Source organism: Burkholderia stagnalis, assembly GCF_902830275.1.
In the GTDB taxonomy this organism is placed as follows: Bacteria; Pseudomonadota; Gammaproteobacteria; order Burkholderiales; family Burkholderiaceae; genus Burkholderia; species Burkholderia stagnalis.
Map to the genome: position 1 here is coordinate 222,148 of NZ_CADESW010000006.1, position 56,091 is coordinate 278,238.

Annotated in this window: 52 protein-coding genes and 2 tRNA genes (2 of these 54 cut by a window edge); 27 read left to right on the plus strand and 27 right to left on the minus strand. The window is 67.6% G+C overall.

Going from position 1 to position 56,091, the window contains the following annotated elements; genetic code table 11:
• From dksA to HWY45_RS13700, 4 genes are all read left to right on the plus strand, one after another.
• Positions 1 to 294: the 3' portion of an RNA polymerase-binding protein DksA gene (gene dksA, locus HWY45_RS13685; RefSeq protein WP_017334597.1), read on the plus strand. The gene continues 123 nt to the left of window position 1, outside the view; the window shows 294 of its 417 coding nt (coding positions 124–417); its start codon lies beyond the left edge, outside the window; the stop codon is at positions 292 to 294.
• A 220-nt stretch (positions 295 to 514) separates the two neighbouring features.
• Positions 515 to 1,051 (plus strand): ATP-dependent protease subunit HslV, encoded by a 537-nt coding sequence (gene hslV / locus HWY45_RS13690; RefSeq protein ID WP_011353540.1) that lies wholly within the window; start codon positions 515 to 517, stop codon positions 1,049 to 1,051.
• 10 nt (positions 1,052 to 1,061) lie between these two features.
• Positions 1,062 to 2,405: an ATP-dependent protease ATPase subunit HslU gene (gene hslU, locus HWY45_RS13695; protein ID WP_059881917.1), complete on the plus strand. Its 1,344-nt coding sequence runs from the start codon at positions 1,062 to 1,064 to the stop codon at positions 2,403 to 2,405.
• Positions 2,406 to 2,646: 241 nt separating this feature from the next.
• Positions 2,647 to 2,931: a hypothetical protein gene (locus tag HWY45_RS13700; protein ID WP_230942253.1), complete on the plus strand. Its 285-nt coding sequence runs from the start codon at positions 2,647 to 2,649 to the stop codon at positions 2,929 to 2,931.
• A 15-nt stretch (positions 2,932 to 2,946) separates the two neighbouring features.
• On the opposite strand, the gene HWY45_RS13705 is transcribed toward HWY45_RS13700, so the two are convergent.
• The 3 genes from HWY45_RS13705 to HWY45_RS13715 are packed head-to-tail and all read right to left on the minus strand — an operon-like array spanning position 2,947 to position 5,136.
• A complete protein-coding gene (locus tag HWY45_RS13705; protein ID WP_017334600.1) occupies positions 2,947 to 3,489 on the minus strand; it encodes a response regulator transcription factor in 543 nt (180 codons plus the stop codon).
• Positions 3,490 to 3,502: 13 nt separating this feature from the next.
• Positions 3,503 to 4,852 (minus strand): ATP-binding protein, encoded by a 1,350-nt coding sequence (locus HWY45_RS13710; RefSeq protein ID WP_059881919.1) that lies wholly within the window; start codon positions 4,850 to 4,852, stop codon positions 3,503 to 3,505.
• 59 nt (positions 4,853 to 4,911) lie between these two features.
• Entirely contained in the window at positions 4,912 to 5,136 is a 225-nt protein-coding gene (locus tag HWY45_RS13715) for a cysteine-rich CWC family protein (RefSeq protein ID WP_059881922.1), read from the minus strand.
• A 234-nt stretch (positions 5,137 to 5,370) separates the two neighbouring features.
• Between HWY45_RS13715 and argB the strand changes: the two genes are divergently transcribed.
• The 8 genes from argB (at position 5,371) to HWY45_RS13755 (ending at position 15,519) form a co-directional block, all read left to right on the plus strand.
• Positions 5,371 to 6,270, plus strand: a complete 900-nt coding sequence (argB, locus tag HWY45_RS13720) for an acetylglutamate kinase (protein ID WP_010090348.1) — start codon at positions 5,371 to 5,373, stop codon at positions 6,268 to 6,270.
• A complete protein-coding gene (locus HWY45_RS13725; RefSeq protein ID WP_059881924.1) occupies positions 6,267 to 7,058 on the plus strand; it encodes a pyrimidine 5'-nucleotidase in 792 nt (263 codons plus the stop codon). The genes argB and HWY45_RS13725 overlap by 4 nt, the downstream gene beginning before the upstream one ends.
• Entirely contained in the window at positions 7,025 to 7,708 is a 684-nt protein-coding gene (gene slmA, locus HWY45_RS13730) for a nucleoid occlusion factor SlmA (protein WP_059563680.1), read from the plus strand. The genes HWY45_RS13725 and slmA overlap by 34 nt, the downstream gene beginning before the upstream one ends.
• Before the next feature lie 200 nt (positions 7,709 to 7,908).
• Positions 7,909 to 10,881 (plus strand): autotransporter family protein, encoded by a 2,973-nt coding sequence (locus HWY45_RS13735; protein WP_059881926.1) that lies wholly within the window; start codon positions 7,909 to 7,911, stop codon positions 10,879 to 10,881.
• Positions 10,882 to 11,143: 262 nt separating this feature from the next.
• Positions 11,144 to 12,289, plus strand: coding sequence for a homoserine O-succinyltransferase MetX (metX, locus tag HWY45_RS13740; RefSeq protein ID WP_059881928.1), 1,146 nt, complete (start codon positions 11,144 to 11,146; stop codon positions 12,287 to 12,289).
• Entirely contained in the window at positions 12,286 to 12,894 is a 609-nt protein-coding gene (metW, locus tag HWY45_RS13745; protein ID WP_059563676.1) for a methionine biosynthesis protein MetW, read from the plus strand. Before metX ends, metW begins: the two co-directional genes overlap by 4 nt.
• A gap of 170 nt (positions 12,895 to 13,064) precedes the next feature.
• The gene (locus HWY45_RS13750) at positions 13,065 to 14,486 is read left to right on the plus strand and encodes an AmpG family muropeptide MFS transporter (protein ID WP_059881931.1); all 1,422 of its coding nucleotides are present in this window, start codon (positions 13,065 to 13,067) and stop codon (positions 14,484 to 14,486) included.
• Positions 14,476 to 15,519: a M48 family metallopeptidase gene (locus HWY45_RS13755; protein ID WP_059882063.1), complete on the plus strand. Its 1,044-nt coding sequence runs from the start codon at positions 14,476 to 14,478 to the stop codon at positions 15,517 to 15,519. Before HWY45_RS13750 ends, HWY45_RS13755 begins: the two co-directional genes overlap by 11 nt.
• Before the next feature lie 13 nt (positions 15,520 to 15,532).
• Here the strand turns inward: HWY45_RS13755 and HWY45_RS13760 are convergent, their stop codons facing one another.
• Positions 15,533 to 16,507 (minus strand): AraC family transcriptional regulator, encoded by a 975-nt coding sequence (locus tag HWY45_RS13760; RefSeq protein WP_059882065.1) that lies wholly within the window; start codon positions 16,505 to 16,507, stop codon positions 15,533 to 15,535.
• A 215-nt stretch (positions 16,508 to 16,722) separates the two neighbouring features.
• Here HWY45_RS13760 and HWY45_RS13765 point away from each other — a divergent pair, with 215 nt between their 5' ends.
• Positions 16,723 to 17,775, plus strand: a complete 1,053-nt coding sequence (locus HWY45_RS13765; protein ID WP_059881933.1) for an NAD(P)-dependent alcohol dehydrogenase — start codon at positions 16,723 to 16,725, stop codon at positions 17,773 to 17,775.
• 87 nt (positions 17,776 to 17,862) lie between these two features.
• Here HWY45_RS13765 and HWY45_RS13770 read toward each other — a convergent pair whose 3' ends face one another.
• From HWY45_RS13770 to gatC, 5 genes are all read right to left on the minus strand, one after another.
• Complete coding sequence (locus HWY45_RS13770; RefSeq protein WP_059563673.1) at positions 17,863 to 18,633, minus strand: exodeoxyribonuclease III; 771 nt, start codon at positions 18,631 to 18,633, stop codon at positions 17,863 to 17,865.
• Positions 18,634 to 18,682: 49 nt separating this feature from the next.
• A complete protein-coding gene (locus HWY45_RS13775; RefSeq protein ID WP_059881935.1) occupies positions 18,683 to 19,522 on the minus strand; it encodes a polyphosphate kinase 2 family protein in 840 nt (279 codons plus the stop codon).
• A 112-nt stretch (positions 19,523 to 19,634) separates the two neighbouring features.
• A complete protein-coding gene (gatB, locus tag HWY45_RS13780) occupies positions 19,635 to 21,107 on the minus strand; it encodes an Asp-tRNA(Asn)/Glu-tRNA(Gln) amidotransferase subunit GatB (RefSeq protein ID WP_059563672.1) in 1,473 nt (490 codons plus the stop codon).
• A 3-nt stretch (positions 21,108 to 21,110) separates the two neighbouring features.
• Complete coding sequence (gene gatA / locus HWY45_RS13785) at positions 21,111 to 22,601, minus strand: Asp-tRNA(Asn)/Glu-tRNA(Gln) amidotransferase subunit GatA (protein ID WP_059881937.1); 1,491 nt, start codon at positions 22,599 to 22,601, stop codon at positions 21,111 to 21,113.
• A gap of 69 nt (positions 22,602 to 22,670) precedes the next feature.
• The gene (gene gatC, locus HWY45_RS13790; protein ID WP_017334616.1) at positions 22,671 to 22,970 is read right to left on the minus strand and encodes an Asp-tRNA(Asn)/Glu-tRNA(Gln) amidotransferase subunit GatC; all 300 of its coding nucleotides are present in this window, start codon (positions 22,968 to 22,970) and stop codon (positions 22,671 to 22,673) included.
• A gap of 364 nt (positions 22,971 to 23,334) precedes the next feature.
• Here gatC and HWY45_RS13795 point away from each other — a divergent pair, with 364 nt between their 5' ends.
• From HWY45_RS13795 to rodA, 5 genes are all read left to right on the plus strand, one after another.
• Positions 23,335 to 24,378, plus strand: a complete 1,044-nt coding sequence (locus tag HWY45_RS13795) for a rod shape-determining protein (RefSeq protein WP_004189550.1) — start codon at positions 23,335 to 23,337, stop codon at positions 24,376 to 24,378.
• A gap of 124 nt (positions 24,379 to 24,502) precedes the next feature.
• The gene (mreC, locus tag HWY45_RS13800; RefSeq protein WP_059881938.1) at positions 24,503 to 25,564 is read left to right on the plus strand and encodes a rod shape-determining protein MreC; all 1,062 of its coding nucleotides are present in this window, start codon (positions 24,503 to 24,505) and stop codon (positions 25,562 to 25,564) included.
• A complete protein-coding gene (gene mreD, locus HWY45_RS13805; protein ID WP_017334618.1) occupies positions 25,561 to 26,073 on the plus strand; it encodes a rod shape-determining protein MreD in 513 nt (170 codons plus the stop codon). The genes mreC and mreD overlap by 4 nt, the downstream gene beginning before the upstream one ends.
• 81 nt (positions 26,074 to 26,154) lie before the next feature.
• Positions 26,155 to 28,437 carry a penicillin-binding protein 2 gene (gene mrdA, locus HWY45_RS13810; RefSeq protein WP_059881941.1) on the plus strand — a complete coding sequence of 761 codons (2,283 nt, stop codon included), beginning with the start codon at positions 26,155 to 26,157 and terminating at the stop codon, positions 28,435 to 28,437.
• Positions 28,438 to 28,448: 11 nt separating this feature from the next.
• A complete protein-coding gene (rodA, locus tag HWY45_RS13815; RefSeq protein WP_059563668.1) occupies positions 28,449 to 29,597 on the plus strand; it encodes a rod shape-determining protein RodA in 1,149 nt (382 codons plus the stop codon).
• A gap of 73 nt (positions 29,598 to 29,670) precedes the next feature.
• Here rodA and HWY45_RS13820 read toward each other — a convergent pair whose 3' ends face one another.
• The 14 genes from HWY45_RS13820 to def form a co-directional block, all read right to left on the minus strand.
• A complete protein-coding gene (locus tag HWY45_RS13820; RefSeq protein WP_059881943.1) occupies positions 29,671 to 30,444 on the minus strand; it encodes a tetratricopeptide repeat protein in 774 nt (257 codons plus the stop codon).
• Positions 30,441 to 31,226 (minus strand): HpcH/HpaI aldolase family protein, encoded by a 786-nt coding sequence (locus tag HWY45_RS13825; protein ID WP_059810454.1) that lies wholly within the window; start codon positions 31,224 to 31,226, stop codon positions 30,441 to 30,443. Before HWY45_RS13825 ends, HWY45_RS13820 begins: the two co-directional genes overlap by 4 nt.
• Before the next feature lie 256 nt (positions 31,227 to 31,482).
• Positions 31,483 to 31,935 carry a 6-carboxytetrahydropterin synthase QueD gene (queD, locus tag HWY45_RS13830; RefSeq protein WP_010090320.1) on the minus strand — a complete coding sequence of 151 codons (453 nt, stop codon included), beginning with the start codon at positions 31,933 to 31,935 and terminating at the stop codon, positions 31,483 to 31,485.
• Between the two features lie 19 nt (positions 31,936 to 31,954).
• Positions 31,955 to 32,587 carry a 7-carboxy-7-deazaguanine synthase gene (gene queE, locus HWY45_RS13835; protein ID WP_059881945.1) on the minus strand — a complete coding sequence of 211 codons (633 nt, stop codon included), beginning with the start codon at positions 32,585 to 32,587 and terminating at the stop codon, positions 31,955 to 31,957.
• A 70-nt stretch (positions 32,588 to 32,657) separates the two neighbouring features.
• Positions 32,658 to 33,392: a 7-cyano-7-deazaguanine synthase QueC gene (gene queC / locus HWY45_RS13840; protein WP_059563664.1), complete on the minus strand. Its 735-nt coding sequence runs from the start codon at positions 33,390 to 33,392 to the stop codon at positions 32,658 to 32,660.
• Between the two features lie 341 nt (positions 33,393 to 33,733).
• Positions 33,734 to 33,809, minus strand: a tRNA-Phe gene (locus HWY45_RS13845).
• Positions 33,810 to 33,869: 60 nt separating this feature from the next.
• Positions 33,870 to 34,571 (minus strand): response regulator transcription factor EsaR, encoded by a 702-nt coding sequence (esaR, locus tag HWY45_RS13850; protein ID WP_059881947.1) that lies wholly within the window; start codon positions 34,569 to 34,571, stop codon positions 33,870 to 33,872.
• Between the two features lie 13 nt (positions 34,572 to 34,584).
• Positions 34,585 to 37,008, minus strand: coding sequence for a sensor histidine kinase EsaS (esaS, locus tag HWY45_RS13855; protein ID WP_059881948.1), 2,424 nt, complete (start codon positions 37,006 to 37,008; stop codon positions 34,585 to 34,587).
• Complete coding sequence (locus tag HWY45_RS13860; protein WP_059563754.1) at positions 36,998 to 37,588, minus strand: DUF4390 domain-containing protein; 591 nt, start codon at positions 37,586 to 37,588, stop codon at positions 36,998 to 37,000. Before HWY45_RS13860 ends, esaS begins: the two co-directional genes overlap by 11 nt.
• On the minus strand, positions 37,585 to 38,982 hold the full coding sequence (rsmB, locus tag HWY45_RS13865; RefSeq protein ID WP_059810459.1) for a 16S rRNA (cytosine(967)-C(5))-methyltransferase RsmB: 1,398 nt from the start codon (positions 38,980 to 38,982) through the stop codon (positions 37,585 to 37,587). Before rsmB ends, HWY45_RS13860 begins: the two co-directional genes overlap by 4 nt.
• Before the next feature lie 193 nt (positions 38,983 to 39,175).
• Positions 39,176 to 40,033, minus strand: coding sequence for a zinc metalloprotease HtpX (gene htpX / locus HWY45_RS13870; protein WP_017334630.1), 858 nt, complete (start codon positions 40,031 to 40,033; stop codon positions 39,176 to 39,178).
• A 106-nt stretch (positions 40,034 to 40,139) separates the two neighbouring features.
• A complete protein-coding gene (locus HWY45_RS13875) occupies positions 40,140 to 40,781 on the minus strand; it encodes a LysE family translocator (protein ID WP_059563660.1) in 642 nt (213 codons plus the stop codon).
• 111 nt (positions 40,782 to 40,892) lie between these two features.
• Entirely contained in the window at positions 40,893 to 41,876 is a 984-nt protein-coding gene (gene fmt / locus HWY45_RS13880) for a methionyl-tRNA formyltransferase (protein WP_059881950.1), read from the minus strand.
• A 34-nt stretch (positions 41,877 to 41,910) separates the two neighbouring features.
• Complete coding sequence (gene def / locus HWY45_RS13885; RefSeq protein WP_059563753.1) at positions 41,911 to 42,414, minus strand: peptide deformylase; 504 nt, start codon at positions 42,412 to 42,414, stop codon at positions 41,911 to 41,913.
• Positions 42,415 to 42,603: 189 nt separating this feature from the next.
• On the opposite strand from def, the gene dprA reads away from it, so the two are divergent.
• The 3 genes from dprA (at position 42,604) to HWY45_RS13900 (ending at position 47,038) form a co-directional block, all read left to right on the plus strand.
• Positions 42,604 to 43,830 (plus strand): DNA-processing protein DprA, encoded by a 1,227-nt coding sequence (gene dprA / locus HWY45_RS13890; RefSeq protein WP_059881952.1) that lies wholly within the window; start codon positions 42,604 to 42,606, stop codon positions 43,828 to 43,830.
• 37 nt (positions 43,831 to 43,867) lie between these two features.
• Positions 43,868 to 44,248 (plus strand): thioredoxin family protein, encoded by a 381-nt coding sequence (locus tag HWY45_RS13895; protein WP_059563657.1) that lies wholly within the window; start codon positions 43,868 to 43,870, stop codon positions 44,246 to 44,248.
• A gap of 192 nt (positions 44,249 to 44,440) precedes the next feature.
• On the plus strand, positions 44,441 to 47,038 hold the full coding sequence (locus tag HWY45_RS13900; RefSeq protein WP_059881955.1) for a DNA topoisomerase III: 2,598 nt from the start codon (positions 44,441 to 44,443) through the stop codon (positions 47,036 to 47,038).
• 137 nt (positions 47,039 to 47,175) lie between these two features.
• Here HWY45_RS13900 and HWY45_RS13905 read toward each other — a convergent pair whose 3' ends face one another.
• The gene (locus tag HWY45_RS13905) at positions 47,176 to 48,225 is read right to left on the minus strand and encodes a LysR family transcriptional regulator (protein WP_059563655.1); all 1,050 of its coding nucleotides are present in this window, start codon (positions 48,223 to 48,225) and stop codon (positions 47,176 to 47,178) included.
• Positions 48,226 to 48,648: 423 nt separating this feature from the next.
• On the opposite strand from HWY45_RS13905, the gene HWY45_RS13910 reads away from it, so the two are divergent.
• Entirely contained in the window at positions 48,649 to 49,662 is a 1,014-nt protein-coding gene (locus HWY45_RS13910) for a D-2-hydroxyacid dehydrogenase family protein (RefSeq protein WP_059563654.1), read from the plus strand.
• 33 nt (positions 49,663 to 49,695) lie between these two features.
• On the opposite strand, the gene HWY45_RS13915 is transcribed toward HWY45_RS13910, so the two are convergent.
• Both HWY45_RS13915 and HWY45_RS13920 read right to left on the minus strand, forming a co-directional pair.
• Entirely contained in the window at positions 49,696 to 50,562 is an 867-nt protein-coding gene (locus HWY45_RS13915; RefSeq protein ID WP_059881956.1) for a patatin-like phospholipase family protein, read from the minus strand.
• A 10-nt stretch (positions 50,563 to 50,572) separates the two neighbouring features.
• The gene (locus HWY45_RS13920; protein WP_059563652.1) at positions 50,573 to 50,977 is read right to left on the minus strand and encodes a PaaI family thioesterase; all 405 of its coding nucleotides are present in this window, start codon (positions 50,975 to 50,977) and stop codon (positions 50,573 to 50,575) included.
• A gap of 192 nt (positions 50,978 to 51,169) precedes the next feature.
• On the opposite strand from HWY45_RS13920, the gene HWY45_RS13925 reads away from it, so the two are divergent.
• The 5 genes from HWY45_RS13925 to HWY45_RS13945 all read left to right on the plus strand — a co-directional run bounded on the left by HWY45_RS13925 (position 51,170) and on the right by HWY45_RS13945 (position 54,486).
• Positions 51,170 to 51,245 (plus strand) — tRNA-Lys (locus tag HWY45_RS13925).
• A gap of 340 nt (positions 51,246 to 51,585) precedes the next feature.
• Entirely contained in the window at positions 51,586 to 52,104 is a 519-nt protein-coding gene (locus HWY45_RS13930; protein WP_059881960.1) for a PAAR domain-containing protein, read from the plus strand.
• Positions 52,101 to 52,862, plus strand: coding sequence for a VRR-NUC domain-containing protein (locus tag HWY45_RS13935; RefSeq protein ID WP_059881962.1), 762 nt, complete (start codon positions 52,101 to 52,103; stop codon positions 52,860 to 52,862). Before HWY45_RS13930 ends, HWY45_RS13935 begins: the two co-directional genes overlap by 4 nt.
• Positions 52,863 to 52,874: 12 nt before the next feature.
• The gene (locus tag HWY45_RS13940) at positions 52,875 to 54,092 is read left to right on the plus strand and encodes a DUF3396 domain-containing protein (RefSeq protein WP_059881964.1); all 1,218 of its coding nucleotides are present in this window, start codon (positions 52,875 to 52,877) and stop codon (positions 54,090 to 54,092) included.
• A gap of 40 nt (positions 54,093 to 54,132) precedes the next feature.
• Positions 54,133 to 54,486: a hypothetical protein gene (locus tag HWY45_RS13945; protein WP_175038327.1), complete on the plus strand. Its 354-nt coding sequence runs from the start codon at positions 54,133 to 54,135 to the stop codon at positions 54,484 to 54,486.
• A gap of 61 nt (positions 54,487 to 54,547) precedes the next feature.
• Here HWY45_RS13945 and HWY45_RS13950 read toward each other — a convergent pair whose 3' ends face one another.
• On the minus strand, positions 54,548 to 56,091 hold the 3' portion of the coding sequence (locus HWY45_RS13950; RefSeq protein WP_059881966.1) for a UvrD-helicase domain-containing protein. Its footprint extends 526 nt past the window's final position; the window shows 1,544 of its 2,070 coding nt (coding positions 527–2,070); the start codon falls outside the window, past its right edge; it ends in the stop codon at positions 54,548 to 54,550.

Genomic DNA, 56,091 nt, shown 5'->3' on the forward strand with positions numbered 1-56,091 from the left:
AATGCGGGCCAGACGACCGAGAACCTGCGTGAGACGGTGATCGTGCCGGATCCTGCCGATCGCGCGACGATCGAGGAAGAGCACGCGCTCGAGTTGCGCACGCGCGACCGCGAACGCAAGCTCCTCAAGAAGGTTCAGCAATCGCTCGCCCGCATCGAATCCGGCGATTACGGCTGGTGCGAGGAAACCGGCGAGCCGATCGGCGTGCCGCGCCTGCTCGCGCGCCCGACCGCCACGCTGTCGCTCGAGGCGCAGGAGCGCCGCGAGCTGCGCCAGAAGCTGTTCGGCGACTGAGCAGCCGCCGTTCCGCCCAAACACGCTGCTTCACGAAAGCGCGCGGCCTGCCGCGCGCTTTTTGTTTTTCCGGCCGGCCCCCTCCCGGCTCCCCCCTTGATATCCCGGCGCGCGCCCTAAAATGAAACGAATGCGCGTCGGGCCGCTCCCCGGCGCACCGCGATTCACGCGGCGGCGCGGCGCGCCGCCGCCTCTTCCCCGTTTTTCTCAAGGAACGCAGATGGAGCAATTTCACGGCACGACCATCGTTTCGGTCCGGCGCGGCGACAAGGTCGCGCTCGGCGGCGACGGCCAGGTGACGCTCGGCAACATCGTCATGAAGGGTGGCGCGCGGAAAGTGCGGCGGATCTACAACAACCAGGTGCTGGTCGGCTTCGCGGGCGGCACCGCCGATGCGTTCTCGCTGCTCGACCGCTTCGAGGCGAAGCTCGAGAAGCACCAGGGCAACCTGACCCGCGCGGCCGTCGAGCTCGCGAAGGACTGGCGCACCGACCGGATGCTGCGCCGCCTCGAGGCGATGCTGATCACGGCCGACGCGACGACCACGCTCGTGATCACCGGCAACGGCGACGTGCTCGACCCGGAAGAAGGCATCTGCGCGATCGGCTCGGGCGGCGCGTACGCGCAGGCCGCGGCTCGCGCGCTTGCCGAGAACACCGAACTGTCGCCGCGCGAGATCGTGGAGAAATCGCTCGAGATCGCCGGCGACATGTGCATCTACACGAACCACAATCGCATCATCGAAACGATCGAGTAAGGACCGACCCATGAGCACCATGACCCCTGCCGAGATCGTCTCGGAACTCGACAAGCACATCATCGGCCAGAACAAGGCGAAGAAGGCAGTGGCCGTCGCGCTGCGCAACCGCTGGCGCCGCCAGCAGGTCGCCGATCCGCTGCGCACGGAAATCACGCCGAAGAACATCCTGATGATCGGGCCGACGGGCGTCGGCAAGACCGAAATCGCGCGGCGCCTGGCCAAGCTCGCCGATGCGCCGTTCATCAAGATCGAAGCGACCAAGTTCACCGAGGTCGGCTACGTCGGCCGCGACGTCGACAGCATCGTGCGCGACCTGATCGAGATTTCGGTCAAGCAGACGCGCGAAGCGGAGATGCGCAAGGTGCGCAGCAAGGCGACCGACCAGGCCGAGGACCGCATCCTCGACATCCTGCTGCCGCAGCCGCGCGCGGTCGGCTTCGGCGCGAGCGCCGAGCACGCGAACGACGACAACAACACGACCCGCCAGACGTTCCGCAAGCGCCTGCGCGAAGGCCAGCTCGACGACAAGGAAGTCGAGCTCGACCTCGAGCAGCAGACGATCGGCATGGACATCATGGCGCCGCCCGGGATGGAAGAGATGACCGAGCAGATCCGCTCGATGTTCTCGAACCTCGGCGGCGGCAAGAAGCAGCGCCGCAAGGTGAAGATCAAGGAGGCGCTGAAGCTGCTGACCGACGAGGAAGCGGCGAAGATGCTCAACGAAGAGGAAGTGAAGACGAAGGCCGTGCAGAACGTCGAGCAGAACGGCATCGTGTTCCTCGACGAGATCGACAAGATCACGTCGCGCAACAACGAAGGCAGCGGCGGCGAAGTGTCGCGCCAGGGCGTGCAGCGCGACCTGCTGCCGCTCGTCGAGGGCACGACGATCAACACGAAGTACGGGATGGTGAAGACCGATCACATCCTGTTCATCGCGAGCGGCGCGTTCCACCTCGCGAAGCCGAGCGACCTGATTCCGGAGCTGCAGGGGCGCTTTCCGATCCGCGTCGAGCTGGAATCGCTGTCGGTGAAGGATTTCGAGGCGATCCTGGTCGCGACCGACGCCAGCCTCGTCAAGCAGTACCAGGCGCTGCTCGCGACCGAGGACGTGGCGCTCGACTTCGCCGAAGACGGCATCCGCCGCCTCGCGGAAATCGCGTACTCGGTCAACGAGAAGACCGAGAACATCGGCGCGCGCCGCCTGTACACGGTGATCGAGAAGCTGCTCGAGGAAGTGTCGTTCGCGGCCGGCAACCACGCCGGCGAGCGCGTGACGATCGATGCGAAGTATGTCGAGCGTGCGCTCGGCGAGGTGTCGCAGGACGAGGATCTGTCGCGCTACGTGCTGTAACGCGGCGCGCGGCATCGAACGAAAAACGGGCGGCCCCGGCGGGGCCGCCCGTTTTTTCATGGGCGCGTGCAATTTGGAACGCGTCCGATGGCCGGCACCCGGGAGGGCTCCTAGAATCGGGATTCCCCTGGCCACGAACCGGCGCCATCGCCGCCGCCCCTCCATGATCATCTACCCGTCCATCGCCGGCCGATTCGTGCCGGCCTTGCGCACCCTGACGCCGGCCGAGATCCGATAGATCATGCGGCGAATCAGGCAGGATTCGCTGCACCGTTACCACGTCGCGTTTGCGCTCGCGTGGCTCGGCGCGCTCGCGGGTATCGCGCTCACGGCCGTGCCGGTGCATGTCGGCATCTCCTTCGTCGCGCGCTGCGCGTCGGTGAAGCCGTGGCCAATGGCCGTCGCCGCCGTGACCGGCGGGCTCGCGCCGCTGCTCGCAAACGTCTTCTACTCGGCGCTGATCGCGCACCTGCTCAAACGCGACATCGTCGCCCGCATCGCGCGGGACCAGCGGCCGCCCGGATGAAGCGCCCGGCCCCGCTTACTGACGCACCGGCTTCTTCGCGAGCTTGCGCTGCAGCGTGCGGCGGTGCATGTTCAGCGCGCGCGCGGTCGCCGAGATGTTGTTGTTGTTTTCCGCGAGCACGCGCTGGATGTGCTCCCACTCGAGCCGGTCGACCGACAGCACGACCGGGTTCTCGAGCGCCTCGTCGGCCTGCAGCTCGCTCGCGTTGGTCTGCAGCGCGGCCAGGATCGATTCGATGTTCGCCGGCTTCGCGAGATAGTTGTCGGCGCCCTCCTTCACCGCCTGCACGGCCGTCGCGATGCTCGCGTAACCGGTCAGCACCAGGATCCGCGCATCGGGCTGCAGGTCGCAGAGCGGCGCGATCAGGCTCAGGCCCGAATCCTCGCCGAGATGCAGGTCGACGGTGATGAACTGGAACTTGCCCGCCGCGGCGAGCTTGAGCGCCGCCTCCTTGTCATGCGCCTGCTGGACCGCGTAGCCGCGGCGCTCGAGGCCGCGCGCGAGCGTGCCCGCGAACACCTCGTTATCGTCGATCACCAGGAAGTTGTTGTCGCTCATGTGGTTTCTCCGTCTACATGTTGGGTGAGGCGGCGGCGGCCGCATGGCGCGCCACCGGCAGGCGCAGCACGGCCCGCGTGCCGCGCCCGGAAGCCGTGCCCGCGGAACGGCCGGCGGCCGCGCCGTTGAGCCGGCCGGACGCCGTGCCTGCGGGCCGCGGCGTCGCGTCGGACAGCTCGATTTCCCCGCCGAGCCGCGCCGCCGCGCTGAACGCGAGGTACAGGCCGACCCCGTGCCCGCCCTGCGTGCTGTCGACCGGCATCGCGCCGAGCGACTCGCGCAACGCGGCCGGAATGCCCGGGCCGTCGTCGCATACCTCGAATTCGATTTCGTCCGCCGCGCCGTCATGCGCGACCTTCGCCGCGAGCGTCACGCGCTGCGGGCTCGCGCGCGCCGCGTTGTCGAGCAGGATCGTCAGGATCTGGCCCGCCGCGACGGTGTCGTCGAGCGCGACGCCGGCCGGCCGCGCGCCGAGCAGCTCGAACTGCACGTGCGGATGCCGCAGGCGCCAGTGCTCGACGAACGTATCGAGCCAGTCGTCCACCGGCTGGCGGCTCGCCGGCGCGCTCGCGCGGCTGCGCAGGCGCGCGAGCGCCGACGTGCACAGCGACATCTGTTCCTCGAGCACCTTCAGGTCGGCCTCGTAGCGCGCCAGCCCCGCGTCGGTGCGCGCGGCGTCGCGCAATTCCTCGGCGAGCATCGCGATCGTCGACAGCGGCGTGCCCATCTCGTGCGCGACCGTCGCCGCCTGCACGCCGAGCGCGACCGCCCGCTCGTCGCGCAGCAGGCTCTGCTGCGCTTCGCCGAGCGCCGCGTCGCGCTGGCGCAGCGCGTTCGACATGCGCGCGACGAACCACGCGATCAGCCCGACGCTGACCATGAAGTTCACCCACATCCCGGTGCGGTAGTAGTCGAACAGGTTCGCCGGATTGTCCATGTTGAGCGGCACCGAATCGAAGCCGAGCGCCGCGTAGCACGCGACCGCGAACGCCGCGAGCCAGATCATCAGGTGCCACGGCAGCACCGCCGCCGCGATCGCGAGCGACGGCAGGTACAGCGACACGAACGGGTTGGTCGTGCCGCCGGACAGGAACAGCAGCGCCGACAGCGCGCCGAGATCCACCCACAGCTGGCCGAGCAGCTCGAAATTGGTCTCGGGCCGCGCGCGCAGCACGCGCACCCAGGTCAGCCCGTTGAAGACGATCTCGAGCGCGATGACCATCAGCATCGCCGGCAACGGCAGATGCACGCCGAAATAGGTCTGGACGACGCCGATCGTCGCGAGCTGGCCGATGATCGCGAGATTGCGCAGCCAGAACAGGTGGCTGAGGTTGACGCGGCCGGTGGTGGTGATTCGTTGCATCCGCCCAGTTTACCCGTTTAGCGCGCGGCCACCCTAGCCGGGGCCAGAACGCTCGCGCGCTACGCCGGCTTTCCGGCCACCTGCCGCGCGATCTCGTCGGCGAGGCATTCCGGGCACATGCAGCGCCCGCCGCACGCCGGCTGCGCGCCGTCGGGCAAGCCGGGCATCGCCGCGCACCAGCATTCGAACGGCTGCGTGCGCGCGCCGCAGTCGAAACTGCGGCTGCAGCGCGGGCAGCGGGCGCGCCGCGGTTCGGCGCGGCGGTCGGCAGCGAATTCGGTCATGACGGGGGCGGGAAAGCGGGCACGGCGGCACCCAACGGCACAAGCATAGCGCGGCGGCCGGCGTTCGCACATCGGCCGTTCGGACAACGCCGGCCAGCGGCCGCCGCAAGGCCGCGGCGCCCGGCGCCCGGCGTCGCCCCCGGCCGTCCCGGCCGGGCCAAAATCGCGATGCTGCGCTGCGCCACTCCTGTACAATTCGGCCTGTTTCAACCGTTCCCAGCCAGAGCCGCCGCCATGTCCGAGCCCATCGACCTCTCGCAGATCGCCCCCACGCTGAAAGCCGAAATCCTCGCGGAGGCGCTGCCGTACATCCGCCGCTATCACGGCAAGACCGTGGTGATCAAATACGGCGGCAACGCGATGACGGAAGAGCGGCTCAAGCAGGGCTTCGCGCGCGACGTGATCCTGCTGAAACTGGTCGGCATCAACCCGGTGATCGTCCACGGCGGCGGCCCGCAGATCGACCAGGCGCTGAAGAAGATCGGCAAGCAGGGCACCTTCATCCAGGGCATGCGCGTCACCGACGAGGAGACGATGGAAGTCGTCGAGTGGGTGCTGGGCGGCGAAGTGCAGCAGGACATCGTGATGCTGATCAACCACTTCGGCGGCCACGCGGTCGGCCTGACGGGCAAGGACGGCGGCCTGATCCACGCGCGCAAGCTGCTGATGCCGGACCGCGACAATCCGGGCCAGTACATCGACATCGGCCAGGTCGGCGAGGTCGAGGCGATCAACCCGGCAGTGGTGAAGGCGCTGCAGGACGACGCGTTCATCCCGGTGATCTCGCCGATCGGCTTCGGCGAGGATGGCCTGTCGTACAACATCAACGCCGACCTGGTCGCCGGCAAGCTCGCGACGGTGCTGAACGCCGAGAAGCTGCTGATGATGACCAACATCCCCGGCGTGATGGACAAGGACGGCAACCTGCTGACCGACCTGTCGGCGCGCGAGATCGACGCGCTGTTCGAGGACGGCACGATCTCCGGCGGCATGCTGCCGAAGATCTCGTCGGCGCTCGATGCCGCGAAGAGCGGCGTGAAGTCGGTGCACATCGTCGACGGCCGCATCGAGCACTCGGTGCTGCTGGAAATCCTGACCGAGCAGCCGTTCGGCACGATGATCCGCTCGCATTGAGCGCGCGCCGCCAAACCACCGGCCCCGACCTGCCGGCGTCGCTGCGACGCCGGCGCATCTCCCGCAGCCGGCCGCGCGCCGGCGCCCCCGTCTGGCTGTTCGATCTCGACAACACGCTTCACCACGCATCGCACGCGATCTTTCCGGAGATCAACCGCGCGATGACGCAGTACATCATCGACGCGCTCCACGTCGGGCGCGCTGAAGCCGACCGGCTGCGTACCGGCTACACGCAGCGCTACGGCGCGGCGCTGCTCGGCCTCGCGCGCCATCACCCGATCGATCCGAACGACTTCCTGCGGGTCGTCCACACGTTTTCCGATTTGCCCGCGATGCTGCGCGCCGAGCGCGGTCTCGCGCGGATCATCGCCGCGCTGCCCGGCCGCAAGTTCGTGCTGACCAACGCGCCCGAAAACTACGCGCGCGCGGTGCTGCGCGAGCTGCGCATCGAGCGGCTGTTCGAGCGCGTGATCGCGATCGAGCACATGCGCGACCGCCGCATGTGGCGCGCGAAGCCCGACCACACGATGCTGCGCCGGACGCTGCGCGCCGCGCACGCGCGCCCGGCCGACGCGATCCTCGTCGAGGACACGCGCAGCCACCTGAAGCGCTACAAGCGGCTCGGCATCGGCACGGTGTGGATTACCGGGCATCTGCCGGGCCATCTGCCGAACACCGGGCGCCCGCACTATGTCGACCAGCGGATTCGTTCGTTAAAATCGCTTCGACTGGGCACTCGATCGGGGCGACAAAAATGCAGCCGACTCACCCGCAGGACCAAGCGGTAACGGACGACCAGACATCCCCCACCCGCACCCGCACGCGCCCGAAACCGGGCGAGCGCCGCGTGCACATCCTGCAGACGCTCGCCGCGATGCTCGAGGCGCCGAAGCGCGAGAAGATCACGACGGCCGCGCTCGCGGCCCGGCTCGACGTGTCGGAGGCCGCGCTCTACCGCCATTTCGCGAGCAAGGCCCAGATGTTCGAAGGCCTGATCGAATTCATCGAGAGCACGCTCTTCGGCCTGATCAACCAGATCGCCGCAAAAGAGCCCGACGGCGTGCTGCAGGCGCGCGCGGTCGGGCTGATGCTGCTCAATTTCGCGGCGAAGAACCCCGGGATGACGCGGGTGCTGACCGGCGAGGCGCTCGTCGGCGAGCACGAACGGCTGGTCGAGCGGGTCGACCGGATGATCGAGCGGATCGAGGCCGCCGTGAAGCAGAGCCTGCGGATCGCCGTGATGGAATCGAATGCGCGCCGCGACGGCAGCCCGCACGCGGCCGGCGCCGTTCCGCTGTCGGCCGACTACGACCCCGCCGCGCGCGCCAGCCTGCTCGTCAGCTACGTGATCGGACGCTGGCACCGCTTCGCGAGGAGCGGCTTCTCGAAAGCGCCCGGCGAACAGGCCGACGCGCAGCTGCGGCTGATCCTGCAGTAATGCGCCGCTGACGCCCGGCCTGCCCCGGCGTCCATGAACCGGCCGTCCGGCCGGATCCGCATGCCCCCGCCCCGAGCCAGGCCGGGTCGGCCGATCGGCCATGCTTCGCGATAGCCCGCAAAAATCGAACTGGTCCAATTTCGCCCGACCACCCGCTTGACGTAATTTTTCGCCTGTACAAGTCAAGTCGAGGTGAACAGGTGAATGCCAAGTTTCGGTTGTATCAAGCGCGCGCCGGCAGGCGGCTCGCGCAATCCGCGCTACTCGCGGGTGCGGTGGTGCCGTGGCCGTCGTCAGTGGCCGAGGCTTCCGATGGCAGCGCACAACGCGCGGACGGCGTCGCGCACGAAGTCGCGCCCGGCGACTATTCGACGACCGCCCCTCTCAGGCCGGTGTTTTCCGCCGTCAACGGCGGCGTGCTGACCACCACCGGCAAGACGCGCCTGTTCTCGTCCGGCAACGGCGCGAGCGGCGCCGCCGTCGAAGGCGCAAGCTCGCGCATCGAAATGCGCGACACCGAAATCCGCACCCGCGGCATCCTCGGCGCCGGCATCGACATCCGCCTGGGCGGCAGCGTGCTCGCCGAGAACGGCTCGATCGATACCGACGGCGACTACGCGCACGGCGTCTACGTCGATGTCGGCGGAAGCCGTGCCGACATCGCCGGCAGCGCGATCGTGACGCGCGGGAGCGAAGCCCATGGCATTGCGGTGAATAACGCGCCCGGCGCCATCGCGAACGTCGCCGATACGCTGGTCCGCACCGGCGGGCAATTTGCCTATGGTGTGTTCGTCAGCTACGACGACGTCCACGCGACACTGGCGCGCACCGACATCCGGACAACCGGCGACTTTGCATCGACGCTGTTCATGCCGGGCGCCTCCGTGGCCACATTCAGCGACTCGCGCCTGGAAACCGACGGCTACGCCGCGACCGGCGTGGACACGCGCAAAGGCCAGGTCGAACTCGCCCGCACGCGCGTCTTCACGCACGGCGAAAGCGCGCATGGGCTTTACACGTCGAAGGAGCAGCAATCCGACCCGACGCCGCTCGTCCGGGCGACCGATACGCACGTCGTCACGAGCGGCGCGCGCTCGATCGGCGCGGTCGCGCGGCTCGGCGGCCGCGTCGAGATGACGGGCGGCGGCATCGCGACGAGCGGCGAGCGAGCCTACGGCATGCTGTCGAGCGGCGCAGGCTCGATCGCCTCGATCGCGGATGGCGTCGTCACGACGGGCGGCCGAGACGCCGCCGCGCTCCATGCAGGCAGAGGCGGCACGATCGACCTGCTGCGCACGGACGTGCGCGCGACCGGCGACGGGGCATACGCCGCGGCAGTCTACGGCGGCAGGCTGACCGTCGATGGCGGCTCGCTCATCAGCGAGCAGCACGGTGCGATCGGCGCAGCCGGCGCGATCGTCTCGCTGCGCAACGGCGCGCGCGCCGCCGGCGGCAACGGCACGCTGCTGTCCGTCGACGCGCAATCCGGCGCGCCGGTCCGGCTGACGCTCGATAGCGGCGCGCAGGCGGCCGGCGACATCGTGAACCAACCGACCGACGACGGCAGCCCGACACTCGCCGTAACCGACGTCGCACTGTCCCGTGCGGCAGCATGGGCCGGCGCGACGGACGCGGTCCGCGCACTGTCGCTCGACTCCGACAGCCGCTGGACCGTCACCGCCGATTCGACGGTCGGATCGGTCGTGCTGAACGACTCGACCATCGCGTTTTCCGGGCCCGACGCCAGCACACCGCGCGTGCTTGCCGTCACCGGCGACTATGCAGCCCGGAACGGCAGGCTGCTCATCCATACGACGCTACGCGACGACGCATCGCCCACCGACAAACTCGTGATCGACGGCGGGCACGCGTCGGGCAATACGGGGATCGTCGTGAAGCGCACGGGCGGCGAAGGCGCGCAGACGACGGTCGGCATTCCGGTCGTCGAGACCCGCAACGGCGGCACGACCGACACCGCGGCATTCGCGCTCGACGCGGCGTCGGACGGTTACCGGAACGGCTTCGGCACGCTTTCCGCAGGCGGCTACGACTACATGCTCGCACGCGGCGGACAGGGTGGCCGGGCGGAAGACTGGTATCTCGTGTCCACGGCGAAGCCCGAGCCGCCTCCCGAGCCGCCGATCCTCCCTGGCGACGGCGGCGACGAATCCTCGATCGGCAAGGAAACGACACCGCCGCCCCGCGCCATCGCACCGGAACCCGACGCCTATCTGGCCAACGCCGATGCGGCCGCGATGATGGCGATCCATACGCTGCATCAGCGTGAGGACCGCTCGCTCCGCTCGGCCTCCGGCGCGCCGCGCCCGCTCGACGGCGCCGCCTGGCTGCGCGCCGAGGGCCAGTTCACGTCGATGTCGGGAGGCAACCGCGGCGTGTCGGGCAACGGCCGCCTGATTCACGCGGGCGCCGATCTGCTCCGTTTCGACGACGGCCGCGGCGGCAGCATCCGGGTCGGCGCGATGGGCATGTACGGCAGCCAGACGAACTGGTCGACACGCCCGCTGTGGAACGCGATCGAGCAGCGGATCACGGACGCCACCGCACGCGGCAGCGTCGCCGGCTACAACGTCGGGCTGTACGGCACGTGGTACGGCAACCGCGACATCCTGTCCGGCCCCTACGTCGATGCGTGGTTCATGTATGGCGCCTACGCGAACAGCGTCGGCGGCAGCCTCGCGGCCGATTCGTACCGGTCGCGTACCGTCACGGGCTCGATCGAGACCGGCTATTCGCTCCGCTTCTACGAGCGCGGCGACACGCGCTTCTTCGTCGAACCCGAGGCTCAGCTCGTCGTATCCGACTATCGCGCGGACGCGCACGACACCCCCGGCGGCCGCCTCGACGGCCAAGGCGCCACCGACGTGCTCACCCGCCTGGGCGTACGTGTGCATGGCGTGACTGCGATGTCGTCCGGACGCGAACTTCGGCCGTTCATCGAAGCGAACTGGTGGCACGGCCCGGGCTCGCGCTCGCTGACGCTCGACCGAAATGCATTCTCGTTCAGCGTGCCGCGCGACCGGGCGGCAGTCCGGATCGGTGCGACCGGGCAGGTGGCCCGGCAATTCTCGGTATCGGCGAGCCTCGGCGTGGAAGGGAATCTGTCCGACTACTCGGTGGTGAAGGGCCAGCTTTCGGCGAAATACCGCTGGTAACGCCGAGCCGACGGCCCGCGGGGCGCGAAATCCGCGCCTCGCGGAATTCCGCTATACTCTGCCGACCTGCCGCCCCCTTGGCGGCGGGTCGGAAGCGCGCCGATTTGCTGACTCGATTGCGGGCGCGCGAACCGGCCGGAACGTTGATGTGTCTTCGTCCCGGCGGTTCACTACAAATGCGGCTAAAGAGGTCGTCAGCCGCGCATCTTCGACTCCGCGCATCGCCGACACCGTTTAGCCGCCCAGTCATAAGGCGGAACGAATGGAATCGATCGGCATCGTCGCTCCACAGACCATGCACTTCGCCGAACCGCTGCGCTTGCAAAGCGGCAGCGTGATCGGCAACTATCAGCTCGTCGTCGAGACGTACGGCGAGCTCAACGCCGCGCGCTCGAACGCGGTGCTCGTCTGCCACGCGCTCAACGCGTCGCATCACGTCGCCGGCGTCTACGCGGACGACCCGCGCAGCGCCGGCTGGTGGGACAACATGGTCGGCCCCGGCAAGCCGCTCGACACCAACCGCTTCTTCGTGATCGGCGTGAACAACCTCGGCTCGTGCTTCGGCTCGACCGGCCCGATGAGCATCGATCCGTCGACCGGCAAGCCGTACGGCGCGCGCTTTCCGGTCGTCACCGTCGAGGACTGGGTGCACGCGCAGGCGCGCGTGGCCGACGCGTTCGGCATCGAGCGCTTCGCCGCGGTGATGGGCGGCAGCCTCGGCGGCATGCAGGCGCTCGCGTGGAGCCTGATGTACCCGGAGCGCGTCGCGCACTGCATCGACATCGCATCGACGCCGAAGCTGTCCGCGCAGAACATCGCGTTCAACGAGGTCGCGCGCTCGGCGATCCTGTCCGACCCCGACTTCCACGGCGGCGACTACTACGCACACGACGTGAAGCCCAGGCGCGGCCTGCGCGTCGCGCGGATGATCGGCCACATCACGTATCTTTCGGACGACGACATGGCCGAGAAATTCGGCCGTGCGCTGCGCCGCGCCGACGGCGCGCTCGACGCGTACAACTTCAGCTTCGACGTCGAGTTCGAGGTCGAGTCGTACCTGCGCTACCAGGGCGACAAGTTCGCCGACTACTTCGACGCGAACACCTACCTGCTGATCACCCGCGCGCTCGACTACTTCGACCCGGCCAAGGCGTTCGACGGCAACCTCACCGCCGCGCTCGCGCAGACCAAGGCGAAATACCTGATCGCGAGCTTTTCGACCGACTGGCGCTTCGCGCCGGCGCGCTCGCGCGAGATCGTGAAGGCGCTGCTCGACAACAAGCGCACGGTGAGCTACGCGGAGATCGACGCACCGCACGGCCACGACGCGTTCCTGCTCGACGACGCGCGCTATCACAACCTGATCCGCGCGTATTACGAACGAATCGCCAACGAGGTGGGTGCATGAACCAGCAGGCGCTGAATTCCCTGTCCGCGCGCGCGGACTTCCGCACGATCGCACGCTGGGTCGAGCCGCGCTCGACCGTGCTCGACCTCGGCTGCGGCGACGGCTCGCTGCTCGCGCTGCTGATGGAAGAACTGGACGTCACCGGTTACGGCATCGAGCTGAACGACGCCGGCGTGCTCGCGAGCGCGAAGAACGGCATCAACGTGATCCAGCAGAATCTCGAGGACGGCCTGCGGCTGTTCGAAGACCACAGCTTCGACATCGCGATCCTGTCGCAAACCTTGCAGACGATCCACCAGACGGCCGCGATCCTGCGCGAGACGGCGCGCGTCGGCCGCGAGTGCATCGTGTCGTTCCCGAACTTCGGTTACTGGTCGCACCGTCTGTCGGTGCTGCACGGCCGGATGCCGGTGTCGAAATCGCTGCCGTACCAGTGGCACAACACGCCGAACGTGCGGGTGCTGACGATCAAGGATTTCGAGGCGCTCGCACCCGAGGTGGGCGTCACGATCCTCGACCGCGTCGTGCTGCACGAAGGGCAGCCGATTCGATGGGGAGCGAACTGGCGTGGTAGTCTTGCTGTCTACCGAGTCAGGCGCAGCTGAGCCGGCGCGCCGCCGTTGACGGACGGTGCGGCCGGCCAGGTGCGACCGGTCAAGGCATGGCCGGTCAGGTCAGGCCCGGCTGGTCTGGCCCTGCCCGCGCCGCACGGGCGGCCGCCATGTTGCGCCGCCTCCCCCGCCGCCATAACGTCAACGCTACCCAGTTTCTGTCCATGTCGAAAACGCCACACGAGGCGCCCGCACTCACCGCTCACGAGGATCACCCCGGCTGGCGAGCCTTCCTGAACACGCACATGCTGATCTGCGTGTTCCTCGGCTTCACGTCCGGCCTGCCGCTTTTCACGCTCGTCTACCTCGTGCAGGCATGGCTGCGCTCGGAAGGCGTCCAGTTGAAGGAAATCGGCCTGTTCGCGCTGATCCAGTTCCCGTATACGTGGAAATTCCTGTGGGCGCCGCTGATGGACCGCTACCTCCCGCGCCTGCCCGGCTGGCGGCCCGGGCGCCGGCGCGGCTGGATGCTGCTCACGCAGGTGCTCGTCGCGGGCGCGATCGCCGCGCTCGGCTTCGTGTCGCCGCGCGATTCGATCTGGACGGTCGCCGCGCTCACCACGCTCGTCGCGTTCTTCGGCGCAAGCGCGGACATCGTGATCGACGCATATCGCCGCGAGTTGCTGCGCGATACCGAACAGGGCCTCGGCAACGCGGTGCACGTGAACGCGTACAAGCTCGCCGCGCTGATCCCCGGCTCGCTCGCGCTGATCCTGTCCGATCACCTGCCGTGGGACGTCGTGTTCGCGATCACCGGCGCGTTCATGCTGCCGGGCATCGTGATGACGCTGCTCGTGCGCGAGCCGGACGTGGTCGGCGCGCCGCCGCGCAACCTGCGCGACGCGATCGTGCTGCCGTTCCGCGAATTCATCCAGCGCGACGGCTGGGCCGGCGCGCTGCTCGTGATCGCGTTCATCTTCCTGTTCAAGATCGGCGACACGATGGCGACGACGCTGTCGACGTCGTTCTTCCTCGACATCGGCTTCTCGCGCACGGAGATCGGCATCGTCGCGAAGACCACCGCGCTCGTCGCGAGCGTCGCCGGCGGGATCATCGGCGGCGTCTGGCTCGTGAAGATCGGCATCGGCCGCGGGCTGTGGATCTTCGGCGCGCTGCAGATGGTGTCGACGCTCGGCTTCGCGTGGCTCGCGCAGGTCGGCCCCGGCTCGGCGGTGCTCGCAACGCTCTACGACTTCACGGTCGCCTCGAGCCACGCGATCGCGTCGGTACTGTCGGTCGTCGGCATCGAGGTCACGCCGCAGCTCAGCCCGATGACGGTGGCGCTCGCGCTCGTCTACGGCTTCGAAACCTTCACGACCGGCCTGACGATGGCCGCCTTCGTCGCCTACATCGCGAGCACGACCGACCCGCGCTACACCGCGACGCAGTTCGCGCTGTTCACGAGCCTCGCGTCGGTGCCGCGCACGCTCGCGTCCGCGGCGAGCGGCTTCATCGTCGCGAAGACCGGCTGGTTCGACTACTTCCTGCTGTGCACCGTGCTCGCGATCCCCGGCATGCTGCTGCTGTTCAAGATCGCGCCGTGGCGCGGCAGCGCGCGCAATGGCGAGGCGACCCGTGCGCAGTGACCGCTTGCGCCGCCTCGCGCACCTGGCCGCATCGCTGAGCGTCGGCGTCGCGGCGCTCGGCACGGGCGCCGCGCACGCAGGCGATGCGGGTTCCGCCGCGGCGCCCGGCTCCGCACCGTCGGCCACGCCGGCGCCGGCCACGCCCGCGCCATCCGCACCGCCCACCGCCGCCGAGCCCGCGCAACCGACCGGCGCCGCCGCGTCTGCAAAGGCCTACACGCCGACGCCGCAGCAGGTGCGCTTCGGCAACGCGGTCGCGTTCCGCACGTTGATTCCGTCGCCGGTGCTCGAGCAGCTGACGGCGAACGAATACGCGCAGATCGTGCAGGCGGCCGCGCAAGGCAACCGCCTGCTCGCCGAGAACCAGCCGCGCGTGAAGCGCCTGCGCGCGATCGTCGCGAAGCTCGCGCCGTATTCGGTGAAATGGAACGACCGGGTCAAGACGTGGACGTGGGAGGTCAATGCGATCCGCTCGCGCGACATCCGCGTGTCGTGCCTGCCCGGCGGCAAGATCCTCGTGTACGGCGGCATGCTCGACCGCATCCGCCTGAACGACGACGAACTCGGCGTGCTGCTCGCGCACGGCATCGCGCACGCACTGCGCGAACACGCGCGCGGCAACTTCAGCGATCCGTCGCAGACGTCGCTGCGCGCGGCGACGCTGCCGCCGCTGTTCGGCGTCGGCGACCCGCTGCCGCCGCCGCTGAACCTCGACGGCCGCCTGCAGACGCTGCGCTACGACCCGACCGACGAGACCGAAGCCGACGTGATCGGCGGCGACATCGCCGCGCGCGCGGGCTTCGACCCGCGCGCCGCGATCACGCTCTGGGACAAGCTGGCGGCCGCGACGCGCGCGAACCGGGAAACCGGCTACATCTATACGCATCCGTACAGCACCGCGCGCCGCCAGGATCTGCTGAACCGGCTGCCGGACCTGATGCCGCTGTACGCGAAAGCTACGGCCAAGCGCATCGAGACGCTACCCGACTACGCGGGGATCGGCGCGCAGCGGCGCAAGGTCGCGCGGCGCTGAACGGGGGGGCGCGCTATGCGCCGACCTTCGGCTCGACCGACAGATCGACGGCCGCGCGCTCCTCGAGCGTGCGGCTGCCCGACCCGCGCATCCAGCGTACCTCGTCGCCGGGGCTGCGGCCGAACAGCCGCTTGAACTCGCGGCTGAACTGCGACGCGCTCGCGTAACCGACCCGCGCTGCCGCCGCGCCCGCGCTCATCCCGTCCTGCACCATCATCAGCCGCGCCTGGTGCAGCCGCGCGGCCTTCACGTATTGCATCGGCGACGTCGCCGTCACGCTCTTGAACTGCGCATGGAACACCGCGACGCTCATGCCGGCTTCCCGCGCGAGCGTGTCGACGTCGAAATCGGCGGTCAGGTCCGCGTGGATGCGGCGCAGCGCCCGCGCGATGCGGCCGAAGTGATGCTGCTGCGCGAGCGCCGCGCGGATCGCGTCGCCCTGCGCGCCGGTCAGCACGCGGTACGCGATCTCGCGCATGATCGACGGGCCGAGCACGCGCATGTCGTGCGGCGAAACAAGCGCCTCGAGCAGCCGCAGCACCGCATCGGCAAGTGGCGCGTCGAGCGGCGTCGAATACACGCCGCGCGGCTCGCTGAGCGCGACGCCGCGCGTCTCGTCGAGCAGGATCGACAATTCGGCGATCACCGCGAGATCGACGCGGATCGAGATTGCGAGAAACGGCGCGTCCGCGCTCGCGGATGTCTCGCATTCGAACGGCAGCGGCACCGACAGCACGAGATACTGCTGCGCGTCGTAGACGAACGACTGATCGCCGAGATAGCCGCGCTTGCGCCCCTGGCAGACGACGATGATGCTCGGCTCGTACAGCACCGGCATGCGCGGTATCGGCCGGTTCGCGCGAATGAAGCGCACGCCGTCGATATCTGCCGCCGCCATGCCTTCGTTCGGCGCGAGGCGCGCGAGCAGGTCGATCATGCGGCGCTGTACACGGTTGCCCGTGTCGGCGAAAAGGGGCTGGAAGCTCATCGGCGCGATCCGGTCCGGCAAGAGAAACAGGCTTGCAATGTAGCACTTTGACACCGTTTTAGCGGGGTGTTGGCCGCACTTCGAGAGAAATAGGCAAATCTTCGAGACCTTCAGGTATTTCGTGTCGACATGGCGCTCCGTACGATGGCGTCCTGCCTTGCCGCGCCGCCACATGGCGCGACGGCAGCGACTTTTGCCGAACCAGGAGCCCCCGCATGAGCACAACCTATGCCTACGCCGCGACCGACGCCCGGTCGCCGCTCGCCCCGTTCGAATTCCAGCCGCGCGCGCTGCGCGATCTCGACGTGCAGATCGAGATCCTGTATTGCGGCGTGTGTCATTCGGATCTCCATCAGGCCCGCAATGAATGGAAGAACACGATCTATCCGGTCGTGCCCGGCCATGAAATCGTCGGCCGCGTGCGCGCGACCGGCCCGCAGGTGTCGCGCTTCAAGGCCGGAGATCTGGTCGGTGTGGGTTGCCTCGTCGATTCGTGCCGCACCTGCCCGAGCTGCGCGGAAGGGCTCGAGCAGTATTGCGAGAACGGTTTCGTCGGCACCTACAACGGCCGCGACCGCGTGAGCGGCGACGTGACCTACGGCGGCTATGCGACGCAGATCGTCGTCGACGAGGCGTTCGTGCTGCGCGTGCCGGACACGCTCGATCCGGCCGGCGCCGCGCCGCTGCTGTGCGCGGGGATCACCACGTATTCGCCACTGCGCCAGTGGAACGTCGGCCCGGGCAAGAAGGTCGGCATCGTCGGGCTCGGCGGCCTTGGCCACATGGGCGTGAAGCTCGCGCGCGCGATGGGTGCGCACGTGGTGCTGTTCACGACGTCGCCGTCGAAGGTCGAGGACGGCAAGCGGCTCGGCGCGCACGCGGTGGTGATCTCGAAGGATGACGCGCAGATGCACGCGCACCTGAACAGCTTCGACTTCATCCTGAACACGGTCGCCGCGCAGCACGACCTGAACCCGTTCCTGCACCTGCTGAAGCGCGACGGCACGATGACGCTGGTCGGCGCACCGGAGCACGACCATCCGTCGCCGCAGGTGTTCAACCTGATCTTCAAGCGCCGCCGTCTCGCGGGCTCGCTGATCGGCGGCATCGCGGAAACGCAGGAAATGCTCGATTTCTGCGCCGAGCACGGGATCACGTCGGATATCGAGACGATCCCGATGCAGCAGATCAACGCGGCTTACGAGCGGATGCTGAAGAGTGATGTGAAGTATCGGTTCGTCGTCGATATGGCGTCGCTCCGCGCGTAACGCGGCCGCTGCACCAAGCAAAACGGGCCGCGACATACGCGGCCCGTTTTGCTGGCGACTTGCATCCGCGCCGTACGCGGGCAGCACTTACTTGTAGTCGTAATCCACCGTCAGCGGCGCATGGTCGCTGAACTTGATGTCCTTGAAGATCGACGTGCTTTTCGCAGTGCCCGCGATACCCGGCGTCGCGATCTGGTAGTCGATCCGCCACCCGACGTTCTTCGCATACGCCTGGCCGCGGTTGCTCCACCACGTGTATTGCTCGGCGCGCGGATCGAGCGTGCGGAACACGTCGACGTAGCCGACGTCGTCGAACAGCTTCGTGAGCCACGCGCGTTCTTCCGGCAGGCAGCCGGAATTCTTCTGGTTGCTCTTCCAGTTCTTGATGTCGATTTCCTTGTGGACGATGTTCACGTCGCCGCACAGGATCACCTCGCGCTTCTTCTTGAGCGCAGCGAGGTGCGGCATGAACTCGTCCATGAAGCGGTACTTCGCCTGCTGGCGCTCGTCGCCGCTCGAGCCGGACGGCACGTACACCGACACGACCGACAGCTTGCCGTAGCGCGCCTCGACGTAGCGCCCTTCCGAATCGAATTCGCTGCTGCCGAAGCCGATGATCACGTCATCGGGCTCGTGGCGGCTGTACAGCCCCGCGCCGCTGTAGCCCTTCTTCTCGGCATGGTGGAAATAGCTCCTGAAGCCGTGCGGCTCGACGAATTCGGCCGGCAGGTCGTCGGCCGACACCTTGATCTCCTGCACGCACACGCAATCGGCGTTCTGCTCGCCGAGCCAGTCGAAGAAGCCTTTCTTCGCGGCGGAGCGGATGCCGTTCAGGTTGGCGGTAATCACACGCATCATGTCGGGTTCCCGTTCAGTATTCTCTGGTTTCTATCGTAGCCGGCCGCGCTCAGCGGATCTTCACGCCTTCCAGCTCGGGCTTGGGCGGCGGGAATTCCAGCTTCATGTCGGTCAGCGTGCGCAGCAGCAGCTCGGCGATCATCACGTTGCGGTGCGTCTTCGAGTTCGCCGGAATCACGTACCACGGCGCGTGCTCCGCCGACGTCGCGGCGAGCGCGTCGCGATACGCGCCCTGGTACGCATCCCAGTGCTTGCGCGCGTCGAGGTCGGCGATGTCGAACTTCCAGTGCTTGGTCGGATCGTCGACCCGCGCCTGCAGCCGGTCGCGCTGCTCGTCCTTCGAGATGTGCAGGAAGCACTTGACGATCGTCGTGCCGTTCTCGACCAGCATCGTCTCGAAATCGCGGATCTGCCGGTAGCGGCGCTCGCACTCCTTCTCGTCGATCACGCCCAGCACGCGCGGCACGAGCACGTCTTCATAGTGGCTGCGGTTGAAGATCGCGAGCTCGCCCGCCGACGGCACCTGTGCATGCACGCGCCACAGGAAGTCGTGCGCGGCCTCGATCGGCGTCGGCGCCTTGAACGACACGACGCGCAGGCCGAGCGGATCGACCTCGCGGAACACCGCGCGCACGGTGCCGTCCTTGCCGCTCGTGTCCATGCCCTGCAGCACCAGCAGCACGCGCTTCTTCTGCTGCGTGTGCAGCCGCTCCTGCTGCACGTCGAGTTCCATCGACACGGCCGACAGCCGCTCGCGGTCGGTTTCCTTCGCACCCGACGAAAACGGCTTCACGGACGGATCGAATGCGTCGAGCGTGAACGCCGCGGCGTCCTTCTCGCGCGTGTGGTACGGCACCCGGTAGTCGTCGAGCGACGGTTGTTTCGCCATGCGTTCCTCCGTGTGACGGCGCGCACGCCGCGTGCGCGCCAGTTGCAACGGGCCGCCCCGAACAGGTTCGGCGGCGGCCCGTCATCAAGCGCGGGTCAGGCGCGTGCGCCGCTTACCCGAGCTTCTTCTTCAGCAGTTCGTTGACCTGCTGCGGGTTCGCCTTGCCCTTCGTCGCCTTCATCGCCTGGCCGATCAGCGCGTTGAACGCCTTTTCCTTGCCCGCACGGAATTCCTCGACCGACTTCGCGTTCGCCGCAAGCACCTCGTCGATGATCGCCTCGAGCGCGCCGGTGTCGGAAATCTGCTTCAGCCCCTTCGCGTCGATGATGCGGTCGGCCGCGCCTTCGTCGGCGGCCTTCTCGTCCCACATCGTCGCAAAGATTTCCTTCGCGATCTTGTTCGAGATCGTGCCGTCCGCAATCCGCTGCAGCACGAGCGCGAGCTGGGCGGCCGACACGGGAATCGCGTCGATCTCGATGCCGTCGCGGTTCAGCTGCGACGACACGTCGCCCATCAGCCAGTTCGCGGCGATCTTCGCGTTCGCGGCGCCGGCCTTGGCGACCACTGCCTCGAAGTACGCGGCCATCGCCTTGCTCGACGTCAGCACGCCCGCGTCGTACGCGGACACGCCGTACTGCTCGACGAAGCGCTGCTGCATCGCGGCCGGCAGCTCGGGCATGCCGGCCTGCACGCGCTCCACCCAGTCCGCGCCGATCACGAGCGGCATCAGGTCCGGATCGGGGAAGTAGCGATAGTCGTGCGCGTCTTCCTTGCTGCGCATCGAGCGCGTTTCGCGCTTGTCCGGGTCGTACAGGCGGGTTTCCTGCACGACCTCGCCGCCGTCCTCGATCAGCTCGATCTGGCGGCGCACCTCGTAGTTGATTGCCTCTTCGAGGAAGCGGAACGAGTTCAGGTTCTTGATCTCGGCGCGGGTGCCGAACTTCTCCTGCCCGACCGGTCGCACCGACACGTTCGCGTCGCAGCGGAACGAGCCTTCCTGCATGTTGCCGTCGCAGATGCCGAGCCACACGACGAGCCCGTGCAGCGCCTTCGCATATGCGACCGCCTCGGCCGCGCTGCGCATTTCCGGCTCGGTGACGATCTCGAGCAGCGGCGTGCCCGCGCGGTTCAGGTCGATGCCCGTCATCCCGGCGAAGTCTTCATGCAGCGACTTGCCCGCATCTTCTTCCAGATGCGCGCGGGTCAGGTTGACGGTCTTCGAATACGCTTCCTTGCCGGCCTTTTCATTGGCGGGCACCTGGATCGTGATCTGGCCGCCCTGCACGACCGGAATCTCGTACTGGCTGATCTGATAGCCCTTCGGCAGATCGGGGTAGAAATAGTTCTTGCGCGCGAAGATGCTGCGCGGCGCGATGGTCGAGCCGATCGCGAGGCCGAAGCGGATCGCCCGCTCGACCGCGCCGCGGTTCAGCACCGGCAGCACGCCCGGCAGCGCGAGGTCGACCGGACAGGCCTGCGTGTTCGGTTCCGCGCCGAACTGCGTCGGCGCGCCGGAGAAAATCTTCGAGACGGTCGACAGCTGCGCATGCGTCTCGAGACCGATGACGACTTCCCATTGAGTCATTGCTTACACCCCCGCCGGAACTTGCTTGTGCCAGCCGGTCGCGCGCTGGAACGCGTCGGCGACCTGCAGCATCCGGGCTTCGTTGAAATAGTTGCCGATGATCTGCAGGCCGACCGGGCGCTGCGCATTCGCGCCCGCGCCGAAGCCGCACGGCACGCTCATGCCGGGCAGGCCGGCGAGGCTCACCGACAGCGTGTAGATGTCCGCGAGATACATCGCCACCGGATCGTCGCCCTTCGCGCCGAGATCCCATGCGACCGTCGGCGACGCCGGGCCCATGATCACGTCGCAGGACTTGAACGCTTCCTGGAAATCCTGCGCGATGATGCGGCGGATCTTCTGCGCCTGCAGGTAGTACGCATCGTAGTAGCCGTGCGACAGCACGTAGGTGCCGACCAGGATGCGGCGCTTCACCTCGGGGCCGAAGCCCTCGGCGCGCGACTTCTTGTACATGTCGAGCAGGTCGCCGTACTGGGCCGCGCGGTGGCCGTAGCGCACGCCGTCGAAGCGCGACAGGTTCGACGACGCTTCCGCCGGCGCGATCACGTAGTAGACGGGGATCGACAGCTCCGTCTTCGGCAGCGACACCGGCACGAGCGTCGCGCCGAGCGCCTCATACTGCTTGAGCGCCGCGTCGATCGTCGCGCGCACGTCGTCGGCGAGGCCGTCGCCGAAGTATTCGTTCGGCAGGCCGATGCGCAGGCCCGCGAGCGGCTTCGCCGCATCGTTGCCCGGCGCCCACGGCTGGCCGAGGTGGCGCGTGAAATCCTCGTCGTCGTGCTCGAGGCTCGTCGAGTCGCGCTCGTCGAAGCCGGCCATCGCGTTCAGCAGCAGCGCGCAGTCGGCCGCGCTCTGCGCCATCGGGCCGCCCTGGTCGAGCGACGACGCGAACGCGATCATCCCGTAGCGCGACACGCGGCCGTAGGTCGGCTTGATGCCCGTCACGCCCGCGAACGACGCGGGCTGGCGGATCGAGCCGCCGGTGTCGGTGCCGGTCGCGGCCGGCGCGAGGCGCGCGGCGACGGCGGCCGAGCTGCCGCCCGAGCTGCCGCCCGGCACCGCGTGGGTGTCCCACGGGTTCTTCACCGGGCCGAACGCGGAGTTCTCGTTCGACGAGCCCATCGCGAACTCGTCCATGTTGGTCTTGCCGAGCGTGACCATGCCGGCCGCCTGCAGGCGGGCGACGACGGTCGCGTCGAACGGGCTCGCGTAGTTCGCGAGCATCTTCGAGCCGGCGGTCGAGCGCCAGCCGCGCGTGACGAACACGTCCTTGTGCGCGATCGGCAGGCCGGTGAGCGCGCCGCCCGCGCCGCGCGCGAGCTCGGCGTCGGCGGCCTTCGCCTGCGCGAGGGTGAGGTCGGCGTCGACGTGGACGAACGCGTTCAGGTGCTGCGCGGCGTCGATCCGTTTCAGGTAGTGCTGCGCCAGCTCGACGGCCGAGCATTCCTTGGCGGCGAGCGCGGCGCGCAGTTCGGTCAGGCTTTTTGCGTGCATTGAGTGGTTTTCCTGGGAATTCTGGGTCGCGCGCCGCGCGAAACGGCGGGCGCGCTTGTCATCGAACGCTTACTCGATCACCTTCGGCACGAGGTACAGGCCGTCCTGCACGGCCGGCGCCGGACGCTGGTTGTCGTCGCGGTTCACCGTTTCCGTGACGGCGTCGTCGCGCAGCCGCTGCGCAACCGCCTGAATCTGCTCGATCGGGTGGGCGAGCGGCGCGATGCCGGTGGTGTCGACTGCCTGCATCTGCTCGACGAGGCCGAAGAATTCATTGAGCTGGCCGAGCGTATGCTCGGCGTCGGCGTCGGCCATTTCGAGCCGCGCAAGGTGCGCGATGCGTTTCACATCGGTCAGGGTCAGGGCCATGCGGTCACCGGAAAACAAGGCGGCGCGGCACGCGAAAACCGGTGCCGCGGCGGGGGGTTGGAGGGTACGATCCCGCCCTCAAAAATCGGGTACGAAGCGGCAAAAATACCGCCCGTTTCGATTCAAATACGGCGAAATTATAAGGTATCATTACGCGTTCGACCCAAACCCGGCAGCCTTTTCCCGCACCGTTTCGCCCTGTTCCGGCCAGCCGTGCGGGCATGGTGCGACTCCCGGTAGACTTCACTCGCAGCTTCGAGCGCCGCGGCGGCCGCTTCCGCCACGATCCGAGGCTGTTATTTTTTCCGCTGCCGCCCTCAGCGCTCGCTATGAAGGGCCGGCCCAGAGCGAAACAGGATTCTGAATGTTCGGTTTTTTGCGCAGCTACTTCTCCAACGATCTGGCGATCGACCTCGGCACCGCAAACACCCTGATCTACATGCGCGGCAAGGGCATCGTGCTCGATGAGCCGTCGGTCGTGTCGATCCGCCAGGAAGGCGGCCCCAACGGCAAGAAGACGATCCAGGCGGTCGGCAAGGAAGCCAAGCAGATGCTCGGCAAGGTGCCGGGCAACATCGAGGCGATCCGCCCGATGAAGGACGGCGTGATCGCCGACTTCACCGTCACCGAGCAGATGATCAAGCAGTTCATCAAGACGGCCCACGAGTCGCGCATGTTCTCGCCGTCGCCGCGCATCATCATCTGCGTGCCGTGCGGCTCGACCCAGGTCGAGCGCCGCGCGATCAAGGAAGCGGCCCACGGCGCCGGCGCGTCGCAGGTCTACCTGATCGAGGAGCCGATGGCAGCCGCGATCGGCGCCGGCCTGCCGGTGTCGGAAGCAACGGGCTCGATGGTCGTCGACATCGGCGGCGGCACGACCGAAGTCGGCGTGATCTCGCTCGGCGGCATCGTCTACAAGGGCTCGGTGCGCGTCGGCGGCGACAAGTTCGACGAGGCGATCGTCAACTACATCCGCCGCAACTACGGCATGTTGATCGGCGAACAGACCGCCGAAGCGATCAAGAAGGAAATCGGCTCCGCGTTCCCGGGCTCCGAGGTCAAGGAAATGGAAGTGAAGGGCCGCAACCTGTCGGAAGGCATTCCGCGCAGCTTCACGATCTCCAGCAACGAAATCCTCGAGGCGCTCACCGATCCGCTGAACCAGATCGTGTCGTCGGTGAAGATCGCGCTCGAGCAGACCCCGCCGGAACTGGGCGCCGACATCGCCGAGCGCGGGATGATGCTGACGGGCGGCGGCGCGCTGCTGCGCGACCTCGACCGCCTGCTCGCGGAAGAAACCGGCCTGCCGGTGCTCGTCGCCGAAGATCCGCTCACCTGCGTCGTGCGCGGTTCGGGCATGGCGCTCGAGCGCATGGACAAGCTGGGCAGCATCTTCTCGTACGAGTGATCGTCTAGCAGTCTCCTGACATGACGCACCCGCGGCGTGGCCGGCTCGCTCGTTTAGAACGAACCGCCGCGCCGTTTGCGCGTCTGAGCTTCATTTAACCGATCATTCGCGCCCGGCGCCGACCATGGAATACAGTCCGCCGCCCCTCTTCAAGCAAGGCCCGCCCGCGCTCGCGCGGCTCATCTTCTTCGTCGCCGTCGCGATCGCACTCCTGGTGTCGGACGCGCGCTTCAACACGCTCGAAATCGTCCGCGGGGTGCTCGGCACCGTGCTGTATCCGCTGCAGCGCGCGGCGCTCGTGCCGCGCGACCTGTTCATGGGCGCGGCCGAGATCGCCACCTCCGGCGCCTCGCTGCGCCACGAGAACGACCAGCTGCGCGCGCGCAACCTGCAACTGTCGACGCAGGCCAACCAGGCCGGCGTGCTCACGCTGGAAAACACCCACCTGCGCGCGGTGCTCGAGCTGCGCCAGCACATCGCGACGCGCTCGACCCCCGTCGAGATCCAGTACGACACGGCCGACCCGTTCACGCAGAAGATCGTGATCGGCCAGGGCATGCAGCAGGGCATCCAGGTCGGCGCGCCGGTGGTCAGCGAGGACGGCGTCGTCGGTCAGGTCACCCGCGTGTTCCCGCTGCAGGCCGAAGTCACGCTGATCACCGACCGCGATCTCGCGATTCCGGTCCAGGTGCTGCGCACCGGCCTGCGCAGCGTGATCTACGGCACCCCGCGCGGCGATTCGCTCGACCTGCGCTTCGTGCCGACGAGCGCCGACCTCGTCGCCGGCGACGAGCTCGTCACGAGCGGCCTCGACGGCGTCTATCCGCCGGGCCTGCCGGTCGCGAAGGTCGCGCGCGTCGACAAGCTCGCCGACACCGCGTTCGCGCGCGTGACCTGTGCGCCGGTCGCCGCGGTGCGCGGCGCGCGGCAGATGCTGGTGCTGCATTACCAGAACGACATCCCGCCGCGCCCCGAGCCGGAGCCGGCCGCCGACAAGAACGCGAAGGGCGGCAAGAAGGCCGCGAAGGGCGCCGCGAAGCCGGCCGACAAGGCCGCCGGCGCCGGCGCCCCGGCCCAGCCGGGCGCGAATGCCGCACCCGCCGCACCCGCCGCACCCGCCGCGCCGACGAAACCCGCCGCCGCGCCCGCGAAGCCCGCGGCAGGGCAGCCAGGAGCCCAGCGATGAACCGTCCGCAATACATCCTGCAGCCGGTCAACCCGTACTTCATCGTCTTCAGCCTCGCCGCCGCGTTCCTGCTGAACCTGATGCCGTGGGGCCGCCTGCCCGGCGTGCCCGACTTCGTCGCGCTCGTGCTGCTGTTCTGGAACATCCACCAGCCGCGCAAGGTCGGGATGGGCGTCGCGTTCGCGCTCGGCATCCTGATGGACGTGCACGAAGCGGGCCTGCTCGGCGAGCATGCGCTCGCCTACACGCTGCTGTCGTACGGCGCGATCACGATCCATCGCCGCGTGCTGTGGATGCCGATCGGCGTGCAGGTGCTGTACGTCACGCCGCTGCTCGTCGTCGCGCAGCTCGTGCCGTTCGTGATCCGCCTGCTGATGGGCGCCGCGTTCCCCGGCTGGCGCTACCTGGTCGATGGTTTCGTCGAGGCCGCGCTGTGGCCGATCGCGAGCCACCTGCTGCTGATGCCGCAGCGCCGTCCGGTCGATCCGGACGACACGCGCCCGATCTGAGCGCGCCCGCGCCGCCAGGACCTGCCTTGAACATTCGCCGCCCCTCCACCCGCCGCGCCGGGTTCGCTCGACCGTAACCGCATGACCGAATTCAACGACACCCAACAGCAGCTCTCGAGGTTCCGCCTGCGCGTCGCGGCGGCGGGCGTGTTCGTGTTCGTCTGCTTCGGGCTGCTCGCGAGCCGCTTCTTCTACCTGCAGCTCTGGCAGCACGGCAAATACGCGCTGCAGGCCGAGGAGAACCGCATCTCGGTCGCGCCGATCGTGCCGAACCGCGGCATCATCACCGACCGCAACGGCGTCGTGCTCGCGAAGAACTATTCCGCGTACACGCTCGAGATCACGCCGTCGAAGCTCACCGACACGCTCGAGAACACGATCGACCAGCTCGCGACGATCGTGCAGATCGACGCGCGCGACCGCCGCCGCTTCAAGAAGCTGCAGGAAGACTCGAAGAACTTCGAGAGCCTGCCGATCCGCACGCGCCTCACCGACGACGAAGTCGCGCGCTTCACCGCGCAGCGCTTCCGCTTCCCCGGCGTCGACGTGCGCGCGCGGCTGTTCCGCCAGTACCCGCTCGGCACGACGGCCGCGCACGTGATCGGCTACATCGGCCGCATCTCGAAGCGCGACCAGGATCGCATCGACGCGATGAGCGACGACAACGACAGCGATCCGGAACACTACGATCCGCGCCGCGACGCGAACAACTACAAGGGCACCGACTACGTCGGCAAGATCGGCGTCGAGCAGAGCTACGAGACCGAGCTGCACGGCCTGACCGGTTTCGAGGAAGTCGAGGTGACGGCCGGCGGCCGGCCGGTGCGCACGCTGTCGCGCACGCAGGCGACGCCCGGCAACAACCTCGTGCTGTCGCTCGACATCGGGCTGCAGCAGATCGCCGAGCAGGCGTTCGCCGGCAAGCGCGGCGCGCTCGTCGCGATCGAGCCGAAGACGGGCGACGTGCTCGCGTTCGTGTCGTCGCCGAGCTTCGACCCGAACTCGTTCGTCGACGGCATCGACCAGCAGACCTGGGACGAGCTGAACAACTCGCCCGACAAGCCGCTGCTGAACCGCCCGCTGCACGGCACCTACCCGCCCGGCTCGACCTACAAGCCGTTCATGGCGCTCGCGGGGCTGACGCTCGGCAAGCGCACGCCGGGCTGGGGCATCCAGGATCCCGGCTACTTCACGTTCGGCGGCCACACGTTCCGCAACGACGTGCGCGCGGGCCAGGGTTTCGTCGACATGAACAAGGCGATCATGGTGTCGAACGACACCTACTTCTACATGCTCGCGCGCGACCTCGGCGTGAACGCGATCGCGAACTTCATGAAGCCGTTCGGCTTCGGCCAGATCACCGGCATCGACGTCCAGGGCGAGGCGCGCGGGATCCTGCCGTCGCCGGACTGGAAGCGCAAGACCTTCAAGAAGGCCGCGCAGCAGAAGTGGTTCGACGGCGAGACGATCAGCCTCGGGATCGGCCAGGGCTACAACTCGTTCACGATCCTGCAGCTCGCGCACGCCACCGCGACGCTCGCGAACGACGGCGTCGTGATGAAGCCGCACCTCGTGAAGGAAGTCGAGGATCCGATCTCGCGCGGGCGCCACCTCACCGTGCCGAAGGAAAGCGCCACGATCCCGCTCAAGCAGTCGGACATCGACGTCGTGAAGCGCGGAATGGAGAACGTGATCGAGAACCCGTCCGGCACCGCGTACAAGGTGTTCCGCGGCGCGCCGTACCTCGCGGCCGGCAAGACCGGCACCGCGCAGGTGTTCTCGCTGCAGGGCGGCAACTACAAGGGCCACCTGCTCGCCGAGCACCTGCGCGACCACGCGCTGTTCATCGCGTACGCGCCGGTCGACCATCCGCAGATCGCGCTCGCGCTGATCGTCGAGAACGGCGGCTGGGGGGCGCAGTCCGCGGGCCCGATCGCGCGCCGCGTGCTCGACTTCTACCTCGTCGAGCGCCAGAACCCGAAGAACGAGGCGGCCGCCGTCGCGGCCGCGGCGTCGGCCACCGAGCCGGTCAACGTGCCGGTAACCGGCGATACATCGAAACCCGTCACCGTCGCGGCCGGCTTCAAGATGCTGCCGCAGCCGGTCGTGCCGGGCGCGGCCAGCGCGTCGGACGCCGCGTCGGCGCCCGACGCGTCCGGCGTGCCGGGCGCCGGCGCCGCTCCGGCAGCCCCGACGGTCGCGAGCGCCGCCGCACCGGCTGCCGCGAGCATGCCGCCGATCCGGCGCATGCCGCACCGGCCGCGCCGGCCCGCCAGCGACGCGCAGCCGCTGGCCGCCGCGCCGCGGGACGACAACCGTGCGACGTCCGCCGCGAAATCGGCGGACGCCGGCACCGCTCATTAACGGAGAAAGGCATGCAATTCGACAAGCGCGCCTGGCTCGACAAGATCAAGCAGATGTTCGCGGGCTTCGACCGCCCGCTCGCCCTCATCGTGTTCCTGCTGCTGTGCGTCGGCATCGTCACGCTGTACAGCGCAAGCATCGACGTGCCGGGCCGGGTCGAGGACCAGTTGCGCAACATCCTGCTGACGTTCGTGCTGATGTGGGTGATCGCCAACATACCGCCGACGACGCTGATGCGCTTCGCGGTGCCGCTCTACTCGTTCGGCGTCACGCTATTGATCGCGGTCGCGCTGTTCGGGATGACCAAGAAGGGCGCGAAGCGCTGGCTGAACGTCGGCGTCGTGATCCAGCCGTCCGAGATCCTGAAGATCGCGACGCCGCTGATGCTCGCGTGGTACTACCAGCGCCGCGAAGGCGGCCTGCGCTGGTACGACTTCATCGCCGCGTTCGGCATCCTGATGGTGCCGGTCGGGCTGATCGCGAAGCAGCCCGACCTCGGCACCGGCCTGCTCGTGTTCGCGGCGGGCTTCTTCGTGATCTACCTCGCGGGCCTGTCGTTCAAGCTGATCGTGCCGGTGCTGGTCGCCGGCGTGCTCGCGGTCGGCTCGATCGCGGTGTTCGAGGAACGGATCTGCCAGCCGGAAGTGCAGTGGCCGCTGATGCACGACTACCAGAAGCACCGCGTGTGCACGCTGCTCGACCCGACCTCCGACCCGCTCGGCAAGGGCTTCCACACGATCCAGGCGGTGATCGCGATCGGCTCCGGCGGCGCGCTCGGCAAGGGCTATCTGAAGGGCACCCAGGCGCACCTCGAATTCATTCCGGAAAAGCACACCGACTTCATCTTCGCGGTGTTCTCCGAGGAATGGGGCCTCGCCGGCGGCCTCGTGCTGCTCACGCTGTACATGGCGCTGATCGCGCGCGGGCTGTACATCGCCGCGCAGGGCGCGACGCTGTTCGGCCGGCTGCTGGCCGGCTCGCTCACGCTCGCGTTCTTCGTCTACGCGTTCGTCAACATCGGGATGGTGAGCGGGGTACTGCCTGTCGTCGGCGTGCCGTTGCCGTTCATGAGCTACGGCGGCACCGCGCTCACGACGCTCGGCATCGCGATCGGGATGATCATGAGCGTCGGCCGGCAGCGGCGGCTGATGAAGAGCTGAGCGGGCTGCGCGCCGGACGTTTGCCCGCATATTGAAGCGGCTCGGGATGGCGGCGCCTCGTGCGCCGCTTTTTTCATTGCGATGCGCCGTGCGGGCTGCCTTCGGTCGTCGCGCCGGGGGTGCCGCCGGTCGCCGGGCCCTGCGCCTTCACGCGCGCGCTCAGCTCCTTGAATTTCAGCCCCGCGGTCTCGTCGCCCTGCGCGGCCGCAGCCGCGTAATACGCGCGCGCGATGTTCAGGTTCTGCTCGACGCCGTCGCCGCCGCGCTCGTAGAACGATGCCGTCACGTATTGCGCGGTGGGCTCGCCCGCGTCGGCCGCCTGCTTGTACCACGCGAATGCCTGGCGGTTGTCGCGCGGCGTGCCGCGCCCGTCGAGGAACTGGTTCGCGAGCGACAGCTCCGCCTGCACGTGGCCCTGCTTCGCAGCCTTCAGGAACCAGCGATGCGCCTCGGCCGGATTGCGCGCGACGAATTCGCCGTCGTCGAACATCCGCCCGTACACGTACTGCGCGTGCGACATGTTCGCGTCCGCCGCGCGCTTCAGCCAGCGCAGCCCCTCGTCGACGTTCGCCGTCACGCCTTCGCCCGTGATCAGCATCATCGCGTAGTTGAACTGCGCGAGGCGGTCGCCGCGCTCGGCCGCATCGTGAAACTGCACGAGCGCCGCGCGGTAGTTGCCGGCGTTGTAGTCGGCAATCGCGGACGCCGTCTCGCGCGCCGGCTCCGGCTGCGCATGCGAACCCTGCGCGAGCGCCGCGCCGCAGACGGCCCACAGGCCGAGCGCGGCGCCGCCTGCCCGCATCGCGCGCGCGCAGCCGTGGCGGCCCGCGCCGTCGATTCCGTTCATGACCGCACCTCCTGCAACGCCTGCCGCGTCGCGCGCAGCAGCCAGGTTACGTCGGCGGACAACGCGATCACCCGGTAGCCGGCGTCGCGGTATTGCCGCGCGGCTGCAGTATCCGCCGCGAAAATGCCGACCGCGATGCCCGCCTGCCGGCCCGCCGCGAGCACGCGCGCCATCGCGGATTCGACATCCGGATGCCGGGCGTCGCCGAGATGCCCGAGGCTGGCCGCGAGGTCGGCGGGGCCGACGAACAGGCAGTCGATACCCGGCGTCGCCGCGATCCGCTCCACGTCGTCGACGCCGCGCGCCGATTCGATCTGCGCGATCACCGCGACCTGCGCGTTCGCGGTCTGCAGGTAATCGCGCCGCATCCCGAACGCCGCCGCGCGCACCATCCCCGCCACGCCGCGCAAGCCGTCCGGCGAATCGGGCGACGGATAGCGGGTGAGCCGCACCGCATGCGCGGCGTCGTCGGCGGTCTCGATGTTCGGGAACATCAGCGTGCGCGCGCCCGCATCGAGCGCGCGCTTCACGAGCCACGGCTCGCGCGCCGGCACGCGCACGACGGGCTCGCTCGGCAGATGCGCGGCGGCCAGCGCGCGCAGCTGCGACGCGACGTCGTCGCTGTCGTTCGGCGCGTGCTCCATGTCGATGCACAGCCAGTCGTAGCCGGCGTGCGCGAGCGCCTCGGCGGCGGCGTCGCTCGCGAGCGTCAGCCACAGGCCGTACAGCGGATCGTCACCGTCGTGCAGACGTTGTTTGAGGGAATTGGTGAGCGTGCTCATCGAAACGGCCTCCTGGCGGACAGGCAATCGAACGGGGCAAGCAATGGGCGGGGCGCGATGCGCCGGGCGGCGGCGAAACGGTACGGCGGCGCACGCGAACCGTCCGGCCGATGCACGGAAACGGACGCGCGTCACGACGCCACGCAACGATCATAGCGCGGCGCAGGGCGGAATGTGGGGAGGGACGGCGGGCGCCGGGCGTTCGGCCCGGCAGCCGGCGCAGGCGGGATTCGGCTGACGAATCCCGCAGCCGGATTCAGCGGCCGGGCTCGCGCTCGACGTCGGCCCAGCAGTTTGGGGTTTCGTACAGGCGCACGCGCTCGAGGCGCAGGTTGATGCCGTAGTGCGCGTCGTACACGTTCGCGAGGATGTCGAACGCGATCGCCGCGAGGTTCTCGACGGTCGGGATCCGGTCGATCACGACGGTCTTGTGATCGGCCATCTGCTCGAGGAACGAACGCACGACCTCGTCGCGCGCGTAGACGAGGAACGCGTGATCCCACTTGCTGACCAGATGCTCCATCGCGAGCGCCTTCACGTCGGCGAAATCCATCACCATGCCGCGGTCGGGCGCGCCCTCGGTATCGACGAGATCGCCGCGCAACGTGATTTCGAGCACGTAGCGATGGCCGTGCAGGTTCCGGCACTGGCTGCGGTGATCGGGGATGCGGTGGCCCGCGTCGAATTCGAGTTTTCGGGTAATCAGCACGATGTCAAAAAGCCGTGGCTCAGGGAATGTTCAGATACTTGTGGGTCTGCATCGACAGGCGCCACTGCGGATGGCGCTTGCACCAGTCGATCGCGAGCTTCGTATTGAGGTCGCGCGACGGGCCGTCCATCGGCTGGACGAGGAAATAGTCGAAGTCGAGCTTCGCGTAGTCGGCGAGCCGCTGGTTGTCCTGCGGGATCACGACCTTCAGCTCGTTGCCCTTCGTGACGACGAGCGGCGCGTCAGCCTTCGGGCTCACGCAGATCCAGTCGATCGACTCGAGCACCGGCAGCGAGCCGTTGGTCTCGATCGCGATCTCGAAGCCCTGCGCATGCAGCGCGTCGACGAGCGGCTGGTCGAGCTGCAGCATCGGCTCGCCGCCCGTGCAGACGACGAAGCGATGCACCTCGCCGTCCGGCCACAGGCTCGCGATCTTCGCGGCAAGCTCGGCGGCGTCCCTGAACTTGCCGCCGTTTTCGCCGTCGGTGCCGACGAAATCGGTGTCGCAGAAGCGGCACACCGCCTCCGCGCGGTCCTCTTCGCGGCCGGACCACAGATTGCAGCCGGCGAACCGGCAGAACACGGCCGGACGGCCCGCATTCGCGCCTTCGCCCTGCAACGTGTAGAAAATTTCCTTGACCGCGTAAGTCATCGTTCCTGGTGCGGCTCGCGCCGCGCGTTGTCGATCAGTTCATCCATTGTGCGCTGCCGGCGCGCACGCGTCACAGCGGCGCTTCCGTCACCCGCTCGCCCTTCAGGTAGGCCTCGTAGCCGCGCTTGCGCAGCTTGCAGGCCGGGCATTCGCCGCAGCCGAAACCCCAGTCGTGCAGCTCGGCGCGCTCGCCGACATAGCACGTATGCGTCTCGACGCGAATCAGCTCGACGAGTGCCGGGCCGCCGAGCTGCTCGGCGAGCTGCCAGGTCTGCGCCTTGTCGAGCCACATCAGCGGCGTCTCGAGCACGATCCGCGTATCCATCCCGAGGTTCAGCGCGACCTGCAGCGCCTTCATCGTGTCGTCGCGGCAGTCCGGGTAGCCGGAGAAGTCGGTCTCGCACATCCCGCCGACCAGCACGCGCAGCCCGCGGCGGTAGGCGACAGCCGCGGCGATCGTCATGAACAGCAGGTTGCGGCCCGGCACGAACGTGTTCGGCAAGCCGTTCGCCGCGGTCTCGATCTCGATCGCACGCGTCATCGCGGTGTCGCTGATCGCCCCGAGCACCGACAGGTCGACCATGTGATCGTCGCCGAGGCGCTCCGCCCATGCGGGGAACTGGCGCTTCAGCGCGTCGCGCACGCCTTCGCGGCACTCCAGCTCGACGCGATGGCGCTGACCGTAGTCGAAGCCGAGGGTCTCGACCGTCTGGTAGCGTTCGAGGGCCCAGGCCACGCACGTGGCCGAGTCCTGCCCGCCCGAAAACAACACGAGCGCGCCGTCTTTAGCGTCTGTCCGAATCACCGTGATACTCCGTGAATGTGTAGGCTCGCGTCGCGCTGCGCGCGGACGGCCGGCTGCCGCCGAGCGGCCCGACGCGTGCCGGCATGCGCCGGCTCGACCAGTATAGGCAGCGCCGCTCGCCGCGCAGGCGACGGGACGCTTATACCGCCCATCGTGCGCCATCGGCGCCGCGCACCGGCGCACGGCCGGACCGCCAGCCTCGCGATGCACGCGAAGCGGCGCGCTAAGTCATTGAGCGGGCAAGGATTTTAACACGCCGCCGCCAATGCCGCCGGGCACGTCGTGCCACCACAAACGAAAAACCCCAAGAATCTGGCGATTCTTGGGGTTTTGGAAACTGCTGGTGGCCTGGGACGGAATCGAACCATCGACACGCGGATTTTCAATCCGCTGCTCTACCAACTGAGCTACCGGGCCAACGAAGAAGCAAAGTATATCGAGCTTTGTTGTGCCGCACAAGGGGTTTCGTGAAATTTCTTATACGGCCCCTTCCGACGGCTTCTTGCCGAGCTCGACGCCGAGCTGCTTGAGCTTGCGATAGAGGTGCGTGCGCTCGAGGCCCGTCTTCTCCGCGACGCGCGTCATGCTGCCGTTCTCGCGCGCGAGGTGATACTCGAAGTACGCGCGCTCGAACGCATCGCGCGCTTCGCGCAACGGGATGTCGAACGGAATCGCCGCCGTCTGCCCGGCGAGACCGAGCGCGGCGGTCATGTCGTCGCCGAGCGTCGGCAGTGCCGCCGCGGATGCGATGGACGCCGGCCCGGCGGTCTGCCCCGCCGTGGTCTTCGCTGCCGCGTTGACGGTCATCGGCGCCGCGCCGCGCGCGAGGCCGTGCTCGACCGCCTTCAGCAGCTTCTGCAAGGCGATGGGTTTCTCGAGGAAATCGAGCGCACCGATCTTCGTCGCCTCGACGGCCGTGTCGATCGTCGCGTGCCCGGACATCATGATCACGGGCATCGTCAGCAGCCCCTGCGCCGCCCATTCCTTGAGCAACGTGACGCCGTCGGTATCGGGCATCCAGATATCGAGCAGCACGAGATCGGGCGCCTGCTCGAGACGGTATTCACGCGCGGCCTGCGCGTTTTCCGCCGCCTCGACGACATGTCCTTCGTCGCTGAGGATCTCCGAGAGCAATTCCCGGATGCCCATTTCATCATCTACCACCAGGATGGTTGCCATTTACGCTGCCCTTTTATGCTGCCCTTGTCTGCACACTTGCTTTTGTCTTTGCGGGGGTCGTTCCGCCCTGCGCGCCCGATTCGGCGCCTGGCGCATCGCTCGCCAGCTGCAGGAACAGGATCGACACCTGCGCACCCTCGACGGCCTCGCCGTGCATGCGATTGCGCAGATCGATCCGCGCGCCGTGCTCGTCGACGATTTTCTTCACCGTGGCCAACCCGAGGCCCGTGCCTTTCGCCTTGGTCGTCACGTAAGGCTCGAACGCGCGGGTGAGGATCCGCGCCGGAAAGCCCGGCCCGTTGTCGGACACGGTCAGGCGAACCGCGACGCGCGTTTTGCCCTCGGCGTCGGGATCGCCATATTCTACTGTCTTGGTTTCGATCAACACACGCGGCTGCGCGACATCCGCGACCGAATCCTGCGCATTCTGCAGCAGGTTGTGGATCACCTGGCGCAGTTGCGTCGCATCGCCGCGAATCACCGGCAGCGGCGCGAGCTCGACGGCGATCGGGCTCTTGCCTTCGCCGACGCCATACAGCCCGAGCACTTCGCTCACCAGTTCGTTCAACTGCAGGTTCGCGAGCACCGCCGGCGGCGTGCGCGCATATTCGCGGAAATCGTCGACCATGCGCTTCATCGCGGCGACCTGGTTGACGATCATCGTCGCGCCGCGCTTGAGCACGTCCGCATCGGGCGGCGCGAGCTTGTCCGACAGCTTCATCTGCAGGCGCTCGGCCGACAGCTGGATCGGCGTCAGCGGGTTCTTGATCTCGTGCGCGAGCCGGCGCGCGACTTCGCCCCAGGCCACCGAGCGCTGCGCGGAAATCACGTCGGAGATGTCGTCGAACACGACGACGTAGCCGGCCGTCTGCGCGTCGTCCACCTTCCCGTCCGCCTGCCCCTCCACCGTCGACACGAGACGCGTGCCGCGCACGAGCAGCGTCAGCGGATCGGCTTCGCCCGGCACCTCGACCGCGAACTGCTGCTGCCAGTGGCCGCGATCGCCGCTGCCGTTGTCCGACGCCGCCTCGCGATCGGCGAACGCCTTGCGCACCATCGCGCCGAATTCCGCGACCACCCCGACCTGGTCGAGCGTCGTGCCGATCAGCGCACCGAACGGCTGCCGGAAGATCCGCTCGGCGCCGCGGTTGGCCGTCGTCAGCCGGAACTGGCGGTCGAGCACGAACACGCCCGCGGTGAGGTTCGCGAGAATGCTCTCGAGATACGTCTTCGAATGCTCGAGCGCGACGCGGTTCTTCTCGACCGCGAGCCGCGCCTCGGACAACTGGCGCGTCATCGCGTTGAACGATTGCGTGAGGAAGCCGAGCTCGTCGCGCGTCTTGATCTCGCGCTTCGGCGTGTAGTCGCCCTCCGTCACCTCCTTGGTGCCCTGCGCGAGCAGGAACAGCGGCCGCGCGAGCTGCTGGCCGAGCGCGAGCGCGAGCATCATCGCGATGAAGGTCGCGAGGAACAGCGCGAGCGTCAGCGTGCCGATGTACATCTTGCGCAGGCCGGTGCGCCCGAGCGCCTTCTCCTGGTATTCGCGATACGCGCGCTGCACGGCGTCCGCGTTGTGCGCGAGCGTCGGCGGCACCGGCTGCGTGAGCTGCAGGAAGCGCTCGGCCGGCTGCAGCATCGACGTGGTGGCGTCGGGAATCGGCCGCACGACGCGCAGCCGCAGCGCGCCCTTCGCGCCGTGCGCGTGCGGATCGCCGTCGACCTCGCCCTCGATCGCCGCGTACACGCCGTGTTCGCGCGCCTGGTTCAGCATCATCGGGCTCGGCAGGTCGTCCGGAATCAGCGCCGCGAAATTGCCCGACGCCTGCGCGACGATATGCAGGTCCGGCGCGGCGCCCGCCCCGCTGCGGCCGGGCTCGACGATCGTCGCGTCCTGCACGCCGAACTGGTCGCGCAGGCGCAGCAGCGTGAGCGTCGTGCCGTTCGTGTTCGCGTCGACGCTCGCGAGCTGGTCCGACATCAGGCGCGCCTTGGTCTGCAGGTCGGACAGCGATGCGTCGAGCATCCCGCGGCCGAGGTTCAGGCCGGCAGTCAGCGCGGTCTCGACGTTCACGTCGAACCACGATTCGATGCTGCGCGACACGAACTGGTACGACACGACGTAGATGATGCCGCCCGGCACCACGCCGACGAGCGCGAAGAACACCGCGAGCTTCGCGAGCAGCCGCGTGCCGAACTTGCCCTTCCTCAGCCGCACGACGATCATGCCGATCAGGCCGAGCACGACGAGCAGGAACACCACCGCGACGATGATGTTGGTCGCGTACAGCCACGAGTAGTAGCGGTCGAAGAATTCGGTGTTCGCGCTCGCGGCCGCCAGCAGCACGAGCAGCAGCAGCGCGGTGAGCGCGACGGTCGAGACGATCACGCGGATGAGGAGGCTCTTCCCGCTGGCCGCGCGGCGCACTTTATTTAGCACGTTCGGTCACCGTGAAGATAAAGCGCTTCCAGTCCGACGACAGCGTCCAGTCGCGGTTGTTCACCGCGTCGACCTGGAACGGCTTCGGCATCAGCGCCGTATCGAGCTGCATCCGCACCGAGGCCGTATAGGTGTCGCCCTGGCGCACCTGGTTCTTGTCGATCACGTGCCAGGACGTGACGTGCTTGACGACGGCGAGCGCGTCCTTCAGCGAGCTGAAGCCGAGCTGCAGGCCGCCCGTCGACACGCGGTATTCGCGCGTGAGCGGCTGGAACGACAGGCGGAACGTCTGCGACACCGACACCGGCTGTTCGTCGAACCAGTACCAGCGCGCGCGGCCCAGCTCGAAATCGGTGGTGAAGTAAAGCGGAATGCCCTTGTTGACGGCGTCCTCGAGGTTCGGGTTCAGCTCGAAGTCGAAGCGCGCATCGAGGCTCCAGCCGCTGCCGTCGGCTTGCAGCGACGCGCGCTGCACGGCGATCGATTCGGCGCGCGCCGGCCTCGCGAATGCGATGCACAGCGTCAGCGCGACCAGCAGGACGGCCGCGAGCCGAAGTGGAAAGAGGTGTTTGATCGTCACCGTTTCTGAAACCGCGCGTAGAAAAATCCGTCGTGATCGGTGTTCTGGTCGAGTCCGCCCGCGCCTCCCTGCGCGTCGTCCGAGACGGCGCGCGGCAGCAGCTGGCCCGGCGCGTCCAATCGTACCGCATCTTCACAGGCCGCTTCAAACCAGCGCGCCTGCAGTTCGCCTTCTTCCGGAAAGATCGAGCAGGTCACGTACAGCAGCTCGCCGCCCGGTTTCACGAGCGGCCACAGCGCCGCCAGGATGCGGCGCTGCTCGGCGACGAGTGCCGGGATGTCGGTCGCGCGGCGCAGCCAGCGGATGTCCGGATGACGGCGCACGATGCCGGACGCGGAGCACGGCACATCGGCGAGGATGCGATCGAACGGCCGGCCGTCGTGCCATGCAGCGGGCGCGCCCGCGTCGCCGACGCGCACGTCCGCGACGAGCGACAGCCGCGCGAGATTCTCGCCGATGCGCGCCGCGCGGGCTGCGTCGCTTTCGAGCGCCACGACCTCCGCGTCGGCCAGTTCGAGGATGTGTCCGGTCTTGCCGCCGGGTGCCGCGCACGCATCGAGCACGCGCATCCCGTCGGCCGCGCCGAGCCATTCGGCGGCGAGCTGCGCACCTGCGTCCTGGACCGATACGACGCCGTCGGCAAAGCCCGGAATGCGCTCGACCGGCAGCGCCGATGCGAGCCGCACCGCATGCCGGCCGATCACCGCTGCGTCGATTCCGTTCGCGCGCAGCGTGTCGAGATACGCATCGACGGTCGTGCGGCGCGCGTTCACGCGCAGCGTCAGCGGGCCAGGCCGATCGCCGGCCGCGAGGATCGCCTGCCAGCCGTCGGGCCACGCGGCCTTCACCGCGTCGCTCCACCATGCGCGGTAGTTCCAGCGCGCGACCGGGTCGTCCTGCATCGCCGCGACGAGCGCTTCGCGCTCGCGCAGGAAGCGCCGCAGTACCGCATTGACCATCCCTTTCGCGAAGACGAACTCGCGGCGCGCGCCGATCGCGGTCACGGCCTGGTCGACGACGGTGAAGGCGGAATACGCAGCGTCGTCGGCGTCGTCGAGCAGCAGCGCGACTGCGCATGCGAGCGTCGCATGCACATGGGCGGGCGGCGCCTTGCTGACGAGCCGGCCGATCAGCCAGTCGACGCTGCCGAGGCGGCGCATCGTGCGATACGCGATGTCCTGCGTCGCACCGCGCGCCAGCGCCTGCGCGCCGGGCACCATCCCCGCGAACACCGTCGCCAGCGCAGCCGGCAGCGCGGTGCCGCGGCGCACCGCGTCGACCGCCTGCGCGGCCGCGTCGAGCGCGAAGGCAAGCGAATCGGGCGCGAGATGCAAGGCGGACAGTCGAGCCGGACGGCCTGACGAAGGTTTGGCGGAGGTGCGGGTTCGTGTCATCGGGTCGAGGCGTCGGCAGCAGCGGGAGCCGCGGCGGCCGCGTGGCCGCCACGATCCCAAACCGCGCATTGTAGCGTGTGACCATGCGCCCCTTTTTCGGGCCGCACAAATAGAACACCCCGCAGTGCGAGACATGCGGGGTGGGTCGAGCGTGCATGCCGGTGATGGCCACGCACGTTGCGACAGGGGGGACTTAGTCGAAGCGCCCCGTCCGCGCCATTTCCATCAGGCGCGCGATGCGTTCCTCGGTGGCCGGGTGCGTCGAGAACAGGTTCTGCAGGCCGCCGCCGTGCAGCGGGTTCATGATCATCATCTGCGCGGTGGCCGGATGCGCTTCGGCCGCCTGGAACGGAATGCCCGCCGCATAGCGATGGATCTTGTCGAGCGCCGTCGCGAGCGCTTGCGGATCGCCCGAAATCTGCGCGCCGCCGCGGTCCGCCTCGAACTCGCGGGCCCGCGAAATCGCCATCTGGATCAGCGCGCCGGCGATCGGCGCAAGCAGCGCGACCGCGATGCCGGCGATCGGATTGGCCGGACGGCCATTCTCGTCGCGCCCGCCGAAGAACATCGCGAAGTTCGCGAGCGCCGAGATCGCGCCTGCCATGGTTGCGGTGATCGTCGAGATCAGGATGTCGCGATGCTTCACGTGCGCGAGCTCGTGCGCCATCACGCCGCGCATCTCGCGCTCCGACAGCACGCGCAGGATGCCGGTGGTCGCCGCGACCGCCGCGTGCTCGGGGTTGCGGCCCGTCGCGAACGCGTTCGGCGCGTCTTCGTTGATCAGGTAGACGCGCGGCATCGGCAGGTTCGCGCGCGTCGCCAGCTCGCGCACCATCCGGTAGAACTGCGGCGCCGTGTTCTCGTCGACTTCCTGCGCGTTGTACATGCGCAGCACCATCTTGTCGGAGAACCAGTACGAGAAGAAATTCATGCCGAGCGCGAACAGCAGCGCGATCGTCATGCCGCGCGATCCGCCGATCATCCCGCCGATCACGATGAACAGGGCCGTGATCGCGGCCATCAGCATCGCCGTTTTGACCCAATTGAACATACGTCCACTCCTTATCCGAATGCAGCACCCGCCGGGTGCCCCGAACGGGCGCGGCGGAAATTTGTAAGCGATCTGTTAGATAAGTGCACTTCGGAAAAATTCAATCTCAACGCTGCGAAGTTGCAAGCTTGAGGCCCAGCCCGACGAACGCGCTGCCGACCGTGCGGTCGAGCCACTTCTTCACGCCCGGCTTGCCCGAGAAACGGCGCGTCACGCTGCCCGCGACCCACGCGAGCATGCTGTTCCAGAGCGTGCTCATCACGACGAACACCGCGCCGAGGGTCAGGAACGCCAGCGCCTTGTGCGCGCTGTCGGCCGACACGAACTGCGGGAAGAACGATACGAAGAACAGCACGACCTTCGGGTTCAGCACGTTCGTCCAGAAGCCCTGCATGAACAGCTGGCGCAGCGGCTTGGCGGCCACGGCGGCGGCGGCCGGTGCGGCTCCTGCTCCGGCCGCGGGCTTCGCGAGAAGCATCCGCACGCCCAGATAGATCAGGTAGGCCGCGCCCACCAGCTTGATCACCGTGAACGCCGTGGCCGACGCGGCCAGCACCGCCGTCAGGCCGAACGCGCAGGCCAGCGCGTGCACGCAGCAGCCGGCGGAGATCCCGAGCGCGGACATCAGCCCCGCGCCGCGGCCCTGCGCGACGCTGCGGCCGATGATGTACGCGGTGTCGGGGCCCGGCGTGACGTTCAGCAGGAAAACCGCCAGGAGAAAGAAGCCGAAATGGGTGATGCCAAGCATGTGGACCTCGGAACCGGGGAAGCGCAGGGAAATTCTACGCGCGCCCGCGATGCCGCGCGACTCGGCCGTTCGGCCGATTGCGCGCGGCCGGCGGGCCGGGTCGAATGGCGGTCAGGACGCGTCGGGCAGCGTGAATTGCTGGCCGGCGGCGAGCGGCGCGCCGGCGAGGAATTCGCGCGCCGGCAGCCGCTTGCCGCCGGGTTTCTGCAATTGCGTGACGCACAGCGCGCCGCTGCCGCAGGCGACGACCACGCCATCCGGCCCCGCATCGACGATCGTGCCGGGCGCCGCCGCGCCGCGCGCCGGCACGGGCGCCGCCGCCCACAGCTTGAGCGCCGCACCGTCGAGCGTCGCGACGCCGCCCGGGAACGGATCGAACGCGCGCACCTGGCGCGCCAGCACGTCCGCGGGCTTGCGCCAGTCGAGCGCGGCCTCGTGCTTGCCGATCTTTTCCGCGTACGTCACGCCGTCGGCCGGCTGCGGCGTCGCCGGCAGGCTGCCGGTGCGCTCGAGCTGCACCAGCGCGTCGACGATCAGGCGCGCGCCGTCGGCCGCGAGCCGGTCGTGCAGGGTCGCCGTCGTGTCGTCGGGCGCGATCGTCACGCGCGCCTCGTCCAGCATCGCGCCGGTGTCGAGCCCGGCGTCCATCTGCATCAGCGTCACCCCCGTCTCGGCGTCCCCGGCCTCGATTGCGCGATGGATCGGCGCGGCGCCGCGCCAGCGCGGCAGCAGCGACGCATGGATGTTGATGCAGCCGTGGCGCGGAATGTCGAGCACCTCCTGCGGCAGCAGCAGGCCGTAGGCGGCCACCACCATCACGTCGTGCGGGGTCGCGCGCAACTGCGCGATCGCTTCGGCCGCCTCGGCCGGGTACTTGCCCGCGCGGCGCAGCGACGGCGGCTGCGCGACGGGCATGCCGTGCTCGACCGCATAGCGCTTCACGGCGCTCGCCTGCAGCTTCATGCCGCGCCCGGCGGGACGGTCGGGCTGCGTGAGGACGAGCGGCACCGGAAAGCCGGCCTCGTGGATCGCGGCGAGCGCGGCCGCGGCGAATTCCGGCGTACCGGCAAAAATGACGCGCAACGAATGTGTCATGACAACGGATTGGGGTCGGGCAGGAGAACGCGCGTCACATCGCGCGTTCGAGTTTCTTCATCTTCGTCTTGATGCGGCTCTGCTTGAGCGGCGACAGGTATTCGACGAACACGCGGCCCATCAGGTGATCCATCTCGTGCTGGATGCACACGGCCAGCAGCCCCTCGCAGTCGAGCTCGAACGTCTCGCCCTGCTCGTTGAGCGCGCGCACGCGCACGTGGTCCGGACGCTCGACTTCGTCGTAGATGCCCGGCACCGACAGGCAGCCTTCCTCGTAGACCTGCTTCACATCGCTCGACCACACGATCTCGGGGTTGATGAACGCGCGCAGCTCGTTTTTCTCGTCCGACACGTCGATCACGATCACGCGCTCGTGCACGTCGACCTGCGTGGCGGCAAGGCCGATGCCCGGCGCGGCGTACATGGTTTCGGCCATGTCGGCGACGAGCTTGCGAATCCGGTCGTCGACCTTGTCGACGGGCTTGGCGACCTTGTGCAGCCGCTTGTCGGGGTAATGAATGATGTTCAGCAAAGCCATGGTGTTCGTCATCGGTAACGCGGCGGGGCGTCGCGTCGGCCATCCGGCCGACTGGCCCAGCCGCGGGGATGCAATGAAGATGAGGCGGACGCACGGCGTATCAACGCCGGCGGATCACGCCTCCTGCAATCGGCCGCGCGCCTGCGTGCGCGGCTTCATCGGGTTATTTCGGATGATGAAAATTTTATCATGGCAGCCCGCGGCCCGCTGGCCGTCGCGTTCGACGGTTTCCTCATGTCGCCGCACGCGCTGAGCACCGCCGAGCTGCGCGCGTGGCTGCAGCTCGCGGATGCCCCCGGCCTCCCGCCCGCCACGCTGCGCGTGCTGCTCGACGCGTTCGGCTCGCCGGGCGCGCTGCTCGACGCGCCGGACGACGCGATCGCCGCCGCGAGCAGCCCGGCGGCGGCGCAGGCCGTGCGCGGGAGCGCGCGGGGCGACCTCGACGCGCGCGCCGACGCGGCGCGTACGTGGCTCGACGGGCCGGGAAACGCCATCGTCACGCTGGGCGATCCCGCGTACCCGCCACGGCTGCTCGACCTGCACGATCCGCCGCCGCTGCTATATGTAAAGGGCCGCGTCGCACTGCTGCACGCGCGCGCGATCGCGATCGTGGGCAGCCGCCACGCGACGCCGCAGGGCCTCGCGGACGCGACGCACTTCGCGCGCACGCTGTCCGACGCCGGGTTCGCGATTGCGTCCGGGCTCGCGCTCGGCATCGACGCCGCCGCGCACCGGGGCGGGCTGGACGGCCGCTCGGGCACGATCGCCGTGATCGGCACCGGCGCCGACCTCGTCTATCCGGCGCGGCATCGCCCGCTCGCGCACGAGATCGCCGCGCACGGCGCCATCGTCTCCGAGTGGCCGCTCGGCACGCCGGCCCGCGCGGCGCACTTCCCGCAGCGCAACCGGCTGATCGCCGCGCTGGCCAGCGGCGTGCTGGTCGTCGAGGCCGCACCGCGCTCCGGCTCGCTGATCACCGCGCGGCTCGCGAACGAAATGGGCCGCGACGTGTTCGCGATGCCGGGCTCGATCCACGCGCCGCTTGCGCAGGGCTGCCACGCGCTGATCCGCGACGGCGCCAAGCTCACCGCGGCGCCGGACGACGTGCTCGAGGAATATGGCCCGGTCGACCGGCCCGCCGCCACGCCTGGCGACACGGGGCCGGCCGTGCGCGCACGCGCGCTTGCCGATCCGCACGGCCCCGAACACGCGGTCCTCGCCGCGCTCGGATACAGCCCCGTGACCTACGAATGGCTGGCCGAGCGCAGCGGCCTGCCCGACGACGCGCTCCATCAGGCGCTGCTCGCGCTCGAACTGGCCGGCCGCGTCGCGGGCCTGCCGGGCGGGCGCTTCGTCCGGCTCGACGCGCCCGCCTCGCCGCAGCCGCCGCCCGGCATGCTACAGTCCCCCGCATAGGAGCGGCCGTGCCGCCCGCCGACTTGCAAGGAAAACCATGCCCGCGCTGAATCTCGACACCGACGCGGATCGGATCGCCGAGCGCCTCCGCGATCCCGACACGCTGCTCGTCGCCTGCCTGTGCGCAGAATGGTGCGGCACGTGCCGCGACTACCGCACCGCGTTCGACCTGCTCGCCGACGCGCATCCCGACGTCTGTTTCGCGTGGATCGACATCGAAACGCACGCCGACCAGCTCGACGATCTCGATGTCGAGAATTTCCCGACGATCCTGATCGAGGACGCCAACGCCGCGCGCTTTTTCGGCACGGTGTTGCCGCATGCCGTCATCGTCGAGCGGATGCTGGCCGACCTGACCGCCGTGCCGGGCGCGCCGCATGCGCCGAAATTGCGCAACATCCTGAACGTCGAGGCCTGAGCCGAGCCCCGGCGCCGCGGTTTTTCGCGCGTTTGCGCATCGCACCGCGCCGGGCGCTTGCCGCCGGTGCGCCCCCCCACTATGATGGGCCGCTTTTTACACGCCGCGCCGCCGTCACGGCGCCGTGTGCTATAAAGCCGTCGTAAAAGGGACCCACAACCGGCAACTCCGGTCTACCAACACACACCTGTCATGTCCAAAGCTCTGATCATTGCGGAAAAGCCTTCTGTCGCGAACGACATCGCGCGCGCTTTGGGCGGCTTTACCAAGCATGACGAATACTACGAAAGCGACGAATTCGTCCTTTCGTCGGCTGTCGGCCACTTGCTGGAAATCGCTGCCCCCGAGGAGTACGAGGTCAAGCGCGGCAAGTGGAGCTTCGCGCACCTGCCCGTCATTCCGCCGCATTTCGACCTGAACCCGATCGCGAAGAGCGAGTCGCGCCTCAAGGTGCTGACCAAGCTGATGAAGCGCAAGGACGTCGACCGGCTGATCAACGCATGTGACGCGGGGCGCGAGGGCGAGCTGATTTTCCGCCTGATCGCGCAGCACGCGAAGGCGAAGCAGCCGGTCCAGCGCCTGTGGCTGCAGTCGATGACGCCGCAGGCGATCCGCGACGGCTTCGCGAACCTGCGCAGCGATGCGGACATGCAGCCGCTCGCCGACGCCGCCCGCTGCCGCTCGGAAGCGGACTGGCTCGTCGGGATCAACGGCACCCGCGCGATGACGGCGTTCAACAGCAAGGGCGGCGGGTTCTTCCTGACGACGGTAGGCCGCGTTCAGACGCCAACCTTGTCGATCGTCGTCGAACGTGAAGAAAAAATCCGCCGTTTCGTCCCGCGTGACTACTGGGAAGTGAAGGCGCAGTTCGTCTGCGCAGGCGGCTTCTACGAAGGCAAGTGGTACGACCCGAAATTCAAGCGCGACGAATTCGACCCGGAAAAGCGCGACTCGCGGCTCTGGAGCCTGCCGGCCGCCGAAACGATCGTCGCGGCCTGCCGCGACCAGGTCGGCACGGTCTCCGAGGAATCGAAGCCGTCGACGCAGCTGTCGCCGCTGCTGTTCGACCTGACGAGCCTGCAGCGCGAGGCGAACAGCCGCTTCGGCTTCTCCGCGAAGAACACGCTCGGCCTCGCGCAGGCGCTGTATGAAAAGCACAAGGTGCTGACCTACCCGCGTACCGACGCGCGCGCGCTGCCGGAAGACTACATCGGCACGGTCCAGTCGACGCTCGAGATGCTCAAGGAGAGCCACAACTACCTGCCGCACGCGAAGCAGGTGCTCGACAAGGGCTGGGTGAAGCCGAACAAGCGGATCTTCGACAACTCGAAGATCAGCGACCACTTCGCCATCATCCCGACGCTGCAGGCGCCGAAGTCGCTGTCCGAGCCGGAGCAGAAGCTCTACGACATGGTCGTGAAGCGCTTCCTCGCAGTGTTCTTCCCCGCGGCGGAATACCGCGTCACGACGCGGATCACCGAAGTCGTCGGCCATACCTTCAAGACCGAAGGCAAGGTGCTCGTCGAGCCGGGCTGGCTGCAGGTGTACGGCCGCGACGCCGAAGGCGCGGACGCGAACCTGGTGCCGGTGCAGAAGAACGAGAAGGTGAAGACCGACGAGATCGCCGCGGTGGCGCTCGTGACGAAGCCGCCCGCACGCTATTCGGAAGCGACGCTGCTGTCCGCGATGGAAGGCGCGGGCAAGCTGGTCGAGGACGACGAGCTGCGCGAGGCGATGGCCGCGAAGGGGCTCGGCACGCCGGCCACGCGCGCGGCGATCATCGAAGGGCTGCTCGGTGAGAAATACCTCGTGCGCGAAGGCCGCGAGCTGATCCCGACCGCGAAGGCGTTCCAGCTGATGACGCTGCTGCGCGGGCTCGGCGTGAAGGAGCTGACCGCGCCGGAGCTCACCGGCGAGTGGGAATACAAGCTGTCGCAGATGGAACGCGGCAACCTCGGGCGCGACGCGTTCATGCAGGAAATCGCCCGCATGACGCAGCAGATCGTCAAGCGCGCGAAGGAATACGATTCCGACACGATCCCCGGCGACTACGCGACGCTCGAGACGCCGTGCCCGAACTGCGGCGGCCAGGTGAAGGAAAACTACCGCCGCTTCGCGTGCACGAAGTGCGAGTTCTCGATCTCGAAGATCCCGGGCAGCCGGCAGTTCGAGATCGCGGAAGTCGAGGAGCTGCTGCAGAAGAAGGAAATCGGCCCGCTGTCCGGTTTCCGCAGCAAGATGGGCCGGCCGTTCTCGGCGATCCTGAAGCTGTCGTTCGACGACGAGACGAAAAACTACAAGCTCGAGTTCGATTTCGGCCAGGATCAGGGCGGCGAGGAAGGCGAAGCGCCGGACTTCTCCGCGCAGGAGCCGGTCGGCGCCTGCCCGAAGTGCAAGGGCCGCGTGTTCGAGCACGGGATGAGCTACGTGTGCGAGCATTCGGTCGCAAACCCGAAGACTTGCGACTTCCGCTCGGGCAAGGTGATCCTGCAGCAGGAAATCACCCGCGAGCAGATGGGCAAGCTGCTCGCCGACGGCCGCACGGACCTGCTGCCGAGCTTCAAGTCGTCGCGCACCGGCCGCAACTTCAAGGCGTACCTCGTGAAGCAGCCGGACGGCAAGATCGGTTTCGAGTTCGAGAAGAAGGAGCCGAAGGCCGCTGCCGCGAAGAAGACGGCGAAATCGGCGACGAAGGAAGCGGAAACGGTAACGGAAGGCACCGACGAGAAGCCGGCACCGGCCCGCAAGACCGCCGCGCGCAAAACCACGGCGCGCAAGACCGGGTCGTAATGGCCCGGTGGGCCCAAGGCCTGTTGGGCCCGCCGCCCGGCGCACGCCGCCGGGCCGGCCAACAAAAAACGCGGATCGATCGCTCGATCCGCGTTTTTTATTGCTCGGGCGGTTCGATCACCACCCCGCCTGCGCCGTTACAGCGGTGACGGCACCGCGACCCGCGTGCGCGGCGACCGCGTCAGGCGCGACGACGCCTTCGAATCGACCGCATCCGGCCGCTCGGCGTGCATCTCGACGCCGATCGGGCCCGCCACGGCGCTCTGCGCCGCCCACTGTTCGCCCATCATCGCGTCCGTCGAATGGCTGAAGTGCTCGACGAGATGGTCGATGAAGGTACGCACCTTCGCCGGCAGGTGGCGGCGGCTCGGGTACGCGATGTTGATCTCGACCTGCGGCAGCCGGAAATCGGACAGCAGCCGCACCAGCGCGCCGCGCGCGATGTCGCCGCCGATCAGGTAGCTCGGCAGGATCGCAACGCCCATCCCGAGCAGCGCGAACTGGCGCAGCATCGCGGTGTTGTTCGCGACGACCACGTTGGTCGGCCGCACCCGCACTTCGCCGTCCGGCCCCGTAAACACGCGATCGTCGCCCCAGTATTCGGTCGGCAGGCTCAGGCTCGGGTGCTCCGCGAGATGTTCCGGATGGGTCGGCACGCCGTGCTTCTCCAGATAGCTCGGCGTCGCGCAGACGGTCATGCAGCCGGTGGTCAGCCGCCGTGTCACGATGCTGGCGCTGCGCATCTGGCGCGTGACCACGATACCGACGTCGAAGCCTTCCTCGACCAGGTCGACCTGCCGGTCGACCAGCGTCAGATCCGGCACCACTTTGGGAAACTGCTCGGTATAGGTCTGCAGGACCGGCGCGAGATTGTGCAACCCGAACACGACCGGCGCGACGATGCGCAGCGTGCCGACCGGCTCGTGGTTGCGGGCGACGACCATCTGCTCGACGTCCTCGAGCTCGTCGAGAATCTGGCGCGCGCGCTCCAGATACACCTGGCCGGACTCGGTGAGCGAAAGGCTGCGCGTGGTGCGGTTGAGCAAACGCGTGCCGAGACGGCCTTCCAGATCGGCGACGTGACGGGTCGCGACCGCGTTGGAGATATCCATTGCGCTTGCGGCCCGCGCGAAACTGCCGAGATCCGCAACCTTGACGAACACTCGCATCGACTGCAAATGATCCATAAACGACTCCTGCCGCTGTTACAACTTCAAAAAGATGAAGCAAATGCGTAATTCTCCTACGACAGCGGATTTGATGCAGAGTTGCTCAACAAGCCCCGTTGCCCCGATAAAAATAGTCAAACATCCTCGGCCAATCCGGTTAATTGATCCAATTATTCTGATTCGAGCAACAATTGGGTGAACCTCGGCGGCGAAGCGACGGAATGAGGAATGACGCGTTTGATGCGGCACGGCATCGCAGGCCGCCGGGCCGCGCGGACGCGGCGCCCCGGCAGGCCGGCGCCAATTGCGGCAGGGCGTAACAACCTGTTAAAAAGACACCATGCGGGCGCCCGTCATAGCATCATGTCGGCCCCGGCCGGGCGGGGCGCTGCGCGACCGGCGCCGCCGCCGCCCCTGCTTTCAACGCGCGACTCCCGAACCATGAAAATTGCCATCCTCGACGACTACCAGGACGCCGTCCGCAAGCTGAATTGCTTCCAGATGCTTGCCGACCACGACGTGAAGGTCTTCAACAACACGGTGCGCGGCCTGGGACAACTCGCGAGCCGCCTGGCGGAAGTCGAAGCACTCGTGCTGATTCGCGAACGCACCCCGATTTCGTCGCAACTCCTGTCCAAGTTGCCGCATCTGCGCATGATCAGCCAGACCGGCCGCATCGGCGGCCACGTCGATCTCGAAGCCTGTACCGAGCGCGGCATCGCGGTGCTCGAAGGCACCGGCTCGCCGATCGCGCCCGCCGAGCTGACCTGGGCGCTGATCATGGCCGCCCAACGCCGCATTCCGCAGTACGTCGCGAACCTGAAGCAGGGCGCGTGGCAGCAATCGGGCCTGAAGACGTCGGCGATGCCGCCGAACTTCGGCCTCGGCCAGGTGCTGCGCGGCCAGACGCTCGGCATCTGGGGCTACGGGAAGATCGGCCGGCTCGTCGCGGGCTACGGCAAGGCGTTCGGGATGAAGGTGCTGGTGTGGGGCCGCGAGCACTCGCTCGAGGCCGCGCGCGCGGACGGCTATGACGCGGCCGACAGCCGCGAGGCGCTGTTCGAGCAGAGCGACGTGCTGTCGCTGCACCTGCGCCTGCACGACGACACCCGCGGCATCGTCAAGCAGGACGACCTGATGCGGATGAAGCCAACGTCGCTGCTCGTCAACACGAGCCGCGCCGAGCTGCTCGAGGAAAACGCGCTCGTCAACGCGCTGTCGCACAACCGGCCGGGGATGGTCGCGATCGACGTGTTCGAGAGCGAGCCGATCCTGCAGGGCTACAGCCTGCTGCGGATGGAGAACGTGATCTGCACGCCGCACATCGGCTATGTCGAGCGCGAGAGCTACGAGCTGTATTTCAGCGCGGCGTTCAGGAACATCCTCGCGTTCGACCAGGGCGACACGTCGAGCGTCGTCAACACGGACGCGCTGACGCCGATCCGCAAGCGCTGACCGCCCCCGGGCGCGCCCGCCGCCGAATCATCGTCAGGCGACGGCGCGGCCGCCCGTCATCGCGTCGACGCGGGTCAGGAAATGCTCGCCGTCGCGCCGGCCGAGATCGTAGGCGTGCCGCATCTGCGACGGGCTCGTGTAGTCCCAGCTCGAAATCGGCACCTTGCTCGACGGCTGCACGTAGAGGCGCTGCTGGTCGCCGTGCGCGACCGTGAACATCTGCGGCCGCGGATACAGCCGGGTGACGAGCACCAGCACGTGGCCCGGCGACGCGTCGAGCGCGCCGACCGGCACGTTGTCCACCATCCCGCCGTCGAGCACCGGCCGGCCATTGCGGCGCAGCACCGGCGTGAACGGCGGCGTGCACGACGACTGCAGGATTAGGTCGGCGAGTTCCTCGACGCCCGCGCAAGCCTGCGCGCGCACGAATTCGGGCCGGAAGCCGAGCGTCCGGCCGAGCGTCGGATGCAGCGTCTTGCGCAGGTATTTCTCGATGTTGTACGCGACGAGGCCCGCGGCGACCGCGCTGCGCGCGCCGAGCCAGCGCGGCACGTGCGACACGCCGATGCGGATCTCCGGTGCGTCGGCCAGCTTCGCGAACGGCTCGCCGTAGATGTCGAGCAGCGCCTGCCGGTAGATCCGGTAGTGCGGAAACACCGGTTCGCGGCCGAACAGGTTGCCCCAGTACGCGTTCTTACGGTTGTGGCGCAACGCCTGCTCGTAATAGCGCATCACCCAGGCCGCATCGCGCGTGTACAGCATGCAGGCCGTCGCGGCGCCCGCCGAGATGCCGGCGATCACGCGCGGCCGCAGCGCGAGCGCGGGCTGCGCGACGTCCCAGAAGCCGGCCTGCCACCAGCAGCGGTTGCCGCCGCCCGCGAACACGATCTGGTCGAACATCGCGCGGCGCTCAGCTGACGAGCGCGTAGGTCGACGTCGCGTGGACGGCCATCTTGCCGTCCTCGTCGAACAGCTCGACCTCGCCGAACACCAGGTTGCGCCCCATCCGCAGCACGCGCGCGGTGACGAGCACGTCGCCCTTGCGGACCGGACGCATGAAGTTCGTATTCAGCGACACGGTGGTCATCGGCTGGAATTCGCCGAGCGCGCTCGAGATCGCCACCACCATCGCGGTATCGGCGGCGGCCGTGAACACCTGGCCGCAGATCATGCCGCCGGAATGGCGGAACTCGCCGGAAAACGGCAGGCGCAGCGTGACGCTGTCGTCGGAGATCGATACGGGGACCAGACCGAGCGAGCGGACCCACGGCGCCAGCAACCGGTCGAGCAATTCGCGGACTGCGTTTTCGTCCATCTTCGAATGTCCAGGAAATGTTGCGCGACCGCCGCGCAACAGGTGTGGGCGTCATCATACCGGGAGCGCGCCAACTGCGATCTCTCGTTGTTACCCGGACTCGCCCCGCCGGCCGTGACGAAATATTTTCAGGAAATTCGCAGAAAGGGCTTGCAAGCCCGAGAAAAGCCGTGCATAATCTTTCTTCTGTTGGGGGCGTTAGCTCAGTTGGTAGAGCAGCGGACTCTTAATCCGTAGGTCGAGTGTTCGAGTCACTCACGCCCCACCAATAAATTCAAGCACTTAGCCCAGCCTACACGGCTGGGCTTTTTGCTTTCCGGGTTTCGTGTAGGCATGGTGTAGGCGTTTTGGGTCTACATCAATCCATGCCGACACATATCGACGAGCCTTCGCTGCGATACGCGTAGGTCAACGCCGAATACGCAGGCCTTCGGCGCTAGTGTCGTACGCGCCGCGCAGACAAGCGGACGCGCAGACCCACGGCGAATTCGCTAAGACAAGGCGCCGCGTGCGAGTGACACGCGAAAGCTCTGTCAACGTCGACAGGGTGGTCCCGAGAAAACCCTCTGTGCTAAATTCCTCCGACAAAAAAAGAGAGGGCACAGATTATGGGTTTCGCATTCATCCGCGAGGGTGACACAACCTCGCATGGCGGCCGCGTGCTTGCGTGTTCGCCGGAGAACAAGTCGGACGGCGTCCCCCTCGCGCTCTTGGGCGACAAGGTGTCGTGTCCCAAGTGTGGTGGGGTCTATCCGATCGTCGGCGTCAAGAACCTCGGCGTGACCTTCGACGGCCGGCCCGTCGCCTCGGAAGGCGATACAACCGCATGCGGGGCCACGCTCATCGCCTCGCAAAACAATACGACGGCTGAACCAACTAGCGGCGGTTCCATTGGCGGCGGGAAAAGCGTCCTATCCGAGGCAATCCCTCAAACGCCATACCGGGGAAGATTCCAGGTGCTCGACGACGTCACGCGCCAGCCGGTCGCCGGCCACCCGTACATCGTGCGCGCCGCGGATGGGCGCGTGGTCCAGGGGAAGACGGACGCCAATGGGTTCACGGATTGGCTCGACAACCATGACGCCTCTTCGTTGACGTTCGAGCATCCCGGGAACACGTCCGAATGAGCGACTACGGCCCGGGGACCGCGAGCGGCCGGGTCTCGCCGGAAGGGCAAACGAACCAGGTTGGGGTCAACGGTCGTCTTTCGGCGAAGGACCGGGCGGTCCTTTGCAGCGTGCTTTGCAAGTGCAAAAACATCGGTGTAGCGACGAAGAACGGTCGAATCCAGCGCCAACGTTGCGTCCAGCAGCGCTTGGATTTTGCGAACGGACTGTCGCGCTTAGAAACCGGTGCGCCGACGGTTTACAAACCGGAGCAGACGTACAACATGAAAGCGGCCCCGCCGGAGCCGGTGACCGACCCCGACGATCCGTTACGCCCGCATTTGGACATCTGGCAATGGATCGAGGACTTCTGGCCTGGCGGGCGCAAGACGTATAAGGCCGGGAACGGTAACCTGCGACGGCCGGATGTGGTGATCGTGAACGATGCGACGCAACCGCCCGTTCAAAGCAACATCAAGCAGGTTGTAGAGTTCAAGTTCCCGCCCGACGACTACGGTCGTAATCAGGAGCGGGACTATATCCGTATTGCCGGGGGGCGCGCGAAGTTCGTGTCGTTAGGCCCCGCCGAATGCGGGTGCGGTGATGACAAGCAAGACGGCGAGACATCCGCGCAACGCCGGCCCAAGACATCATCCTCGTCGGACATGGACGAACTGCTTGGTGGGGGTGGAAGGAGCGGAAGTGTCTTTCCGAACATCCCCGGCGGTGGTGGACTCCCGCCGTTGGTACCCGGTGGTCTGCCGCCGCTGATCCCGTGATGGAACGATGAAATGACAGAAGACGAAATCAAGGCATGGATCGCGGACCCACGCCGCGCCGATACGCTGCCGTTCGGGGTATACGAGCCGGCGTACCAAAAAGGGATCACCGGCGCCGCCCTTGTGGTGCGCGGTGTGGTGTATTTCCGCGACGGACACACGCCCGCCGTGCGCGCCGCGATCGTGAAGTGCTTCGAGCAGTACCGCGCGGCGATCGACGAGTACACCCACGCGCTGCAAGTGGCCGCCGGGGAAAAGCCGTCGAAGGAAGGTCCGCTGCGCTGGTTCTACACTGAGGGCGAGCAGCCCATGACGCTCGACAAGGCGCCTGGTCTTGCCGCTCTAGTGGAGACCATCCCTGCCAACGAAGCACTCGTCGTACAGCTCACCAGCGCTGAGCACAAGCTCGCGACAGGGTTCTACGAGTTCGCCGTCTTCACGATCGCGGATTGGCAAGCGAACCTCGGACGCGGGATGGACGTGATCGACTTCACGGTCCCGCGCGCCTTCCTCGAGCAACGGCCTGGTGTGTTCCAGGCGCTGTTCGCCGCTTTCTGTGAAGCCCTGCCCACGGTGTCCGGTCACGCGGGATTTGCAGTCAACGTGCCGCCTATGGGACGGGAACCGAACGAAGCGAGCGAGTATTTTTTCGCGCGCCGCTATGGTCCGGGGATCGATGTCGGTGATCCGATGGGCGTAAGCACGGTCGATTTGATTGGAAAGATCAAGACGGTGGACTGGCTCGTTGCTTTGGACGCGGACCTCGTGGGCACCGCTGGCGGAACCGACTCGCTCACACTGCCGCCCGACTGGTATGTGCGTCAGCCGTTGAAGGACGGTGGCTTGATCGTTCAAGCGGGCGCCGCCCCGCAATCCGGCGTATCTGCTGGTCCGGGGAAGCCTCCTCTGCCCCCGCCGGCGTATGTGCTGCTTGACGCGGCGCTGCGTCCCATCATTGCGGAAGCGATGGACATCCTGCAAAGCGGCACGCTTGACAGCACTGCGCCGATGCTCAATACGACCATCGCGACCGAAGCCTGGCTGAAGCGCTTCGTTCTGCCAGACGATCAGATCATGTCGCAATGGCAGGCTTTGCACGCAAGCCCGAAGGTGGCGGAAAGCAAGCCCGCGATCGCCGCGAATCTGCGTCGGCTACGGAAAGCAATGAGACTGCCCGATGTACCCGCAGCGTCGAATGGGTTCGGCTACGACAGCGTATCGGGCTCCTAACACGGTCAAGAGCACAGTGCAGCACACGTTGGGCGGCAACATGAGTATCGGAGACGGACAAACGACCGTCGTTGGCGTCAACAGTCGATCGTCCGGCGAGGACGAGGAAGTGCTTTGCAGTGGCATATGCCCGTGCAGTCGAATCGGTGTTGCGACGCGCCCGATGCGCGATGTCGCGCGAATCATGGGCGCTTCCCCTTCCGCCGCCGACCGGTCCAACAGCGTTTCCCGGCGGCGGCGTTATTCGCTGAACTGCATGACAAAAGACGAACTGGCAGTCTGGGCCAACGGCCCAAGACGCAAAGACACTCTGCCCTTCAACGTACCTGACGAAGAACGCAACACATACTGGGTCCAGATGCACAAAACGGAAAAGCTCCCGCTCTCGTCATGACCACTTGCACAGCAGAGAAGCTGGCAGCACAGCGAAGTCATGCCGTGCTGCCAGCCGCATCCTATCGTTGCATTAAATCTTGCAAGAACTCCGATCCTGGCTTTATTGCTGAAACATGCAGGAGGTCACGAGCCCGCGTGCAGGCGACATAGAGAAGATGACGCTCGGTGTTGTAAATCTCCGTCAATTCCGCGTCATCTGACGCCATGTCGATGCGGCGCTGAGACGGAATGATGTCTTCGTCACAGGCCATAACTGCTACGACGCGAAACTCCATGCCCTTGGCCAAATGCATGGTCGTGACGTTGACAAACCCTTCCTCAGTGGCCATATCCTTGCCGAGCACTCGAGCCCGTAGGCCCGAGGCTTCAATGGCAGCCCTCGCCCGCGGAAACTCTTCCTCTGAGCGCACAAAGACACCGATTTCATGCGGCAGCACTCCGCCTGTTCCGGACTCCTTCAACCATTGCCCAACGGCCTGACTTTCTAAATCGGGGCCGTCGAAGCTACGGATCACCGGCTCGGGTCCATTGAAAACGGAGATGGTGCCCTTGCGACTTTCCAGATTTCCGTCCACGTCGGACACCTCCGGACCGAGCAACCGGTCGGCTTGTGAACGAATCTGATGCGAGGTGCGGTAATTGATGGTCAGCGTCCGGGCACGGCCTCTCACGTCCACACCCAGGGACTTCCACGAGAACGGCTGCTGAAAGATACGCTGCCCCAAATCTCCAGAAAAAAACAGCGCATTGGACCTGTCGCCGGCGATAGAAGCCAGGAAGCGCAGTTGCTGCACGCCAATATCCTGAGCTTCATCAACGATGATGTAGTCGAACACCGGATGCTTGCGCTTTGGCATGACCTCGGCAAGTTTGCGAAACATCTCGGCCGTGGTGATCTTGCCGGTCTGTCGCAGGTGCTCCTTCACCTTGGCAAATACCCGCCAATACAGCGCGCGCTGCGCTTCGGGCAGGCGTGTTTTGCGGCCCAGTCGTTTTGCATCTCGGTACTCGTCCCAGCTTTCGAGTTGCCACGTATCGACCACGTCATCCCATTCGGACAGCAGGAAAGAAGTGTTGCCGCTCAGCCCATCGACGTCCCTAGCGGCTGACTTCAGCAGCAACGAAATTTCCTCTCGGCTGGCGAACGTCGGCTTGCCGAATTCCGCCGAATAAAGCTTGGCTCCAACTGCATCCATCGCGGCCACGTCGATGCGTTCGGCCAGCTTTGGCGTGTTGTAGGCGAGCCGGTACAGGTTCGACCGCAATACATTTGCCAACGTGTCGGAGAAGGTGGAAAGCAGGATACGTGCATCCTCGTCATTGCGGGCCAGTTGCACAGATCGATGCAAGGCCACCACGGTCTTCCCCGTGCCAGCGGAACCGGAAACACGTGCCGGACCGCTGTAATCGCGCTCGACCATCTGCCGCTGCGCCGGGTGCAGGAACACCGTCCACTTATCCCACGGATACTCAAGTGCGCGCGCCAGTTCGTCCGTGTCGGACATCACGCGGAAGCGACGCTGAGCATCCGGGTGTTGGAACGGGTCTTCGGTCTTTTCCGCAAGCTTCGGTGCAACAGGTATGCCGCCTGTAGCCAGCTCCA

What these genes read in the sequence shown, in the direction of transcription:
- HWY45_RS13825 (WP_059810454.1), bottom strand. Translation starts at nt 31,226, where the DNA reads ATGAGCACGCTCACCAATTCCCTCAAACAACGTCTGCACGACGGTGAC.
- HWY45_RS13920 (WP_059563652.1), bottom strand. Translation starts at nt 50,977, where the DNA reads ATGGACGAAAACGCAGTCCGCGAATTGCTCGACCGGTTGCTGGCGCCG.
- gatC (WP_017334616.1), bottom strand. Translation starts at nt 22,970, where the DNA reads ATGGCCCTGACCCTGACCGATGTGAAACGCATCGCGCACCTTGCGCGG.
- HWY45_RS13820 (WP_059881943.1), bottom strand. Translation starts at nt 30,444, where the DNA reads ATGAACGGAATCGACGGCGCGGGCCGCCACGGCTGCGCGCGCGCGATG.
- slmA (WP_059563680.1), top strand. Translation starts at nt 7,025, where the DNA reads ATGCAGCCGACTCACCCGCAGGACCAAGCGGTAACGGACGACCAGACA.
- HWY45_RS13900 (WP_059881955.1), top strand. Translation starts at nt 44,441, where the DNA reads ATGTCCAAAGCTCTGATCATTGCGGAAAAGCCTTCTGTCGCGAACGAC.
- metX (WP_059881928.1), top strand. Translation starts at nt 11,144, where the DNA reads ATGGAATCGATCGGCATCGTCGCTCCACAGACCATGCACTTCGCCGAA.
- rodA (WP_059563668.1), top strand. Translation starts at nt 28,449, where the DNA reads ATGCAATTCGACAAGCGCGCCTGGCTCGACAAGATCAAGCAGATGTTC.
- mrdA (WP_059881941.1), top strand. Translation starts at nt 26,155, where the DNA reads ATGACCGAATTCAACGACACCCAACAGCAGCTCTCGAGGTTCCGCCTG.
- HWY45_RS13930 (WP_059881960.1), top strand. Translation starts at nt 51,586, where the DNA reads ATGGGTTTCGCATTCATCCGCGAGGGTGACACAACCTCGCATGGCGGC.
- HWY45_RS13710 (WP_059881919.1), bottom strand. Translation starts at nt 4,852, where the DNA reads ATGCAACGAATCACCACCACCGGCCGCGTCAACCTCAGCCACCTGTTC.
- HWY45_RS13760 (WP_059882065.1), bottom strand. Translation starts at nt 16,507, where the DNA reads ATGAGCTTCCAGCCCCTTTTCGCCGACACGGGCAACCGTGTACAGCGC.
- HWY45_RS13770 (WP_059563673.1), bottom strand. Translation starts at nt 18,633, where the DNA reads ATGATGCGTGTGATTACCGCCAACCTGAACGGCATCCGCTCCGCCGCG.
- HWY45_RS13935 (WP_059881962.1), top strand. Translation starts at nt 52,101, where the DNA reads ATGAGCGACTACGGCCCGGGGACCGCGAGCGGCCGGGTCTCGCCGGAA.
- mreD (WP_017334618.1), top strand. Translation starts at nt 25,561, where the DNA reads ATGAACCGTCCGCAATACATCCTGCAGCCGGTCAACCCGTACTTCATC.
- htpX (WP_017334630.1), bottom strand. Translation starts at nt 40,033, where the DNA reads ATGTTCAATTGGGTCAAAACGGCGATGCTGATGGCCGCGATCACGGCC.
- esaR (WP_059881947.1), bottom strand. Translation starts at nt 34,571, where the DNA reads ATGGCAACCATCCTGGTGGTAGATGATGAAATGGGCATCCGGGAATTG.
- def (WP_059563753.1), bottom strand. Translation starts at nt 42,414, where the DNA reads ATGGCTTTGCTGAACATCATTCATTACCCCGACAAGCGGCTGCACAAG.
- HWY45_RS13915 (WP_059881956.1), bottom strand. Translation starts at nt 50,562, where the DNA reads ATGTTCGACCAGATCGTGTTCGCGGGCGGCGGCAACCGCTGCTGGTGG.
- HWY45_RS13750 (WP_059881931.1), top strand. Translation starts at nt 13,065, where the DNA reads ATGTCGAAAACGCCACACGAGGCGCCCGCACTCACCGCTCACGAGGAT.
- rsmB (WP_059810459.1), bottom strand. Translation starts at nt 38,982, where the DNA reads ATGACACGAACCCGCACCTCCGCCAAACCTTCGTCAGGCCGTCCGGCT.
- HWY45_RS13895 (WP_059563657.1), top strand. Translation starts at nt 43,868, where the DNA reads ATGCCCGCGCTGAATCTCGACACCGACGCGGATCGGATCGCCGAGCGC.
- HWY45_RS13795 (WP_004189550.1), top strand. Translation starts at nt 23,335, where the DNA reads ATGTTCGGTTTTTTGCGCAGCTACTTCTCCAACGATCTGGCGATCGAC.
- HWY45_RS13715 (WP_059881922.1), bottom strand. Translation starts at nt 5,136, where the DNA reads ATGACCGAATTCGCTGCCGACCGCCGCGCCGAACCGCGGCGCGCCCGC.
- HWY45_RS13875 (WP_059563660.1), bottom strand. Translation starts at nt 40,781, where the DNA reads ATGCTTGGCATCACCCATTTCGGCTTCTTTCTCCTGGCGGTTTTCCTG.
- HWY45_RS13940 (WP_059881964.1), top strand. Translation starts at nt 52,875, where the DNA reads ATGACAGAAGACGAAATCAAGGCATGGATCGCGGACCCACGCCGCGCC.
- HWY45_RS13765 (WP_059881933.1), top strand. Translation starts at nt 16,723, where the DNA reads ATGAGCACAACCTATGCCTACGCCGCGACCGACGCCCGGTCGCCGCTC.
- gatA (WP_059881937.1), bottom strand. Translation starts at nt 22,601, where the DNA reads ATGCACGCAAAAAGCCTGACCGAACTGCGCGCCGCGCTCGCCGCCAAG.
- HWY45_RS13700 (WP_230942253.1), top strand. Translation starts at nt 2,647, where the DNA reads ATGCGGCGAATCAGGCAGGATTCGCTGCACCGTTACCACGTCGCGTTT.
- HWY45_RS13905 (WP_059563655.1), bottom strand. Translation starts at nt 48,225, where the DNA reads ATGGATCATTTGCAGTCGATGCGAGTGTTCGTCAAGGTTGCGGATCTC.
- gatB (WP_059563672.1), bottom strand. Translation starts at nt 21,107, where the DNA reads ATGACTCAATGGGAAGTCGTCATCGGTCTCGAGACGCATGCGCAGCTG.
- HWY45_RS13910 (WP_059563654.1), top strand. Translation starts at nt 48,649, where the DNA reads ATGAAAATTGCCATCCTCGACGACTACCAGGACGCCGTCCGCAAGCTG.
- HWY45_RS13775 (WP_059881935.1), bottom strand. Translation starts at nt 19,522, where the DNA reads ATGGCGAAACAACCGTCGCTCGACGACTACCGGGTGCCGTACCACACG.
- queE (WP_059881945.1), bottom strand. Translation starts at nt 32,587, where the DNA reads ATGACTTACGCGGTCAAGGAAATTTTCTACACGTTGCAGGGCGAAGGC.
- hslU (WP_059881917.1), top strand. Translation starts at nt 1,062, where the DNA reads ATGAGCACCATGACCCCTGCCGAGATCGTCTCGGAACTCGACAAGCAC.
- HWY45_RS13705 (WP_017334600.1), bottom strand. Translation starts at nt 3,489, where the DNA reads ATGAGCGACAACAACTTCCTGGTGATCGACGATAACGAGGTGTTCGCG.
- metW (WP_059563676.1), top strand. Translation starts at nt 12,286, where the DNA reads ATGAACCAGCAGGCGCTGAATTCCCTGTCCGCGCGCGCGGACTTCCGC.
- fmt (WP_059881950.1), bottom strand. Translation starts at nt 41,876, where the DNA reads ATGACACATTCGTTGCGCGTCATTTTTGCCGGTACGCCGGAATTCGCC.
- dprA (WP_059881952.1), top strand. Translation starts at nt 42,604, where the DNA reads ATGGCAGCCCGCGGCCCGCTGGCCGTCGCGTTCGACGGTTTCCTCATG.
- mreC (WP_059881938.1), top strand. Translation starts at nt 24,503, where the DNA reads ATGGAATACAGTCCGCCGCCCCTCTTCAAGCAAGGCCCGCCCGCGCTC.
- HWY45_RS13945 (WP_175038327.1), top strand. Translation starts at nt 54,133, where the DNA reads ATGAGTATCGGAGACGGACAAACGACCGTCGTTGGCGTCAACAGTCGA.
- hslV (WP_011353540.1), top strand. Translation starts at nt 515, where the DNA reads ATGGAGCAATTTCACGGCACGACCATCGTTTCGGTCCGGCGCGGCGAC.
- argB (WP_010090348.1), top strand. Translation starts at nt 5,371, where the DNA reads ATGTCCGAGCCCATCGACCTCTCGCAGATCGCCCCCACGCTGAAAGCC.